General features: G+C 65.8%; 52 protein-coding genes and 1 pseudogene (1 of these 53 cut by a window edge). 30 read left to right on the top strand and 23 right to left on the bottom strand.

What is annotated here, in order from left to right:
• The 5 genes from HNQ66_RS10365 to HNQ66_RS10345 all read right to left on the bottom strand — a co-directional run.
• Positions 1-190 carry the beginning of an ABC transporter substrate-binding protein gene (locus HNQ66_RS10365; RefSeq protein WP_184143806.1) on the bottom strand. Its footprint begins 803 nt before the window's first position, so 190 of the gene's 993 nt are visible here — the first part of the coding sequence; the start codon lies at positions 188-190; its stop codon lies beyond the left edge, outside the window.
• Between the two features lie 22 nt (positions 191-212).
• Positions 213-1082, bottom strand: coding sequence for an ABC transporter permease (locus HNQ66_RS10360; protein ID WP_184143804.1), 870 nt, complete (start codon positions 1080-1082; stop codon positions 213-215).
• Complete coding sequence (locus HNQ66_RS10355) at positions 1079-1963, bottom strand: ABC transporter permease (RefSeq protein ID WP_184143802.1); 885 nt, start codon at positions 1961-1963, stop codon at positions 1079-1081. The genes HNQ66_RS10360 and HNQ66_RS10355 overlap by 4 nt, the downstream gene beginning before the upstream one ends.
• Before the next feature lie 3 nt (positions 1964-1966).
• Complete coding sequence (locus HNQ66_RS10350) at positions 1967-2398, bottom strand: endonuclease domain-containing protein (protein ID WP_343059468.1); 432 nt, start codon at positions 2396-2398, stop codon at positions 1967-1969.
• Between the two features lie 176 nt (positions 2399-2574).
• Positions 2575-3378, bottom strand: a complete 804-nt coding sequence (locus HNQ66_RS10345) for an ABC transporter ATP-binding protein (RefSeq protein ID WP_184143800.1) — start codon at positions 3376-3378, stop codon at positions 2575-2577.
• Positions 3379-3494: 116 nt separating this feature from the next.
• On the opposite strand from HNQ66_RS10345, the gene HNQ66_RS10340 reads away from it, so the two are divergent.
• A complete protein-coding gene (locus tag HNQ66_RS10340) occupies positions 3495-3908 on the top strand; it encodes a cupin domain-containing protein (RefSeq protein WP_184143798.1) in 414 nt (137 codons plus the stop codon).
• A 272-nt stretch (positions 3909-4180) separates the two neighbouring features.
• On the opposite strand, the gene HNQ66_RS10335 is transcribed toward HNQ66_RS10340, so the two are convergent.
• The 3 genes from HNQ66_RS10335 to HNQ66_RS10325 all read right to left on the bottom strand — a co-directional run bounded on the left by HNQ66_RS10335 (position 4181) and on the right by HNQ66_RS10325 (position 7330).
• Positions 4181-4555 carry a hypothetical protein gene (locus tag HNQ66_RS10335; RefSeq protein WP_184143796.1) on the bottom strand — a complete coding sequence of 125 codons (375 nt, stop codon included), beginning with the start codon at positions 4553-4555 and terminating at the stop codon, positions 4181-4183.
• Positions 4552-6006: a dihydropyrimidinase gene (gene hydA / locus HNQ66_RS10330; protein ID WP_184143794.1), complete on the bottom strand. Its 1455-nt coding sequence runs from the start codon at positions 6004-6006 to the stop codon at positions 4552-4554. Before hydA ends, HNQ66_RS10335 begins: the two co-directional genes overlap by 4 nt.
• Positions 6007-6079: 73 nt before the next feature.
• Positions 6080-7330, bottom strand: coding sequence for a Zn-dependent hydrolase (locus tag HNQ66_RS10325; protein ID WP_184143792.1), 1251 nt, complete (start codon positions 7328-7330; stop codon positions 6080-6082).
• A 273-nt stretch (positions 7331-7603) separates the two neighbouring features.
• Between HNQ66_RS10325 and HNQ66_RS10320 the strand changes: the two genes are divergently transcribed.
• Together HNQ66_RS10320 and HNQ66_RS10315 are read left to right on the top strand one after the other, a co-directional pair.
• Entirely contained in the window at positions 7604-8254 is a 651-nt protein-coding gene (locus HNQ66_RS10320) for a TetR family transcriptional regulator C-terminal domain-containing protein (protein WP_184143790.1), read from the top strand.
• Between the two features lie 109 nt (positions 8255-8363).
• Positions 8364-9002 (top strand): exopolysaccharide biosynthesis protein, encoded by a 639-nt coding sequence (locus tag HNQ66_RS10315; RefSeq protein ID WP_184143788.1) that lies wholly within the window; start codon positions 8364-8366, stop codon positions 9000-9002.
• A gap of 447 nt (positions 9003-9449) precedes the next feature.
• Here the strand turns inward: HNQ66_RS10315 and preA are convergent, their stop codons facing one another.
• Positions 9450-10763, bottom strand: a complete 1314-nt coding sequence (preA, locus tag HNQ66_RS10310; protein ID WP_184143786.1) for an NAD-dependent dihydropyrimidine dehydrogenase subunit PreA — start codon at positions 10761-10763, stop codon at positions 9450-9452.
• 15 nt (positions 10764-10778) lie between these two features.
• Complete coding sequence (locus HNQ66_RS10305) at positions 10779-12140, bottom strand: NAD(P)-dependent oxidoreductase (protein WP_184143784.1); 1362 nt, start codon at positions 12138-12140, stop codon at positions 10779-10781.
• Between the two features lie 244 nt (positions 12141-12384).
• On the opposite strand from HNQ66_RS10305, the gene HNQ66_RS10300 reads away from it, so the two are divergent.
• The 9 genes from HNQ66_RS10300 (at position 12385) to HNQ66_RS10260 (ending at position 22466) form a co-directional block, all read left to right on the top strand.
• Positions 12385-13338 (top strand): sugar-binding transcriptional regulator, encoded by a 954-nt coding sequence (locus HNQ66_RS10300; RefSeq protein WP_184143782.1) that lies wholly within the window; start codon positions 12385-12387, stop codon positions 13336-13338.
• Positions 13339-13517: 179 nt separating this feature from the next.
• Positions 13518-14828, top strand: a complete 1311-nt coding sequence (locus HNQ66_RS10295) for an ABC transporter substrate-binding protein (RefSeq protein ID WP_184143780.1) — start codon at positions 13518-13520, stop codon at positions 14826-14828.
• 250 nt (positions 14829-15078) lie between these two features.
• Positions 15079-15951 (top strand): carbohydrate ABC transporter permease, encoded by an 873-nt coding sequence (locus HNQ66_RS10290; protein ID WP_184143778.1) that lies wholly within the window; start codon positions 15079-15081, stop codon positions 15949-15951.
• Between the two features lie 12 nt (positions 15952-15963).
• A complete protein-coding gene (locus tag HNQ66_RS10285) occupies positions 15964-16788 on the top strand; it encodes a carbohydrate ABC transporter permease (protein ID WP_184143776.1) in 825 nt (274 codons plus the stop codon).
• 14 nt (positions 16789-16802) lie between these two features.
• Positions 16803-17804, top strand: a complete 1002-nt coding sequence (locus HNQ66_RS10280; protein ID WP_184143774.1) for an ABC transporter ATP-binding protein — start codon at positions 16803-16805, stop codon at positions 17802-17804.
• A complete protein-coding gene (locus HNQ66_RS10275) occupies positions 17801-18574 on the top strand; it encodes an L-iditol 2-dehydrogenase (protein WP_184143772.1) in 774 nt (257 codons plus the stop codon). Before HNQ66_RS10280 ends, HNQ66_RS10275 begins: the two co-directional genes overlap by 4 nt.
• 57 nt (positions 18575-18631) lie before the next feature.
• On the top strand, positions 18632-20116 hold the full coding sequence (locus HNQ66_RS10270; RefSeq protein ID WP_184143770.1) for a mannitol dehydrogenase family protein: 1485 nt from the start codon (positions 18632-18634) through the stop codon (positions 20114-20116).
• 74 nt (positions 20117-20190) lie between these two features.
• Positions 20191-20883 carry an HAD family hydrolase gene (locus HNQ66_RS10265; RefSeq protein WP_184143768.1) on the top strand — a complete coding sequence of 231 codons (693 nt, stop codon included), beginning with the start codon at positions 20191-20193 and terminating at the stop codon, positions 20881-20883.
• Entirely contained in the window at positions 20883-22466 is a 1584-nt protein-coding gene (locus tag HNQ66_RS10260) for an FGGY-family carbohydrate kinase (protein ID WP_184143766.1), read from the top strand. The genes HNQ66_RS10265 and HNQ66_RS10260 overlap by 1 nt, the downstream gene beginning before the upstream one ends.
• A gap of 285 nt (positions 22467-22751) precedes the next feature.
• On the opposite strand, the gene HNQ66_RS10255 is transcribed toward HNQ66_RS10260, so the two are convergent.
• The gene (locus HNQ66_RS10255) at positions 22752-23549 is read right to left on the bottom strand and encodes a response regulator (protein WP_184143764.1); all 798 of its coding nucleotides are present in this window, start codon (positions 23547-23549) and stop codon (positions 22752-22754) included.
• Between the two features lie 162 nt (positions 23550-23711).
• Here HNQ66_RS10255 and HNQ66_RS23590 point away from each other — a divergent pair, with 162 nt between their 5' ends.
• The 3 genes from HNQ66_RS23590 to HNQ66_RS10240 all read left to right on the top strand — a co-directional run bounded on the left by HNQ66_RS23590 (position 23712) and on the right by HNQ66_RS10240 (position 26062).
• Positions 23712-23891, top strand: a complete 180-nt coding sequence (locus HNQ66_RS23590) for a NepR family anti-sigma factor (RefSeq protein WP_184143762.1) — start codon at positions 23712-23714, stop codon at positions 23889-23891.
• An 8-nt stretch (positions 23892-23899) separates the two neighbouring features.
• A complete protein-coding gene (locus HNQ66_RS10245; protein WP_184143760.1) occupies positions 23900-24454 on the top strand; it encodes an RNA polymerase sigma factor in 555 nt (184 codons plus the stop codon).
• A 108-nt stretch (positions 24455-24562) separates the two neighbouring features.
• Entirely contained in the window at positions 24563-26062 is a 1500-nt protein-coding gene (locus tag HNQ66_RS10240) for a sensor histidine kinase (protein WP_184143758.1), read from the top strand.
• Between the two features lie 32 nt (positions 26063-26094).
• Here the strand turns inward: HNQ66_RS10240 and HNQ66_RS10235 are convergent, their stop codons facing one another.
• The 6 genes from HNQ66_RS10235 to HNQ66_RS10210 form a co-directional block, all read right to left on the bottom strand.
• Positions 26095-26526 (bottom strand): hypothetical protein, encoded by a 432-nt coding sequence (locus HNQ66_RS10235; RefSeq protein WP_184143756.1) that lies wholly within the window; start codon positions 26524-26526, stop codon positions 26095-26097.
• A 31-nt stretch (positions 26527-26557) separates the two neighbouring features.
• Positions 26558-26956, bottom strand: coding sequence for a glycine zipper domain-containing protein (locus HNQ66_RS10230; RefSeq protein WP_184143754.1), 399 nt, complete (start codon positions 26954-26956; stop codon positions 26558-26560).
• Between the two features lie 115 nt (positions 26957-27071).
• On the bottom strand, positions 27072-27860 hold the full coding sequence (locus tag HNQ66_RS10225; RefSeq protein ID WP_184143751.1) for a heme ABC transporter ATP-binding protein: 789 nt from the start codon (positions 27858-27860) through the stop codon (positions 27072-27074).
• A 4-nt stretch (positions 27861-27864) separates the two neighbouring features.
• Complete coding sequence (locus tag HNQ66_RS10220; protein ID WP_246434273.1) at positions 27865-28935, bottom strand: FecCD family ABC transporter permease; 1071 nt, start codon at positions 28933-28935, stop codon at positions 27865-27867.
• A gap of 37 nt (positions 28936-28972) precedes the next feature.
• Entirely contained in the window at positions 28973-29914 is a 942-nt protein-coding gene (locus HNQ66_RS10215; protein WP_184143864.1) for a heme/hemin ABC transporter substrate-binding protein, read from the bottom strand.
• Positions 29915-29938: 24 nt separating this feature from the next.
• Positions 29939-30985 (bottom strand): hemin-degrading factor, encoded by a 1047-nt coding sequence (locus HNQ66_RS10210; protein ID WP_184143747.1) that lies wholly within the window; start codon positions 30983-30985, stop codon positions 29939-29941.
• A 250-nt stretch (positions 30986-31235) separates the two neighbouring features.
• Between HNQ66_RS10210 and HNQ66_RS10205 the strand changes: the two genes are divergently transcribed.
• The 4 genes from HNQ66_RS10205 (at position 31236) to HNQ66_RS10190 (ending at position 33649) form a co-directional block, all read left to right on the top strand.
• Entirely contained in the window at positions 31236-31667 is a 432-nt protein-coding gene (locus HNQ66_RS10205) for a hypothetical protein (RefSeq protein ID WP_184143745.1), read from the top strand.
• 58 nt (positions 31668-31725) lie between these two features.
• The gene (locus HNQ66_RS10200) at positions 31726-32613 is read left to right on the top strand and encodes an energy transducer TonB family protein (protein WP_184143743.1); all 888 of its coding nucleotides are present in this window, start codon (positions 31726-31728) and stop codon (positions 32611-32613) included.
• A gap of 380 nt (positions 32614-32993) precedes the next feature.
• Positions 32994-33383: a DUF2325 domain-containing protein gene (locus HNQ66_RS10195; protein ID WP_184143862.1), complete on the top strand. Its 390-nt coding sequence runs from the start codon at positions 32994-32996 to the stop codon at positions 33381-33383.
• On the top strand, positions 33380-33649 hold the full coding sequence (locus HNQ66_RS10190) for a hypothetical protein (protein WP_184143741.1): 270 nt from the start codon (positions 33380-33382) through the stop codon (positions 33647-33649). Before HNQ66_RS10195 ends, HNQ66_RS10190 begins: the two co-directional genes overlap by 4 nt.
• A gap of 37 nt (positions 33650-33686) precedes the next feature.
• Here HNQ66_RS10190 and HNQ66_RS10185 read toward each other — a convergent pair whose 3' ends face one another.
• Together HNQ66_RS10185 and HNQ66_RS10180 are read right to left on the bottom strand one after the other, a co-directional pair.
• Positions 33687-34052 carry a DUF423 domain-containing protein gene (locus tag HNQ66_RS10185; RefSeq protein WP_184143739.1) on the bottom strand — a complete coding sequence of 122 codons (366 nt, stop codon included), beginning with the start codon at positions 34050-34052 and terminating at the stop codon, positions 33687-33689.
• Between the two features lie 8 nt (positions 34053-34060).
• Positions 34061-34477, bottom strand: a complete 417-nt coding sequence (locus tag HNQ66_RS10180; protein WP_184143737.1) for a group II truncated hemoglobin — start codon at positions 34475-34477, stop codon at positions 34061-34063.
• Positions 34478-34591: 114 nt separating this feature from the next.
• Here HNQ66_RS10180 and HNQ66_RS10175 point away from each other — a divergent pair, with 114 nt between their 5' ends.
• The 4 genes from HNQ66_RS10175 (at position 34592) to HNQ66_RS10160 (ending at position 37479) form a co-directional block, all read left to right on the top strand.
• The gene (locus HNQ66_RS10175) at positions 34592-35152 is read left to right on the top strand and encodes a TetR/AcrR family transcriptional regulator (RefSeq protein WP_184143735.1); all 561 of its coding nucleotides are present in this window, start codon (positions 34592-34594) and stop codon (positions 35150-35152) included.
• Positions 35097-35534, top strand: coding sequence for a DMT family transporter (locus HNQ66_RS10170; protein ID WP_452586675.1), 438 nt, complete (start codon positions 35097-35099; stop codon positions 35532-35534). The genes HNQ66_RS10175 and HNQ66_RS10170 overlap by 56 nt, the downstream gene beginning before the upstream one ends.
• A gap of 107 nt (positions 35535-35641) precedes the next feature.
• The gene (locus tag HNQ66_RS10165; RefSeq protein WP_184143731.1) at positions 35642-36427 is read left to right on the top strand and encodes a ThuA domain-containing protein; all 786 of its coding nucleotides are present in this window, start codon (positions 35642-35644) and stop codon (positions 36425-36427) included.
• Between the two features lie 8 nt (positions 36428-36435).
• Positions 36436-37479 (top strand): Gfo/Idh/MocA family protein, encoded by a 1044-nt coding sequence (locus tag HNQ66_RS10160; RefSeq protein ID WP_184143729.1) that lies wholly within the window; start codon positions 36436-36438, stop codon positions 37477-37479.
• A 2-nt stretch (positions 37480-37481) separates the two neighbouring features.
• Here the strand turns inward: HNQ66_RS10160 and HNQ66_RS10155 are convergent, their stop codons facing one another.
• On the bottom strand, positions 37482-38498 hold the full coding sequence (locus HNQ66_RS10155; RefSeq protein ID WP_184143727.1) for a substrate-binding domain-containing protein: 1017 nt from the start codon (positions 38496-38498) through the stop codon (positions 37482-37484).
• A 285-nt stretch (positions 38499-38783) separates the two neighbouring features.
• Between HNQ66_RS10155 and HNQ66_RS10150 the strand changes: the two genes are divergently transcribed.
• The 7 genes and pseudogenes from HNQ66_RS10150 (at position 38784) to HNQ66_RS10120 (ending at position 49501) form a co-directional block, all read left to right on the top strand.
• Complete coding sequence (locus HNQ66_RS10150; protein WP_184143725.1) at positions 38784-39902, top strand: hypothetical protein; 1119 nt, start codon at positions 38784-38786, stop codon at positions 39900-39902.
• 162 nt (positions 39903-40064) lie between these two features.
• A pseudogene (locus tag HNQ66_RS10145) lies at positions 40065-40328 on the top strand (TetR/AcrR family transcriptional regulator); the annotation flags it as partial.
• Between the two features lie 85 nt (positions 40329-40413).
• Positions 40414-41367 (top strand): cellulose biosynthesis protein BcsN, encoded by a 954-nt coding sequence (bcsN, locus tag HNQ66_RS10140; protein WP_184143723.1) that lies wholly within the window; start codon positions 40414-40416, stop codon positions 41365-41367.
• Between the two features lie 83 nt (positions 41368-41450).
• Positions 41451-43619: a UDP-forming cellulose synthase catalytic subunit gene (gene bcsA, locus HNQ66_RS10135; protein WP_184143721.1), complete on the top strand. Its 2169-nt coding sequence runs from the start codon at positions 41451-41453 to the stop codon at positions 43617-43619.
• Entirely contained in the window at positions 43616-45958 is a 2343-nt protein-coding gene (locus HNQ66_RS10130; RefSeq protein ID WP_184143719.1) for a cellulose biosynthesis cyclic di-GMP-binding regulatory protein BcsB, read from the top strand. Before bcsA ends, HNQ66_RS10130 begins: the two co-directional genes overlap by 4 nt.
• Positions 45959-46115: 157 nt before the next feature.
• Positions 46116-48236 (top strand): cellulose synthase, encoded by a 2121-nt coding sequence (locus HNQ66_RS10125; RefSeq protein WP_184143717.1) that lies wholly within the window; start codon positions 46116-46118, stop codon positions 48234-48236.
• Positions 48237-48319: 83 nt separating this feature from the next.
• The gene (locus HNQ66_RS10120) at positions 48320-49501 is read left to right on the top strand and encodes a glycoside hydrolase family 6 protein (RefSeq protein ID WP_184143715.1); all 1182 of its coding nucleotides are present in this window, start codon (positions 48320-48322) and stop codon (positions 49499-49501) included.
• Positions 49502-49758: 257 nt separating this feature from the next.
• On the opposite strand, the gene HNQ66_RS10115 is transcribed toward HNQ66_RS10120, so the two are convergent.
• The 3 genes from HNQ66_RS10115 to HNQ66_RS10105 form a co-directional block, all read right to left on the bottom strand.
• Positions 49759-50880: a type 1 periplasmic-binding domain-containing protein gene (locus HNQ66_RS10115; protein WP_184143713.1), complete on the bottom strand. Its 1122-nt coding sequence runs from the start codon at positions 50878-50880 to the stop codon at positions 49759-49761.
• Positions 50881-50888: 8 nt separating this feature from the next.
• Positions 50889-51248: a hypothetical protein gene (locus HNQ66_RS10110; RefSeq protein WP_246434261.1), complete on the bottom strand. Its 360-nt coding sequence runs from the start codon at positions 51246-51248 to the stop codon at positions 50889-50891.
• 94 nt (positions 51249-51342) lie between these two features.
• Positions 51343-55578, bottom strand: a 4236-nt coding sequence (locus HNQ66_RS10105; protein ID WP_184143711.1) for a beta strand repeat-containing protein, incomplete at its 5' end; no start/stop codon positions are given.

Here is a 55578-nt window from a genome sequence, read left to right as displayed (position 1 = left end):
CGCCCGGCTTGATCTCGACGCCGAGGCCTTCTTCCTCGTAAAAGCCCTTGTCCTTCGCGACGTAGTAGCCGCCGAACTGGGCCTGGGTCACCCATTTGAGCTGGAGGACCACCTTGTCGGCGGCCCCGGCCTGGAACGCGGCAAGCGAGAAGGCGCTTGCCAGCAGCAGCGATGCGATCTTCGTTTTCATGTCAGTTCCCTCTTTCTTCTTGTTACGCCTGTCCACCGCGGACAGACGGATGCCAGAACGTGACCGCCCGCTCGATGAGCGCGACGATCCCGTAGAAGGCGGAGCCAGCCACCGCGGCGACCGCGATTTCGGCCCAAACCATGTCGACATTCATGCGGCCCACTTCCGTGGAGATCCGGAAGCCCATGCCGACGATGGGCGTTCCGAAGAATTCGGCGACGATCGCGCCGATCAGCGCGAGGGTTGAGTTGATCTTGAGGGCGTTGAAGATGAAGGGCCAGGCGGCCGGCAGGCGCAGCTTCACCAGCGTCTGGAACCAGTCGGCGGCATAGGTGCGCATAAGGTCGCGCTCCATGTGGCTGGTCGCGGCAAGGCCCGACACTGTGTTCACCAGCATGGGGAAGAAGGTCATGATGACGACGACGGCGACCTTGGATTGCCAGTCGAAGCCGAACCACATGACCATGATCGGCGCAACCCCGATGACCGGCAGCGCCGAGACGAAGTTGCCGAGCGGCAGCAGGCCCTTCTGCAGGAAGGGCGAACGGTCGATGAGGATGGCGACGAGGAAGCCGAGCCCGCAGCCGAGCGCGTAGCCGACGAGCACGGACTTGAGGAACGTCTGGCGGAAATCCGCCCAGAGCGTCGGCACCGAGCCGATCAGCCGGCCCCAGATCATGCTCGGCGGCGGCAGCAGCACCGAGGGCACATTGAAGCCGCGCACGATGCCTTCCCACAGCACGAGGATGGTGGCGCCGAAGATCAGCGGCACGGCAAGGCGCGCGGCGCGGTCGGCGGCGGGATTGCGGAATTTCCGCCGCACGAGCCATTCGTTGAAGGCCCAGGCGGCGAGCCAGAAGACGACGGCGGCGATCAGGATGGAAAGGTTCATGCCCGTGCCCCCATGCGCTTGAGGACGAGATTGTGCGCGATGCCGACGACGATGACGAGCAGCGCCGCCACGCCCGCCGCCATGAAGAGCGCCGCCCAGATCTGCACCGTCTGGCCGTAATAGGAGCCGGCAAGAAGCCGCGCGCCGAGGCCGGCGACGGCGCCCGTCGGCAGTTCCCCGACGATGGCGCCGACGAGCGAGATTGCGACCGCCACCTTCAGCGAGGTGAAGAGATAGGGCATGGAAGCGGGCCAGCGCAGCTTCCAGAAGGTCTGCATCGCCGAGGCGTTGTAGGTATGCATCAGGTCGAGCTGGATCTGCTCGGGGCTGCGCAGGCCCTTCACCATGCCGACGACGATGGGGAAGAAGGAAAGATAGGTCGAGATCAGCGCCTTCGGCATCAGGCCGGAAATGCCGATGGCGTTCAGGACGACGATGATCATCGGCGCGATGGCGAGGATGGGAATGGTCTGGCTGGCGATGACCCAGGGCATCAGCGAGCGGTCCATGGCGCGGTTGTGCACGATGGCGATGGCGAGCAGGATGCCGAGCACCGCGCCCATGGCGAAGCCGAGCAGCGTCGCCGAAAGCGTGATCCAGGCATGGTAGACGAGGCTGCGCTTGGAGGTGATCGCCTTGTTGACCGTCGTGTCCCAGAGTTCGGCGAAGACCTGGTGCGGCGCCGGCAGCACGGGCCGCTCCTGCATCATCGTCTTCGGCAAGAGCTCCATGAAGCCGATCGTCCCGCCGGCCCGCGCGGCCGTGTCATGCTCGAACGGCGCGTTGAGCACGACCACGAAGACGTACCAGAGCGCAAGGAGGGCGAGCAGCACGGTGCATATCGGCAGCAGGCGGTCGCGAAGGAAGCGTGTCTCGCCCATGGCTCAGCTCCGCGCCGGCATGTGTGCGAAGGCATGTTCCTTCGTCAAATGGGCGGCGATCCGGCCTTCAATCGTGAGAACGACGTGATCCGGGCCGTCGAGAACCTGATCGTTGTCGAAGCGCAGGACGGTGAAGCCCTGCGATTTCAGGAATGCATCCCGCCGAAAATCGTGACGACGGCCGCTGTCCGTTTCATGGCTATCTCCGTCGACTTCGACAACGATGCGGGCGGAGAGCCAGGCGAAATCCGCTATGTAGGGGCCGATCGGCGTTTCGCGCCGAAAGCGAGCACCGCGAGAGCGGAAATCGCGCAGGATATCCCACATGACCTGCTCCGCTTTCGTCAGTTCGTAGCGCAGGGTGCGGGCGCGGGTTCTCGTTTTCGGCGTGATGTTCGAGTGCGGCATGGCGAAGGCCTCTCCCCAATCTTCCACGAAGACCCCTCCCCAACCCCTCCCCACAAGGGGGAGGGACTTACGATGCCGCTCCCTCCGCGTTTCCTTGAAAAGGTTACTGCTAGCAGAAGCGATACAAGGGCATGAGACGGCACGGCAGGTTAAGTCCCTCCCCCTTGTGGGGAGGGGTTGGGGAGGGGTCTTCGCAACCATCATCACGCGTGCTCCTCGTAGCTGTGGCCGGCGCGCAGGCCTTCGCGGACGCGGTGGGCGATTTCGAGGAATTCGGGGGTCTCGCGGATGCCGAGGGGGCGGTCCTTCGGCAGGGGCGATTCGATGATGTCGGTGACGCGGCCGGGGCGGGGGCTCATGACGACGATCTTCGTCGAGAGATAGACCGCCTCGGGGATGGAATGGGTGACGAAGCAGATGGTCTTCCGCGTCGCGGCCCACAGCTTCAGGAGCTGCTCGTTGAGGTGGTCGCGCACGATCTCGTCGAGCGCGCCGAAGGGTTCGTCCATCAGGAGCAGGTCCGCGTCGAAGGCGAGTGCGCGGGCGATGGAGGCGCGCTGCTGCATGCCGCCGGAAAGCTGCCAGGGATATTTCTTGCCGAAGCCGGAGAGGTTGACGAGGTCGAGCGTGCGTTCGATGCGCGCCTGCCGCTCCTCCTTCGAATAGCCCATGATCTCCAGCGGCAGGGCGATGTTCTTCTCGATGGTGCGCCAGGGATAGAGCGCGGCGGCCTGGAAGACATAGCCGTAGGCGCGCTGCCGGCGGGCCTCTTCCGGCGTCATGCCGTTGACGGTGATCGTGCCGGAGGTCGGCTTCTCGAGGTCGGCGATGACGCGCAGGAACGTCGTCTTGCCGCAGCCGGAGGGGCCGATGAAGGAGACGAAATCGCCCTTGCCGACCGAAAGGTCGACGCCGGTCAGCGCGGTGACGGGGCCGTCGGCGGTCTGGAAGGTAAGGCCGAGATCTCTTGCGGAAACGACGGTATCGGACGGGGGCATGCTGGTCATCCTCCGGCGCCTCGCACGGCGCGGTTTTCGGCAGACTGCATGTCCATTCCCGGCATTGCAATCGGCATTGTCTGGCGTATCACTTTGGGCACGGAATTCTTGAGCTGGAGGCTGGGATGGCGATGGAGACGAAGGCCGAATGCCGGGTGGTGCGCCCGGGCGGCACTTATGACGGCAAGCAGGGGTTCAGCTATTTCGAGGGCATCGCCCGCGAAACGGTGGGCGCATCCGGCATCTGCATGCACCTTCTGACGATCCCGCCGGGCGGGCGGGCGAAGGCGCATATGCACGAGCGCCACGAGACGGCCATCTACATGCTCTCGGGCGAGGCGCATACCTGGTACGGCGAGCGGCTGGAGAACCATGTCGTCGTCAGGGCGGGGGAGATGTTCTACATCCCCGCCGGCGTGCCGCATCTGCCCGCCAACCTTTCCGATGAGCCGGCGTCGGCGGTCATCGCCCGGACAGACCCGCACGAGCAGGAGAGCGTGGTGCTTCTGCCGCATCTGGAGGCGCTGGTTCCGGGGTAGGGGGCAGGCTCTTCCCCTCAAGACGGTATTCAGCATAGCCACACCCTCCTTCTCCCCGCTTGCGGGGAGAAGGTGCCGGCAGGCGGATGAGGGGCGGTTGCAACCGAACGGGAGGGTCGCCGATGGCAATTTGGCGGAATGTCTGCCCCTCATCCCGCTGCCGCGACCTTCTCCCCGCAAGCGGGGAGAAGGGGCAGGAGGCGCGCTTTTCCCATCGCAAACGGTTATCCCGCGCTTGCGGCAAAAGGGGGTATATGCCGCTCGCCCGCCTTTCATGACCTGCACCGCATCAGCGGTCCCCAGCGCGTGCCGTCCGGGAGGCTGACGGTGTAGCCGCCGCTGTCGGGCGTCAGCGTCATCTCGGCGGGCGTCGTCTCCTCGGAGCCTTCCTCGTGGCATTCGGCGGCGACCTTCGTCGCACCGCCGACGGATTTGCCTTCTCCCTTGAATTCGCAATAGGAAACGGCGGTGGTCACGCCCTTTCCGTCGAGCAGGAAGAAGATGTCGGCGCCCGAGGATTCCCCCGTCTCGGCATAGCGGCAGCCTTCCTTGTCGCCGTACTTGCCGTCGACGATGTCGGCCGCGCCCGCGGCTCCCGCGAGCATGATAGCGAAGAGGGCAGGGACGAGGCGGCCGGCGCGCTTCATACGCCGCTCGCCGGAATGCCGCTGCGCTCGACCTTGCGCGGCGCGGTGATCTCCTTCCAGGTCGAGAGCGCCTTGTTGACGGCTGCGAAGGGCTCGCGCCTGACGAACTGGCCGTGGCCCTCGCGGGTCTTCACCGTCGCCTCTTCGACGGCGACGACGCCGCGCGTCAGCGTGTAGCGCGGCAGGCCTGTGACCTCCTTGCCCTCGAAGACGTTGTAGTCGATGGAGGACTGCTGGCTCTTCGCCGAGATCGTCTTGGAGCGCTTCGGATCCCACACGACGATATCTGCATCGGCGCCGACGAGGATCGCGCCCTTCTTCGGATAGACGTTGAGGATCTTGGCGATGTTGGTGGAGGTGACGGCGACGAACTCGTTCATCGTCAGGCGGCCGGTGTTGACGCCGTGCGTCCAGAGCAGCGGCATGCGGTCTTCGAGGCCCCCGGTGCCGTTCGGAATCTTGCGGAAGTCGCCGATGCCGGTGCGCTTCTGGTCGGTCGTGAAGGCGCAATGGTCGGTGGCGACCACCTGCAGCGAGCCGCTCGCAAGGCCCGCCCAGAGCGAATCCTGGTGCTGCCTGTTGCGGAAGGGCGGGCTCATGACGCGGCGGGCGGAATGGTCCCAGTCCTTGTTGAAATATTCGCTTTCGTCGAGCGTCAGGTGCTGGATTAGCGGCTCGCCGTAGACGCGCATGCCGTTCTGCCGGGCGCGGCGGATCGCCTCGTGCGACTGCTCGCAGGACGTATGCACGACATAGAGCGGTGCGCCCGCCATGTCGGCGATGATGATGGCGCGGTTCGTCGCCTCGCCCTCGACCGACGGCGGACGGGAATAGGCGTGGCCTTCCGGCCCGTTGTTGCCCTCGTCCATCAGCTTCTGCTGCATGGCGGCGACGACGTCGCCGTTCTCCGCATGGACGAGGGGCAGCGCGCCGAGCGCGGCGCAGCGCTGGAACGAGGCGAACATCTCGTCGTCGTTGACCATCAGCGCGCCCTTGTAGGCCATGAAGTGCTTGAAGGTGTTGATGCCTTTTTCCTCCACGATGGTCTTCATCTCGTCGAAGACCTGCTCGCCCCACCAGGTGACGGACATGTGGAAGGAATAGTCGCAGTTGGCGCGGGTCGACTTGTTGTCCCAGCGCTTCAGCGCGTCGATGAGCGACTGGCCGGGATCGGGCAGGCAGAAATCGACCACCATGGTCGTGCCGCCGGCAAGGCCGGCCCGCGTGCCGCTCTCGAAATCGTCGGCCGAATAGGTGCCCATGAAGGGCATTTCGAGATGCACATGCGGATCGATGCCGCCCGGCATGACGTAGCAGCCCGCCGCATCCAGCACCGTATCGCCCGAAAGGTCCGGCCCGATCTCGACGATCTTCCCGCCTTCGACCTTGACGTCCGCCTTGTAGGTGAGGTCGGCGGTGACAATGGTTCCGCCCTTGATGACTGTGCTCATGTTGGTCCGTTCCCTGTCCTGATTTTTCGTGCACGCAAAGCGTGGAGCCGCCCGGCGGACCGGACGGCGGAACTCACTCGGCGATGCCGGCCGTCTCGATCACCGCATGGAGCAGGACGTCCGCGCCGGCGGCGGCCCATTCCTTCGAGATGTCCTCCGCCTCGTTGTGCGAGAGGCCGTTAACGCAGGGGCACATGATCATCGTGGCGGGGGCGACCTTGGCGGCCCAGCAGGCGTCGTGGCCGGCGCCGGAGATGATGTTCATGTGGCTGTAGCCGAGGTCCTCGGCGGCCTTGCGGACGGTGGCGACCAGCGTCGGGTCGAAGGTGACGGGATCGAAATGGCCGACCGCCTCGACGGAACAGCCGACGCCGAGCGCCTCGCAGATCTTCGGCGCTTCCGCCTCGATGCGGGCGCGCATGCCGTCGAGCTTCTTCTGGTCGGGCGAGCGGATGTCGACGGTGAAGACGACCTTGCCGGGCAGCACGTTGCGCGAGTTCGGCGAGAAGAACACCTGGCCGACGCCGCCGACGGCGCCCGGCTGGTTCTCCATGGCGACCGCCTGCACCATTTCAAGGATACGGGCCATGGCAAGGCCCGCATTGACGCGCAGGTTCATCGGCGTCGAGCCGGTATGCGCCTCGCGGCCTGTCAGCGTGAATTCCAGCCACCACAGGCCCTGACAGTGGGTGACGACGCCGATGTCCTTCTTCTCGGCTTCGAGGATCGGTCCCTGCTCGATATGGTATTCGAAATAGGCGTGCATCCTGCGCGCGCCGACCTCCTCGTTGCCGATCCAGCCGATGCGCTTCAACTCCTCGCCGAAGGTCTTGCCCTCCGGGTCCTTGCGGCCATAGGCGTAATCCTGGCTGTGCACGCCGGCGAAGACGCCGGAGGCGAGCATGGCGGGGGCGAAGCGGGCGCCTTCCTCGTTCGTCCAGTTGGTGACGACGATGGGGTGCCTGGTGCGGATACCGAGATCGTTCAGCGAGCGGATGACTTCGAGGCCGGAGAGCACGCCGAGCACGCCGTCGTACTTGCCGCCGGTCGGTTGCGTGTCGAGATGCGAGCCGACATAGACGGGAAGGGCTTCCGGGTCTTCGCCCGCGCGCGTCATGAACATGTTGCCCATCGTGTCGACGCCCATGGTGAGGCCCGCGTCGTCGCACCATTTCTGGAAGAGGCGGCGGCCTTCTGCGTCCGAGTCGGTCAGGGTCTGGCGATTGTTGCCGCCGGCGATGCCGGGGCCGATCTTCGCCATGTCCATGAGGGAATCCCACAGGCGGTCCGCGTTGACACGCATGTTCTCGCCGGGTGCGGCCATGTCGTATGCTCCCACGTCTTCGGGCTCTCGAAGCCCTGATTTGTTCCCGTCGGCCGGCGGCGCTCTGTTTGTTTTGCGCCTTCCGTTCAGAGCCGTTGCCTTTACTTGACAACTGTCTGATAATTTGACCGATTGGTAAACATTACAGCTTCCGTAGCGGCACTCAAGCCGAAAAACCAAAAACCTTGAGACCGCGCCCAAGAAAATGGCGGCTGGTTAAACTGGTGAATCTGGCGGCACTTTTCCGGAAGGAGAGGCCGGCGAGGGGGCGACATGGCATTACCGAGGGCGGCGAGAACCCAGCGGCGCACACGCATCCAGGAAGAGAAGGAGGAGCGGATCCTCGAGGCGGCGCTGGAGGTCTTTTCCCTGCACGGTTTCCGCGGTGCGACCGTCGACCAGATCGCCGAGGTGGCGGGCATGTCGAAGCCCAATCTCCTCTACTATTTCCGCACCAAGGAGGCGATGCACCGCGCGCTCATCACCCGCGTGCTCGACACCTGGCTCGATCCGCTGCGCGAGTTCGATGCCGGCGGCAATCCCGTCTCGGAGATCCGCAGCTATATCCGCCGCAAGCTGGAGATGGCGCGCGACTTCCCGCGCGAAAGCCGGCTCTTCGCCAACGAGATATTGCAGGGCGCGCCGAACATCGAGGACGAGCTGAAGGGGCCGCTGAAGGCGCTGGTCGACGAGAAGGCGGAGGTCATCCGCGCCTGGGCGAAGGCCGGCAAGATCGCCAAGTGCGATCCCTATCACCTCATTTTCTCCATCTGGTCGACGACGCAGCACTATGCCGACTTCGACGTGCAGGTGCGCGCCGTGCTGGGGCAGGACCAGGCCGGCGACGGCCGCTTCGAGGATGCCGCGCGGTTCCTCGAACAGCTCTTCGTCACGGGCCTCGGCATCAGCGAGCAGCCGGCCTGACGTTTCCGCTACGCTTCGTCAAGGAAGTCTTCCTATGCTCCCGCGGCGGCATCCCCGCAGGAAAGCCGCAATCGCCCGGCATAAGCGCCCGGCAGCAGGAAGGGACTTCATGACGACGGCCATCGGCTTTACGGATACGGACCGCAAGACGAGCGAACTGCTCGAGGACATCATCCATTCCATCAAGGACGAGCACGTCACGCTGCGCGACCTTCTGGCGATGATGGGCGAAAGCGGGCTGCTTCTGCTCTGCGCCCTCCTGTCGCTGCCTTTCCTCTTTCCGGTCTCCATTCCGGGCGTCTCGACGGTGTTCGGCGCCGGCATCGTGCTGATCAGCGCGGCGATCACGTTCAACCGGCTGCCCTGGCTGCCGCAGACGCTCGCCGACCGGCGGCTGGAAAGCGGCCGGCTGAAGCCGGTGCTGCAGCGCGGCGTCACGATGCTGCGCCGGTTCGACCGCTTCTTCAAGCCGCGCCTGATGGTGCTCGCCTCCGGTGCCGTGGTGAACCGCATCAACGGCCTCGTGCTGATGGGGGCGGGGCTCCTGCTGATGGCCCCGCTCGGCCTCATCCCCTTCTCCAACACCCTCCCGGGCATCGCCATCCTGCTGCTCGCCGCCGGCATCTCGCAGCGCGACGGGCTGGTGGTGCTCGCCGGCCATGTGATGGTCGTGCTGACGATCGTCTATTTCGCGGGGCTGGCGCTGCTGGCCTATGGGGCGGGGCAGAGTTTCAGCCTGTTCGGATAGTCTGGTCGGCGCTTCGCTCCCGCCGATAGTCGGCACAACTCCGTCTTCATCAGCGCGACCTCGCCGTCGTCCAACTCGACCTCCCCTCCATCCAATTCCACCTCTCCTTCGTCATCCTCGGGCTTGACCCGAGGATCCATGCCACAAAGCAGAGCCGTTCTGTGGGGGTGGATCCTCGGGTCAAGCCCGAGGACGACGGAGGAGAGGGTGTGCATGGGTGGGCCATAAGGAGAGGCGTACACGCGCCAGGAAGGTGTGCACCACGAGAAGCGTGCACGACCAGAGTGCATGTAGCGGGCGCACGATGGGGGATTTGCGCGACGCTGAGAAGTATGCGCTACAGCGGTAAGGGTATGCCGGAGGCCACAAGCGGGTTGCGCCCGGCCGGTGCCGTGCCTCCTTGCGAAGGCAGACGGAAGGCCGGGGCGGTGGCCCCGGCCTTTCCGTTCATTCCGCCGCCTGCCGTGCCATCGGGTTGTTCGGATGGGTCGTCCAGTTGGCGTAGTTGGGGTCGACCAGCTTGCCGGTGCGCTGGTCGAGCGTGCCGGGTTCGAGGCCCACCATGGTGATGCAGTTCTCGACCGGGCAGACGTTGACGCAGAGGTTGCAGCCGACGCACTCGTCCTCCATCACCTCGAAATGCCGGACGCCGTCGACGAACTGCGTGATCGCCTGGTGCGAGGTATCCTCGCAGGCGATGTGGCAGCGGCCGCACTTGATGCAGGCATCCTGGTCGATATGGGCTTTCGCGATGTAGTTGAGGTTGAGGTACTGCCAGTCGGTGACGTTCGGCACGGCGCGGCCGATGATGTCGTCGAGATTGCGGTGGCCCTTGGCGTCCATCCAGCTCGAAAGGCCGGTGATCATCTCCTCGACGATCTTGAAGCCGTAGGTCATGGCGGCGGTGCAGACCTGCACGTTGCCCGCGCCGAGCGCCAGGAATTCGGCCGCGTCGCGCCAGGTGGTGATGCCGCCGATGCCGGAGATCGGCAGGCCGTAGGTCTCCGGGTCGCGGGCGATCTCGGCCACCATGTTGAGCGCGATGGGCTTGACCGCCGGGCCGCAATAGCCGCCGTGCGAGCCCTTGCCGCCGACCGTCGGATTGGGTGCGAAACTGTCGAGGTCGACGGAGACGATGGAGTTGATCGTGTTGATCAGCGAGACCGCGTCGGTGCCGCCGGCCTTCGCCGCGCGGGCGGGCTTGCGGATGTCGGTGATGTTCGGGGTCAGCTTGGTGATGACGGGCATGCGCGTATACTGCTTGCACCAGCGCACGACCATCTCGATATATTCCGGCACCTGGCCGACGGCGGCGCCCATGCCGCGCTCGGACATGCCGTGCGGACAGCCGAAATTGAGCTCGATGCCGTCGGCGCCGGTTTCCTCCACCAGCGGCAGGATCGCCTTCCAGCTCTCCTCCTCGCAGGGCACCATGATCGAGGCGACGAGGGCCCGGTCGGGCCAGTTCATCTTCACCTGCTTCATCTCGGTGAGGTTGGTGTAGAGGTCGCGGTCGGTGATGAGCTCGATGTTGTTGAGGCCGAGAAGCCGGCGGTCGGCGCCCCAGATAGCGCCATAGCGCGGGCCGTTGACGTTGACGACCGGCGGGCCTTCCTCGCCGAGCGTCTTCCAGACCACGCCGCCCCAGCCCGCCTTGAAGGCGCGCTCGACATTGTAGGCCTTGTCGGTCGGCGGCGCGGAGGCGAGCCAGAAGGGATTGGGCGACTTGATGCCGACGAAATCGTTGCGAAGATCAGCCATGTCTCATCCTCCCCTTCAAGCGACGGCAAAGGCCGGCTGCGCGGCGGCAGCGAGCATGCGGTTGATCGAATCGGCCGCGTCGCGGCCCTGCGCCACCGAGGTGACCGTCAGGTCCTCGCCGGCCTTCACGCAGTCGCCGCCCGCCCAGACATTGGGAAGGGAGGTGCGGCCCTCCGCATCGACGGCGATGCGCCCGCCGGCCAGCGCCAGCGCGCCGAGGCCGGCGGCCTCGAAGGTCTGGCCGATGGCCTTGAAGATCTGGTCGGCGGCGAGCGCCCCGATCTCGCCGGTGCCGGTGAGCCTGCCATCGCGCATCTCGGTATATTCCACCTCGATGCCGGCGACCTGTCCGTCGCGCGCGATGACGCGCTTGGGCTGGAGCCAGTGGCGGATCATCACGCCCTTGGAGGCGGCGAGGTCCTGCTCGAAGGGCGAGGCATTCATGTGCTCCTTGCCGCGGCGGTAGCAGATCGTCACCTCCTCCGCGCCGAGGAGCCTGGCCTGGACGGCCGCGTCGATGGCCGTCATGCCGCCGCCGATGACGACGACGCGCCGGCCGATCGGGACCGTCGCCTTGTCCGCCGCCTGCCGCAGTTCCGCAATGAAATCGACGGCGTCGACGACGCCCGGAAGGTTTTCGCCTTCCGCGCCGAGCGCGTTGACGCCGGCGAGGCCCATGCCGAGGAAGACGGCGTCGAAATTGGCAGTGAGGTCGGCGAGGGTGAAGTCGCGGCCGAGCTTCAGGCCGTTCTTCACCTCGATGCCGCCGATGGAGAGCACGTAGTCGACTTCCGATTGCGCGAAGTCGTCGACCGCCTTGTAGGTGGCGATGCCGTATTCGTTGAGGCCGCCGGCTTTCTCGCGCGCCTCGAAGATCACGACGTCGTGGCCGTTCATGGCGAGGCGGTGCGCGCAGGCAAGGCCCGCAGGCCCGGCGCCGACGACGGCGACCGCCTTGCCGGTGCGCGGCGCGCGCTCGTAGAACTGCCGGTTCTCCTCCATCGCGACGTCGGTGGCGTAGCGCTGCAGGCGGCCGATCTCCACCGGGCGCTGCTCGGCGGTATTGCGCACGCAGGCCTGCTCGCACAGCGTCTCGGTGGGACAGACGCGGGCGCACATGCCGCCGAGGATGTTCTGGTCGAAGATGGTCTTCGCCGAGCCGAGCGGGTTGCCCGTCGAGATCTGGCGGATGAACAGCGGAATGTCGATGGAGGTGGGACAGGCCGTCATGCACGGCGCGTCGTAGCAGAAGTAGCAGCGGTCTGCGGCCACCAGCGCCTCATGGTCGTCGAGGCGCGGGTGAAGGTCGGAAAAGTTCGTCTCGTATTCGGCAGGCGCAAGACGCCCCCGATGAATCCCAGATTGCGTCGTTCCCATCATTATCTCCCATTCGCGTGGGCTTTTTGGATAGGGAACGGTAACCCAGCTTTATTTTTTTATCAAACGGTAAAATTTCACGGGGAATCCCGGTTTTCCGGGGTTTTTGCCGGATAAAAACATGATTTTCGCAGTTATGTTTTCGTTCCGTTTCCGTCCGTGCTGTCCTTGCCGCGCCACGAGATGACGTTTGACAGGTCGCATGAAAACATGCAGCAAATCGTGTGAAGCAATGAGGTCGGTAATGGCGAAGCGGACGGAAGCAGCCGGGCGGCTGGACGATGCGGCGAGGGCCGGCTGGCTCTATTACGTCGCCGGCCGCACGCAGGACGAGATCGCCGCCGCCATGGGCATTTCCCGCCAGTCGGCCCAGCGCCTCGTGTCGCTCGCCGTCGCCGAGCGGCTGATCAAGGTGCGGCTCGACCATCCGATCGCCGAATGCCTGGAGCTCGGCGAGGCGCTCAAGCGGAAGTTCGGCCTCGTCCATGTCGATATCGTGCCCGGCGATCCGGGCTCCAGTTCCACCACGGTCGGCATCGCCGAGGCGGGGGCGGCGGAAATCGAGCGCTGGCTGAAGAAGGCCGAGCCCATCGTGCTCGCCGTCGGTACGGGCCGCACGCTGAAAGCGGCGATCGACCAGCTTCCGGCCATGGAATGTCCGCAGCACCGCATCCTCTCGCTGACGGGCAATATCGGGCCGGACGGCTCGGCCGCCTATTACAACGTCATCTTCTCCATGGCCGATGCGGTCAAGGCGCGGCATTATCCGATGCCGCTGCCGGTGCTCGTCTCCTCGACGGAGGAGCGTGACCTCCTGCACCGGCAGAGCCTCGTGCAATCGACATTGCAGCTCGGCCGGGAGGCGGATGTCGCCTTCGTCGGTATCGGCGAGCTCGGCGCGGATGCGCCGCTCTGCCTCGACGGCTTCCTCGACCCGCAGGAAATGGCGCGGCTGATGGAGGAGGGGGCGGCGGGCGAAATCTGCGGCTGGATGTTCGACCGCAACGGCAAGCTGCTCGAAGGCAGCATCAACGAGCGCGTCGCCTCCGTGCCGCTGCCGCCGCGCGAGACGACGACGGTGATCGGCCTTGCCAAGGGCAGGCGCAAATACGACGCCCTTCTTGCGGCCCTGAGGGGCGGCATGATCAACGGCGTCATCACCGACGAGACCACGGCCCGCTACCTGCTCTCGGCCTGAGCCCGGCGCTTCGCCCGGCAGGCAAACACCGTCCCCCAACAGAAATTTCCCATGCGATTCAAGGCGTGCATGCGTCTGTGTGCGGTGCAGCATCGAATGGCCGTTGACTTTCTCCGGCATTCTGTGAGTAATTGCCCATGAGCGAAGCAAATGCTCAATATCCTTCTGGGAGGAAGATAATGAATTTGAGAACCCTTCTGCTGGGCACCTGCTCGGCTGCTCTCCTTGCCGGTTTCGCCAATGCCGAAACGCTGACCATCGCCACCGTCAACAACGGTGACATGATCCGCATGCAGGGGCTGACGGACGACTTCACGGAAAAGAACCCCGACATTCAGCTCGAGTGGGTGACGCTCGAGGAAAACGTGCTGCGCGAGCGCGTCACGACCGACATCGCGACGAAGGGCGGCCAGTACGACATCGTCACGATCGGCAACTACGAGGTTCCGATCTGGGCGAAGCAGGGCTGGCTCGTCTCGCTCGACGGCCTCGGCGCCGACTACGACGTCGACGACCTGCTGCCGGCGATCCGCGGCGGCCTTTCTGTCGACGGCAAGCTCTATGCCGCGCCGTTCTACGGCGAATCCGCCATGATCATGTACCGCAAGGACCTGTTCGAGAAGGCCGGCCTCACCATGCCCGATTCCCCGACCTGGGAATTCATCGGCGAGGCGGCCCGCAAGATCACCGACCGCAGCGCCGACATCAACGGCATCTGCCTTCGCGGCAAGGCCGGCTGGGGCGAGAACATGGCGTTCCTCACCGCGCTCAACAACTCCTTCGGCGGACGCTGGTTCGACGAGAAGTGGCAGCCGCAGTTCGACCAGCCGGAATGGAAGGCCTCGCTGCAGTTCTACGTCGACATGATGAAGGACGCAGGCCCGCAGGGCGCCTCCTCGAACGGCTTCAACGAGAACCTGACGCTCTTCCAGCAGGGCAAGTGCGGCATGTGGATCGACGCGACGGTCGCCGCCTCGTTCGTCTCGAACCCGAAGGACTCGACGGTCGCCGACAAGGTCGGCTACGCGATCTTCCCGGATACGGGCAACGGCAACCACGGCAACTGGCTGTGGTCGTGGAACCTTGCCGTGCCGTCGAGCTCGACCAAGGCCGAGGCCGCGCAGAAGTTCATCGCCTGGGCGACCAGCAAGGGCTACACCGAGCTCGTCGCCAGCAAGGAAGGCTGGGCCAACGTTCCTCCGGGCACGCGCACCTCGCTCTACAAGAGCGAAGACTACCAGAAGGCAGCGCCCTTCGCAGCGCCGACCCTTGCTGCGATGGATGCGGCCGACATCACCAAGCCGTCGGTCAAGCCGGTGCCCTATACGGGTGGCCAGTTCGTGGCGATCCCTGAATTCCAGGGCCTCGGCACGACGGTCGGCCAGCTCTTCTCGGCGGTGCTCGCCGGCCAGTCCTCCGTGGACGACGCCCTTGCACAGGCCCAGACGACGGCCGTGCGCGAAATGACCCGCGCCGGCTACATCAAGTAAGCCACCTCCCCAAGGACAGGCTGCCCGGGATGCGTTCCGGGCAGCCGTTGAACGGGGTATCTGTTCCGGCGCTTGCCCCTCATCCCCCTGCCGGGACCTTCTCTCCGCAGGCGGGGAGAAGGAGGAAGACGGCGCGCCCATCCTTCCTCGCCCCGCTTGCGGGGAGAGGATGCCGGCAGGCAGGTGAGGGGCCGCTGGCGCCCTTTTTGTGAATGCAGCATCGGCCGGCAGCGGCTCTCGGGAGGAAACCATGGCGACGGAGAACACGCGCGGACTGGCGCGGCTGATGTTGGCGCCCTCTGTGGGCTTGCTTCTGATCTGGATGATCGTGCCGCTGGCGATGACGCTGTGGTTCTCGTTCCAGAACTACAACCTCCTCAATCCGGGCAATGTGAGCTGGACGGGCCTCTTCAACTACAAGTTCTTCTATACGGACCCGGCGTTCTTCCAGTCGATCTGGAACACGCTTCTGATCGTCGGCGGGGTGCTGCTCATCACCGTCGTCGGCGGGATCGCGATTGCGCTTCTCCTCGACCAGCCGATGTGGGGGCAGGGGATCGTGCGCATCATGATCATCTCGCCCTTCTTCGTGATGCCGCCGGTGGCCGCGCTCGTCTGGAAGAACATGATCATGCATCCGGGCTACGGGGTGCTGGCGGATATCAACAGGGCGCTCGGCTTCCAGCCGATCGACTGGTTCGCGCAGTTCCCGCTGCTGTCGATCGTCATCATCGTCGCCTGGCAATGGCTGCCCTTTGCAACCCTCATCCTTCTGACCGCGCTGCAATCGCTCGACGGCGAGCAGAAGGAAGCGGCGGAAATGGACGGGGCCGGCTTCGTTTCCCGCTTCATCTACCTGACGCTGCCGCACCTGTCGCGCTCGATCACCGTCGTCATCCTGATCCAGACGATCTTCCTGCTCGGCGTCTATGCGGAAATCCTCGTCACCACCAATGGCGGGCCGGGCTATGCCTCCACCAACCTGCCGTTCCTGATCTACCGCACCGCGCTTCTCGGCTACGACGTCGGCGGAGCCTCCGCCGGTGGCATCATCGCCGTCATCCTCGCCAACATCGTCGCCCTCTTCCTGATGCGCGCCGTCGGCAAGAACCTGGACAAGTAAGGGGATACGACCATGGCTAGAGCCGTTTCGACCAGAAGAACCGCCGTCTTCACGATCGCCGCCTGGATCGTCGCGCTGATCATCTTCTTCCCGATCCTCTATACGATCGTCACCTCGTTCAAATCCGAGACGGAGGCGATCAAGGGCTTCAACCTCATTCCCTCCGGGACGGTGGAGAGCTATGCCGCCGTGCAGGCGCAGAGCAACTACTTCAAGTTCTTCCTCAACTCGGTGGTCATCTCCGTCGGCTCGACGCTGCTGGCGCTGGCCCTTGCGATCCCGGCGGCCTGGTCCATGGCCTTCTCGCCGACGCGGCGGACCAAGGACATCCTGATGTGGATGCTCTCGACGAAGATGATGCCGGCCGTCGCCGTGCTGGTGCCGATCTACCTCATCTTCCGCGACACGGGCCTGCTCGACACCCGCTTCGGCCTGACGGTGATGCTGACGCTGATCAACCTGCCGATCGTCGTGTGGATGCTCTACACCTATTTCCGCGAGATTCCCGGCGAGATCCTCGAAGCGGCGCGCATGGACGGCGCCGGCCTCCTGCAGGAGATCGTGCATGTGCTGACGCCGATGGCCGTGCCCGGCATCGCCTCGACGCTGCTCCTCAACATCATCCTCGCCTGGAACGAATCCTTCTGGACGATCCGCCTGACGACGACGAACGCGGCCCCGCTGACCGCCTTCATCGCCTCTTTCTCGAGCCCGCAGGGCCTGTTCTGGGCGAAACTGTCGGCAGCCTCCACGCTCGCCATCGCCCCCATCCTCATCATGGGATGGTTCAGCCAGAAACAGCTTGTCCGCGGCCTGACCTTCGGCGCCGTGAAGTAAGGGGAGGGAAAACCATGGGCAAGATCATCCTGAACAAGGTCAACAAGTCCTTCGGCGCCACGCAGGTCATCCCGGGCATCGACCTTGCCATCGAGGACGGCGAGTTCGTCGTCTTCGTCGGCCCGTCGGGCTGCGGCAAGTCCACGTTGCTGCGCCTCATCGCGGGGCTGGAGGACACGACGAGCGGCACCATCGAGATCGACGGCAAGGACGTCACCTCCGCCGCCCCCGCCAAGCGCGGGCTCGCCATGGTGTTCCAGTCCTATGCGCTCTATCCGCACATGACCGTGAAGAACAACATCGCCTTTCCGCTGAAGATGGCGAAGACCGATCCGGCGATCATCGAGAAGAAGGTGACGGAGGCCGCGCGCGTCCTCAACCTCACCAACTATCTCGAACGCCGGCCGGGACAGCTTTCCGGCGGCCAGCGCCAGCGCGTGGCCATCGGCCGGGCGATCGTGCGCGAACCGTCGGCCTTTTTATTCGACGAGCCGCTGTCGAACCTCGACGCGGCGCTGCGCGGCACGATGCGCCTGGAGATCAGCGAGCTGCACCACCAGCTCAAGACGACGATGATCTACGTCACCCACGACCAGGTGGAGGCCATGACCATGGCCGACAAGATCGTCGTGCTGAATGCCGGCAATATCGAGCAGGTCGGCTCGCCCATGGACCTCTACAACCGGCCGGCAAACCTCTTCGTCGCCGGCTTCATCGGCTCGCCGCGCATGAACTTCGTCACGGGCGAGGCGGCAAAGCCCTGGAACGCGCCGACCGTCGGCATCCGGCCCGAGCATATCCGGCTTTCCAGGGAGAGCGGTACCTGGAAGGGCGTCGTCGGCGTTGCCGAGCATCTCGGCTCCGACACGTTCCTGCACGTCCATGTCGATGGCGTCGGCACGATGACGGTGCGCGCCGACGGCGACTTCGCCGGCACCCATGGCGACGCCGTCTTCCTCACACCCGACGAGAACCGCATCCACCGCTTCGACGACAAGGGGCTGGCAATCCGATGAAGAGACTTGAGGGCAAGAGCGCGCTCATCACGGGATCGGCGCGCGGGATCGGCCGCGCTTTCGCGGAAGCCTATGTGCGCGAAGGCGCCCGCGTCGCCATCGCCGACATCAATATCGAGCGGGCGCAGGCGACGGCGAGCGAGATCGGCCCGGCCGCCTACGCCGTCCAGATGGACGTCACGCGGCAGGATTCCATCGACGCGGCCATCGGGGCCTGCGCCGACAAGGCCGGCGGGCTCGACATCCTCATCAACAATGCCGCGCTGTTCGATCTTGCGCCCATCGTCGAGATCACGCGGGAGAGCTACGACCGGCTGTTCTCCATCAACGTCGCCGGCACGCTCTTCACGATGCAGGCGACCGCGAAGCAGATGATCGCGCAGGGGCGCGGCGGCAAGATCATCAACATGGCAAGCCAGGCCGGCCGGCGCGGGGAAGCGCTCGTCGCCATCTACTGCGCCACCAAGGCGGCGGTCATCAGCCTCACCCAGTCGGCGGGGCTGAACCTTATCCGGCACGGCATCAACGTCAACGCCATCGCCCCCGGCGTGGTCGACGGCGAGCACTGGGACGGCGTCGACGCGCTCTTTGCCAAATACGAGAACCGGCCGCTCGGCGAGAAGAAGCGCCTCGTCGGCGCGGAAGTGCCCTTCGGCCGCATGGGCACGGCGGATGACCTCACCGGCATGGCGATCTTCCTTGCGTCCGAGGAGAGCAACTACGTCGTCGCGCAGACCTACAATGTCGACGGCGGCAACTGGATGAGCTGAGGCCCGCCGCTGCGGGCCGGCAAATGCATGGACCGGACGAACCGGAAGGAATGGATCATGACCACGAAACTGTCGCTCGCCAATCTCGGGCAGATCGCGAAGACCGCGAGCGTTCCGGCCTACGGACGCGCGGGCCTTTCGGCCGGCATCGTCCATTTCGGCGTCGGCAATTTCCACCGGGCGCACCAGGCGATCTATCTCGACGACCTGTTCAATCTCGGCCATGACCATGACTGGGCCATCGTCGGCGCCGGCGTGCTGCCCTCCGATGCGGCGATGCGCGAGAAGCTTGCTGGCCAGGACTTCCTGACCACCGTGGTCGAGCAGGACAACAATCGCTCCGGCGCGCGCGTCACCGGCGCGATGATCGACTATCTCGCCCCGGGCGATGCGGCAGCGACTGTCGCGCGCCTTGCCGACCCGGCGATCCGCATCGTCTCGCTGACGATCACCGAGGGCGGCTATTTCATCGATCCGGCCTCCGGCGTCTTCGATCCCGCCCACCCGGCGATTGCCGCCGACGCGGCGAACCCCGCCGCGCCGAAGACGGTGTTCGGCCTCATCCTCGCCGGCCTCAAGGCCCGCCGGGACAAGGGCCTTGCGCCCTATACGGTCATGTCCTGCGACAACATTCCCGGCAACGGGGAGGTGACGCACGCGGCCGTCTCCGGCCTTGCGCGCCTTTCCGATCCGGCGCTCGCCGACTGGATCGACGCCAATGTCGCCTTCCCGAACGGCATGGTCGACCGCATCACGCCGGCGACGGGCCCGCGCGAGATCGGCATCGTCGCGGATGAGTACGGCATCGACGACGCCTGGCCGGTCTTCTGCGAGGAATTCAAGCAATGGGTGCTGGAGGATCATTTTCCACTAGGCCGCCCGGCGCTGGAGAAGGTGGGCGTGCAGTTCGTGCCGGACGTCGCGCCCTACGAGCACATGAAGATCCGCATCCTCAACGGCGGGCATGCGGCCATCGCCTATCCGGCGGCGCTGCTCGACATCCATTTCGTGCACGAGGCGATGGAGGACCCGGATATCCGTGCCTTCCTCGCCAAGCTGGAGCATGACGAGATCATTCCCGTCATCCCGCCCGTGCCGGATACCGACCTCAACGACTATTTCGCCCTGATCGAGCGGCGCTTCTCCAATCCGAAGATCGCCGACACGATCCCCCGCCTTGCGCAGGACGGCTCGAACCGCCAGCCGAAGTTCATCCTGCCGTCCACCGCCGACCGGCTGTCGCGCGGCGAGGACGTCACCGGCCTCTCGCTCGTCTCGGCGCTGTGGTGCCATTATCTTGCCGGCACGACGGACAGCGGCAAGCCGATCACCTTCAACGATCCGAATATCGAACGCATCCATGCCGCGGCAAAGGCGGTGAAGAGCGATCCGTTCGCCTTCCTGGAGCTGAAGGACATCTTCGGCACGGTGGCGGGATCGGACCTCTTCCGCAGGCGCTTTGCCGCCGCCCTCGGCTCGCTCCAGGCGAACGGCACGCGCGCGACGCTGAAACGCTACCTGGAGGACAGGCTGGCAAATTGAGGAAAGCCGGCAACGGGGCTTTTCATCGAAAGGGGCAGACAGTACGACGGGGGCCGGAAACGGAACGAAACGCCATGGCCGCCAAAACGACAGAACTGGTCATTTTCGATTGCGACGGCGTGCTCGTCGACAGCGAGCCGATCTCGATCGCGGTGCTGGTCGAGGCCCTTGCGGCGGCGGGCGTGACGATGAGCGAGGAGGAGGCGCATGTCCGCTTCCTCGGCCGCAGCCTCAAGAGCATGTCGGAAATCCTGCATGACGACTACGGCCTTGCGATTGACGCGGCCTTTCTCGACGCCATGCGCAAGGTGCTCTACGAGCGTTTCCGTGCGGAACTGCGGGCCGTCGAGGGGGTTGCCGAGACGGTCGATGCGCTCGGCATCGCCCATTGCGTCGCCTCGTCGAGCCAGCCGGAGCGCATCCGCCTGTCGCTCACCGTCACGGGCCTCCTCTCCCGCTTCGAGCCGAACATCTTCAGCGCCAGCATGGTCGCGCGCGGCAAGCCGGCGCCCGATCTCTTCCTTCATGCCAGCGCCGCGATGGGCGTTGCGCCCGACTACTGCGTGGTGGTGGAAGACAGTCCCGCGGGGATCGCCGCGGGCAAGGCGGCCGGCATGCGGGTGGTCGCCTTCACCGGCGGTTCCCATGCCAAGACGCCGGGGCATCGCGAGACGCTGCTCCGGCTGGAGCCCGACGCCCTGTTTGACGACATGCGGGAATTGTTACAGTTTGTCCGCGACGAAAAGGCCGACGGGAAAGAGCATTGATGCGCAATCTGATCGTTGCGGTGGACATCGGCACAGGTAGCGCCCGCGCCGGTGTGTTCGACCGGAGCGGCCAGTTGCTCGGCCGGGCCGAACACCCCATCGCCATGTGCCGGCCGGATGCCCTCTCGGCGGAACACGATTCGGAGGATATCTGGCGCGCTGTCTGCACGGCGGTGAAGTCCGCCTGCGAGGCGGCCGGTGCCAACCCTGCGCAGGTTGCGGCCCTCGGCGTCGATGCCACCTGCTCGCTCGTGGTGCGCGACGGTGCGGGGAGGCCGCTCGCCGTCTCGGGCGGCGCGGAGGCCCGCTGGGACACCATCGTCTGGCTCGATCACCGCGCGCTCGCCGAAGCCGACATCTGCACGGCGGCCGATCATCCGGTGCTTGCCCATTCCGGCCGCGTGATGTCGCCGGAAATGGAAATGCCCAAGCTGATGTGGCTGAAGCGCCATCGGCCGGAGCAATGGGCCAAGGCCGGCTATTTCTTCGACCTCGCCGATTTCGTCACCTGGCGGGCGACGGGCGTGAATGCCCGCTCGCGCTGCACGATGACGGCCAAGTGGAACTACCTTTCCCATGAGAAGGAGCCGTGGAACGCCGATTTCCTCGCCGCCATCGGGCTTGAGGACGTGCGCGAGCGCGGGAGCCTTCCTCTGGAGACCCTGCCGCTCGGAACGGCCATCGGCCGGCTGACGGCGGAGGCGGCGGAAGAACTCGGGCTCGACACGGGCTGCGTGGTCGCCGCCGGCCTCATCGACGCCTATGCCGGGGCGCTCGGCGTGCTCGGCGCCTTTGCCGGGGAGCCTGAGCGGCTGGAGCGGCAACTGGCGCTGATCGGCGGCACGTCGAGCTGCGTCGCCGCCTTTTCACGGACGCGAAAATTCGGCTTCGGCCTGTGGGGCCCCTATTACGAGGCGGTGCTGCCGGGCTGGTGGCTGGTCGAGGGCGGCCAGTCGGCGACAGGTGCGCTGCTCGACCATATCGTGCGCCTGCACAGCGCCGGGGGCGAGCCGACGGCGGAAAACCATGCCCGCATCATCGCCCGCATCGCCGCCTTGCGGGAGGAGGAGGGCGAGGCGTTCGGCGCGCGCCTCGACGTCCTGCCGGATTTCCACGGCAACCGTTCGCCGCTTGCCGATCCGCACGCGCTCGGCGTCATCAGCGGCCTTTCGCTCGATGCCTCCTTCGACGGGCTGTGCCGGCTCTACTGGCGCAGTTGCGTCGCCATCGCGCTCGGCGTCCGCCATATCCTCGGCAAGCTCGGCGAATGCGGCTATCCGCTCGATACGCTGCATGTCGCCGGCGGCCATGTGCGCAATCCCTTGCTGCTGGAGCTCTACCGCGACGCCACCGGCTGCCGCATCGTGGTGCCGAAGACCGGGGACGCCGTGCTGCTCGGAACGGCGATGGTGGCGGCGGTTGCCGGCGGGCTCCATGCCGATCTTCCGGCGGCGGGCGCGGGCATGTACGGCGGCGGGCGCGAATTCCTGCCGGATGCCGCCCGCAAGGCTGGCTACGACCGGGATTACCGGCGTTTCCTGGCGCTGCTGCGCCACCGCATGGAACTCGAAACGCTCGACTGAAAATATTTCGTGAAAAATCTGCAGCCGGGCGGAACCAAAGCGCCGGATACGTGTTTTGCTGCTGTCGCCGGTCTGCGCATGTCCCCCAAATGCGAGGCCCTCGACCGGCGATTTACCACGAAACCGTGTCCCCCTCCGGTCCGTGGATACTCAAGCAGCCAGTGCCTTCCGGCGCTGGCTGTTTTCTTTTGGGCGGTTGCGAAGGCCGGATATGCGAAAGCGGCGGTGGGCGTGCCGTCCCACCGCCGCTGACCGCGCCGCCGCTGCGGCTGTCCGGGAGCGAGATCAGGCCGCTGCGCGCGCTGGCGGGGCAAAGAGAAGGGCCTGATTGATCAGGACCTTCACCTGCTCCGGGTTGAAGGGCTTGGAGACGAGGAAGGCCGGTTCCGGCCGCTCGCCCGTCAGGAGCCTTTCGGGATAGGCGGTGATGAAGATGACGGGGATCGTCGTTCGCGAGAGGATGGAATTGACGGCGTCGATGCCGGAGGAGCCGTCGGCGAGCCGGACGTCGGCAAGGACGAGCCCGGGGCGGCTTTCGCTCCACAGCGCCTCGGCCTCGCTCTGCGTGCGGGCGATGCCGGTGACCCGGTGGCCCATGCCGCTCACCATATGGGCAAGGTCGAGCGCGATCAGCGGCTCGTCCTCGATGATCATGATGCCGGTCTCGGCCTGTGCGGCGATCTCCTCGAAGGCGGCGTCGAGCAGGGTGCGGATGGCCGTCGCCTCCGCCTCCAGGATCTCGGCCGTCCGTTCGACGGAAAAGCCCTCGACGGTGGCGAGGAGAAGTGCCTGCCGGCCGAGCGGCGGCACGCCGGAAAGATCGAAGGGCGTCTCGGTGCCGGGGGAAATGGAATCGGCCGTGGCGCGGGCCATCGAAACGGGGAGAGAGGAGATGATGCGGCTCAGGAGGCCGAAGAGGCAGACCTTGTCGTCTCCGCTCACCGGCATGACCGAGGGATCGATCAGAATGGTCTCGAGGGTCGCGGCGACATAGGCGTCGCCCGACGACTGGGTTCCCGTCAGGGCGCGAGCATAACGGCGAAGGGCCGGAAGGTGAGGCCCGATACGGTCGGAAATCGGCATGAGATGTCCCCTGTTTTCGATTTGCTGCACTTGCAGTTGACGGTTTGAACGCGGAAGCCAAATTTAGGTTCCGGGAGGCGGAACTTTTTTTGAAGCGGGGCATTCCTTCGCGGAATTCGTCGTCAGGGCAGATGAAAGATGGAAGTGGCCTAAGTGAATACAGTGGAAACGAAGACAAACGGGGGACAGCCTCCGTCGAAAGCGGGCGATTCCAACGCCCAGATTGCCATGAAGCTGCGCGCCTTCTACCATTCGGTACAGGATGAGGCGCTTCCTCAAAGGTTCCTGGACCTTCTCGAGAAACTGGATGCCGCCGAAGGCGGCGTGCGACGGGCCGAGTGAGGGACGCAATGGATCAGGAACAGACCACGTTCAAGCGGGAACTGCTGGCGGTGCTGCCAAGCCTGCGTGCCTTTGCCATCTCGCTGATCGGCCGGCACGACCAGGCGGACGACCTGGTGCAGGACACGATCATGAAGGCCTGGGCCAAGCAGGAACAGTTCGAGATGGGCACCAACATGAAGGCCTGGCTCTTCACGATCCTGCGCAACGAGCTCTACAGCAAGCTGCGCAAGCGCGGCCGCGAGGTGCAGGACAGCGACGGCATCTTCACGGAGAACCTCGCGCAGCATCCTTCGCAGTACGGCTCGCTCGACATGCAGGACTTCAAGAAGGCGCTGGAAAAGCTGCCGGACGAACAGCGCGAGGCGATCATCCTCGTCGGCGCGTCGGGCTTTTCCTACGAGGAGGCGGCGGAAATCTGCGGCTGCGCCCTCGGCACCATCAAGAGCCGCGTGAACCGCGCCCGCCAGCGTCTGCAGGAACTCCTCCAGATCAGCGGCGAGGGCGACTACGGCCCGGACTCCGTATCGGCGCCGATCACCTCGCGCGCCTTCGTATCCTGACGGCACCATGCCGTCCGCCATGGCGGCGGACGGCAAAAGATGAGGGGACTGAAGCGAATATGTGCCTCCCTTGATGAAACGGAGCACGGAATCGCTTACCGAAAAGGCATGAAGGACAACGTTCACCCATTGCCGTCCGACGTTGCCGCGGTGCTGGAAGCTCCAGACCGGCTGGCGGCACTCAATGCCGCCATGCCGGTGTTCCTCGGTCCCGATCCGGATTTCGACGATATCGCCGCCCTTGCGGCGGGGTTCGTCGACGCGCCGATTTCCCTCGTCACCGTTCTGGGGCGGACCGACCAGTGGTTCCTCGCCCGGCAGGGTACGCCGGAAATCCGCGCGCCGTCGGAGGATTCCTTCTGTGCGCGCATGCTGGCCGAGCGGGTGCCGCTGGTCATTGCCGATGCGCGCAAGGACAAGCGCTTCTCCGACCTGCCGTCCGTGACCGGCGCGCCGCGCCTTCGCTTTTATGCGGGCGTGCCGATCGTCCTCGACGGCCAGGCGATCGGCACGGTCTGCATCTACGACGTGAAGTCGCGCCGCACGGTGCCGAAGGAGCTTGTGCACCGGCTGGAGCAACTGGCCTCGCTCGCCGCCTCCCTCATCAAGCTGAAGGAGGAAACGCGCCGGCGCACGGTCGCCGCCGAGGCGCTCTCGCGCGACGAGAAGCGCCACGCGCTGGCGCTCGACGCGGCCAATGTCGCAAGCTGGCTGTGGGATATCTCGACGGGTACCGTCTCGGGCAACGAGACCTTCTACCGCATGCTCGGCGTCCGGCCGGGAAAGCCGATGAGCGCGCGGAAATTCTTCATGCTGGTGCATCCGGCCGACCGCAAGCTCACCATCGACCGGCTGCGCAACGCGCTTGCCACCGGCAAGGAATATGACGGCCTGTTCCGCGCCGCCCATTCCGACCGCTGGCTGCTGGGGCGCGGGCGCGTGCACGAATGGGACGTGGACGGCAAGCCGGCCACCTTCCTCGGCATCAACGTCGACGTGACCGACGGGCAGCTCGCCTCGGAGCGGACGCGGCTGCTCCTGCGCGAGCTCAACCACCGGGTCAAGAACACGCTCGCCATGCTGCAATCGCTGGCGCGGCAGACCCTCCGGCAGACGAGCGATCCCGTCGAGTTCATGGATGCCTTCGCCGGCCGGCTGCAATCGCTCTCGGAGGCGCACGGGCTCCTCAGCGACCACGAATGGGGCGTTATCCACCTGAAGATGCTGCTCCAGAAGCAGATCATGCCCTATGCGATCGACTACGACAGCCAGATCGAAATCCACAAGGACGAGGTGGAGCTGGGGCCGGACGAGGCGGTCGGTCTCGGCCTCGTCCTGCACGAACTGGCGACCAATGCCCGCAAATACGGCTCGCTCTCCGTGCGCACCGGCAAGGTGGTCATCACCGCCCGCATCGTCAACGAGGACGGCCATCGCGTGCTCAACATGACCTGGCACGAGGTCGGCGGACCGCCGGTCAAGGCCGACGGCCGGCGCGGCTTCGGCTCGGTGCTGATCGAGCGCAGCCTCGACAAGATCCTCGGCAGCAGCGTGCATGTCGAGTACCTGCCGAAGGGCGTCACCGCCGTCGTGCGCATGCCGCTCTGAGAGCGGCACGGTCGGTTTTCAGGAAAGATCGGTCAGTCGTCGTCCCGCCGGGATTTCGGGGCGAGCAGGAAGCCGAGGGCGAGCGCCACGGCGGTCGCCGCGAAGGGCTTCCTCACGGCGACGGTGGCGGCGGCCGCCATCAGGTCGCGGCGGGCGGCAAGCTCGCGGCGGCGGAGGCGTCGGCGCTCGCGTTCGCGCCGGTTGCGGGCGGCAACGACGCCGAGCACGATGAGGGCGAGCAGCAGGAAGCCGGCGGCAAGGCCGAAGAGGGCCGGCACGGCGCCGTAGCGGTCGGCAAGCGCCACCGCGCCGCCGACGACCGCCAGCACATAGGCCGTCAGCAGCATGAGCCCGATGGCAAGGCCCGCTATGGCGTTGCGCTTGGCGATGTCCATCGTCTCGTCCACCCGGTCACCGACGCGGGTGACGAGATTCTGGACGAGGATTGCCCCCAGTGACAGCATGTCGATGCGCTCCGTTGGTGGAGGAGAAGGATCAGCGCCGCAGCAGGGCGGCGAGGAGGAAGCCGGCGGCGGCGGCGATGCCGAGCGTCGTCAGCGGGCGCTCGTGCACGGCCTTGCGGGCCTTCTGGCCGGTGTCGCGGTAGCGCGCCTGGAATTCGGCGAGAATGTCTTCCCCGGCGGCGATCATGTCGGCGATGTCGCTCTGGGCGCGGTCCTTGAGGTCGTGGGCGGCATCGCCCATGTCCGCCTTCACCGCGCGGGCCTTCTTGCGGATGCTCTTGGCGCCGCCCGCCGCGTCGTCGGCCATGAGGCGGGCGAGCGATGCGATCTCGGCGCGCAGGTCCGCGATCTGGTCCTCGACGGCCCGGGCTTCGTCCGCGACGGTGTCGCGAAGGTTCTTGCTGCGGGATGAAAACAATCCGTTGGCCATGCCGTTTCTCCTTTTGCGGATCGCCCGCGGCCTGGCGCGGGGCGACAGCGCTCCACCCCCTTGGCGGAACGGTCTCGGGCTAAAAACGCGCAATCTCGCAAAAGGTTCCGGAAAATCAGGACGAAGCGGTGTGCGGCAGCACGAAGGGGGCGCCCGAGGCGGGCACGCCGTTGATGCGCATGCGGCAGCCGAAGACGGCCTCCATGGCGTCGTCGGTCATCACCTCGGCGGGCGGGCCGGCGCGCTCGATGCGGCCGCCCTTCATCATCACCATATGGTCGGCGAACATGGCGGTGAGGTTGAGGTCGTGCATGACGGCGATCACCCCGCCGCCGGCCTCGCAATAGCGCCGTGCAAGCTGCATGATGGTAAGCTGGTGGCGGATGTCGAGGGCCGAGACCGGCTCGTCGAGCATGAGGAAGCAGGGCTCGCCGTCGAGCACGGGTTCCCAGATCTGCGAGAGGACGCGGGCGAGTTGCACGCGCTGCTGCTCGCCGCCGGAGAGCTCCTGGTAGAAGCGGCCGGCAAAGCCGCCGAGATCGACGGCGGCGAGCGCCTCGGCGGTGATGGCGTCGATGCGCTCGGCATGCCGGTTCGGCCCGACGGTGAGGCCGAGGCGGACGATCTCGCGGACCGTGAAGGGAAAGGCGATGGTGGCCGCCTGCGGCAGCACCGCGCGCCTTGTGGCGAGCTGCCAGGGTTCGAGCCCGCGGATGTCGTGGCCGTTGAGGGTGATCTCGCCCTTGCTGGCAAGCTCGCCGGCGATGGCCTTGAGCGTGGTCGTCTTGCCCGAGCCGTTGGGGCCGACGATGGCGGTGAGTTCGCCGGCCCTGGCCGTCAGCGACACGCCTTCGACGATGGTCCTGCCGGAGAGGCCGACCGAAAGGTTCCGTGCGAGGATCATCGCGTCACCAGCCGTTCCGGCCGCGGTCGCGCAGGAGCACCCACAGGAAGAAGGGTGCGCCGGCAAGCGCGGTGATGATGCCGATCGGCAGCTCGGCGGGCGCGACGAGCGTGCGCGCCAGCATGTCCGCGCCGAGCATCAGCACGCCGCCGAGAAGGGCGGAAGCCGGCAGCAGGTAGCGGTGGTCCGGGCCGATGACGATGCGCAGCAGATGCGGCACGACGATGCCGACGAAGCCGATGCCGCCGCTGACGGCGACGGAGGCGCCGACCGCGCCGGCGACGGCGACGACGGCGGTGTATTTCAGCCGCTGCACCTTGACGCCCATGTGGAAGGCGGCGGCCTCGCCGAGCGTGATGGCGTTGAGGCCGCGTGAAAGGAACGGCACGACGAGGAGGGCAAGGAGGATGACCGGGCCGGCGGCGAAGAGCTTCGCCCAGGTCATGCCCGACAGCGAACCGAGGCTCCAGAACGTGATGTCGCGGAGCTGCTTGTCGTCGGCCATGTAGATGAGGACGCCGGTGGCAGCGCCCGCGAGCGCGGCGATCGCGATGCCGGCAAGAAGCATGGTGGCGACCGAGGTCTGCCCGCCGCGCGTGGCGATGCGGTAGAGGAGCAGCGTCGTCAGGAGGCCGCCGATGAAGGCGGCGGCGGGAAGCGCGAAGGCGCCGAGCGCCAGCATCAGGCCGGCCGGCAGGCTGGCGCCGAGCACGATCATCAGCACCGCGCCGAGCGCGGAGCCCGCGGAAATGCCGACGAGGCCGGGGTCGGCGAGCGGATTGCGGAAGAGGCCTTGCATGACGGCGCCCGACATGGCGAGCGCCGCGCCGATGAGGAAGCCGAGGAGCGCCCGGGGCATGCGGATGTCGAGGACGATGATGCGGTCGCGCACGCTGAGCGCCGTGTCCTCCGTGCCGTGCAGCAGCGCTGCGATGACGTTGAGGGCCGAGGCATCCGAGGCGCCGGTCGCAACCGAAAGCGCGAGCGCGGCGAGCGAGAGGACGACGAGGAGGGCGAGCGTCAGGCGCGCGACGGCCGTCCTGTCACCGGCGGCGCGCGCTTCCTTCGAGCGCATCAGGAAGGAACCGCGCGCGAAAGGGCCGCGCGCAGCGTCATTGAGAGACATTGCCGTAGAGTTCTTTGTTGAGGTCGCGGATGGCGGAGGCGGTGCGCGGGCCGAAGCCGAGCAGGTGCAGGCTGTTCATGCGCAGGACCGCCTTGTTCTGGCCGGCGGGCGTGACGGCAATCGCCGGATGGGCAAGGACTTCCTCGTCCGTGCTGCCCGCGCCGGGGCGCGTCATGACCATGACGACGTCGGGCTTCGCGTTGATGACCGCCTCGTCGGTAAGGGGCTTATAGCCGTCGAACGTGTCTTCGGTCGCGTTGATCGCGCCGGCAAGGCCGATGATGCCGTCGGCGGCGGTGTGCCTGCCGGCGGCCATGATGCGGCCGTTCTGGAAGCTGAGGATGAAGAGCACGCGCTTGCGCTCGCTCTGCGGCCGCCTGGCGGCATCCGCGATGGCGACGTCGAGGTCGGCGCCGACCGTTTCTTCCAGCGCCTTGGCCTTTTCCGGCACGCCGAGGAAATCGCCGACGACGTCGATCTTCTTGAGGATCGCGGCGCGGTCGTAACCTTCCGGCACGGTCTCGAAGGGGATGCCGGCGGTCTTCAGCACGGCGAGCGCATCGGTCGGGCCGCTGCCTTCGACGGCGAGGATGGCGGTCGGGTTGACGGCGATGACGCCTTCCGGCGACAGCGCCCGCATATAGCCGACATCCGGCAGCTTCAGCGCTTCTTCCGGATACATGCTGGTGCTGTCGCGGGCGACCAGCCGGTCGCCTTCGCCGAGGGCGTAGACGATCTCGGTGACCGCGCCGCCGATGGTGACGAGCTTCGAGGTGTCGACCTTCTGCATCTCCTGCGCGACGGCCTCGCGCACGAAGCCGTCCGGGCCGGGCGCGGCGAGCGGCAGGACGAACGGGAGGGAGAGCGCGACGGCGGTGAGCGCCGCACCCAGCGGCCGGACGCGGCGAAGATCGAAGCTCTTGCTCATGGTCATGATCCTTCCGGGATTGCCTCAGGCGGCTGCGCTGTCGGGGCGCGGCAGGTCGGCGAGGAGGCCGCGCCAGTCTTCGCGCTCGCCCATGCCTTCCTTGCGCTTGCCGAAGAACTGCACGATCATCTCGCCGCTTGCGTCATAGGCTTCCAGCGAGGTGACGTGGCCGTCCGAGGTCGGCTTGCGCACCACCCAGCATTCGGCGATGTGGTCCGTGCGCAGGTGCATGTGGAAGGTCGGGTCGAGCACGTTGAGCCAGGGGCCCATCGGCTGGAGGTTGACGACCGGGCCGGTATGGATCTGGATCGCGCCGTGGTTGCCGGCAAAGCACATGATGTCCGTGCCGCGCTCGGCGGCAAGGCGCAGCAGCTCGCCGACGGCATCGGCGCGCACCTCGTGGGCGAAGTCCTCGCCGACGCTGCGCACGGCATCCTGCCGGGCGATCTTCAGCTTGCGCAGCATGCCGAAGAACTGGTGCGTATCGGTCATGGCACTCCAGCTTTCGCGCAGCGCCGCGACGTCGACGGGGCCGGTCTCGACGGTCTTTTCGGAAACGACCGCGACGAAGTCCTGCGACTGGTCCTCGAGGCGGAAATCGGCGACGATGGCCTCATAGGCTTCAAGGTTGGAGGCCGGGCGCAGGTGCACCTTGTGGACGGCGGTGCCGGCCTTGTCGAAGAACTGCAGGCTGCGGCGCACCTGCTCGCCGTCGGTCTTGGTGACGGCGAAGCCGTGCGCCCAGGTGCCGGGGAAGATGCGAAGGTCGATGTTCTCGCCGAGCACGATGGAGGCGTGCTTGCCGGTGGTGACCTTCTCGAAGACGCCGATCTTCTCGTGCACCACGCTTTCGTTGCGGGTTAGCGCCATGATCTCGCCGAGCGCCTCGGCGCGCTCCAGAAAGCGGTTGGCGCTGCCGTCGATCCGCACGGCCGTCAGGCCGACTTCCGCTGCGACCAGCGCTGCCTCCGAAATGCCGAGCCGGGCGGCGATATCGCGCTCGCGCATCTTCGGGTTCTCGGCGCGGAAGGCGCGGATTTCGGCGGGGGTCGGGTGGGTCGTGTCGGTCATGGGATCGGCCTTCATCCAAATGCGTGGTACTGCTCGCCGCCGCGTTGGATTCCGGTGAAAAATTCCCGGCGGAACAGCGGTTTGGCGGGGTTTTCGGCGTTTACTATCTTGACTTCATTACTCATATTTATTTATGCACGCAATACCGGAGCGGCAAAGTCATGTTAATTCTTCGACTGCGGCGGCCGGTGGTATCGAGCGCGGCCGGTCTCCGGCCGTTTCCGAAGCGTTTCTCAGGCAGGCAGGCCCCATGACCCTACGCACCCTTCTTCTTTCCGCGACGCTTTCCCTTGCCGCCGCCACGGGCGCGGCAGCGCAGGACGCGGCCGCCGCCAGGGGGCTGGAGGTCGAGCTCAACGCGCTCGCCGCCTCGCAGAAGGGCTGCCTCTTCACCTTCGTGGCAGCCAACGGCCTTGCGCAGGACATTTCCAAGGTTTCCTTCGAATTCGTGATCTTCAACGACAAGGGCACGGTCGAGCGTCTGGCCCTTCTCGATTTCCGCGACCTGCCGGCGGGCAAGTCCAAGGTGCGCCAGTTCGATGTGCCGGGCATCAAGTGCGAGGCCGTCAAGAACCTCTTGATCAACGATGCGCCGGTCTGCGAAGGCGAGGGGCTGGAAAAGGGCCGCTGCATGGACGGTATCGTCACGCGCAGCAAGGCGACCGCCGGCCTCGAAGGCTGAGGCCAAGACCGCGGCCATGACGCGCCGCGATGCATGAAACGGAATGACGGGTGATGTGATGAGTGGAAGCAAGTGGCTCTGGATCGGTGCGGGCGTCGTGTCCCTGCTCGCCCATGCCGGCGCGGCCGCGATCCTCACGCTGGCCCCCGCCGAGAAGCAGGATGAGGCGCTGATCGCCGGCGGCGTCGTCGCTGAGGTGGCGATGCTCGGCAACAGCGCCTTCGAGGCGGTGGAATCGGGCAATCCCGACGACGTCATCAGGCCCGAGGAAATCGAGCCGGACGTGACGGAGCCGGTTCCCCAGCAGGTATCGGAAATCCAGCCGACCGAGATCCAGCCGGAGACGACGGAAATGGTCTCGCCGGTCGATCCCGTCGCCTCAGAGCCGGTGCAGGAACTGATCGTTCCCTCCGCCGAAGTGGAGATCGCCGCGGTTCCCGTTCCCGAGATCAAGCCGGAAATCGAGCCGGAGCAGGAGATCAAGCCGGTTCCCGAGAAGAAGGACGAGCCGGTCCGGAAGGTCGAGCAGAAGAAGCCGAAGGTCGTCAGGAAGGCCGGCGAGAAGGGCAAGGCCAGGGCGAGCACGGCAAAGGGCGAGATCGACGGCTCGGCCGACGTCAAGACCGCCTCTGTGGGCGGCCAGAAGAAGGGCAATTCCTCCGCCGCCGGCAATGCCGCCGTCAGCAACTATCCGGGCAAGGTGCGCAACAAGATCAACCGGGCCAAGCGCCGTGCACCGGGCGGCGAACGCGGCAGCGTCGTGGTGAGCTTCGTCGTCGGCGCGGGCGGGCAGGCGAGCGGCATCCGCATCGCCCGCAGCTCCGGCAGCGGGGCGCTCGACCGGGCGGCGCTCGAATCGGTGCAGCGCGCGGCGCCCTTCGCCAGGATACCGGAGGCCGCGGGACGCTCTTCCTGGGCCTTCAACATCCCGATCGTCTTCAACTGAGATCGTCATTCCCGCCTGTCTGGCGCCGGCGGGATTTTTTTGCGTTAAAATATGAGTTTTGTGGTCATGTTTATACTTTACTGTGAAACTCATGTTTTGTAGGGTGCCGGCGAACCGAGGCTCCGCCCCCTGCGGAGTGCCACAAGGGAGTTTGCATGACCTCCATGACTGCCGGCCGCGCTGAAGCGCTTTTGAAAGCAGCGATCGCCGAGCGCGATCGGCGCATTGCCGATCTGGAACGCCAGCTGGCGGCCCTCAGGAAACAGATGGCGGGCGTGCCGGCACCGGCACCGGTGGAAGCGGCGGCTGCCGCACCGGCGCCGCGCAGCGTGGAAATCACCAAGGTCAAGCGCCGTACCGGCGAAGCGGAGAGGAAGGCGATGCGCGAGAAGCACAGGCAACAGCAGCAGGCCCGCCAGCAGAACGAGGTGCGGGACGACAGCAAGGCCGCGCTCGAAGGGCGCAGCTTCCTCTATGTCGGCGGGCGCGATTGCCAGGTGGCGCATCTGCGCCAGATCGCCAGCTCCTACGGCGCCAACCTCATCCACCATGACGGGGGCCTGCGCGAGGCCGTCTCCCGCATCGACAACGTGCTGCCCTCCGTCGACTGCGTCTTCTGCCCCATCGACTGTATCAGCCACGATGCCTGCATCCGCGTGAAGACGGGCTGCAAGAAGTGGGAGAAGGCCTTCGTGCCGCTGCGCAACGGCAGCAAGTCCTCCTTCGAGCGGGCCCTGCAGAGCATGACCCAGGGAGACAATGTCCAGTGAATGAAGAAAGACCCGAGGCCTTCATGATGATCGGCCTGCACAAGCTGGCCGCCCAGAACGGCGATGGCCTCGTGCCGGAGCTCTATGCGCTCCTGACGCGCCGGACGGAGATGCTGGAAAGCGCGAACGTCACGGCCTTCCCGATCGAGAGCGCCCGCCCGCCGGCCCGCCTTTCGGGCTTCGAGCCGGGCCCGGCGCTCGAGGCGCGCAACGACAATGTCCTTGCCTTTCCCGCGCCGCGCCGGCTGCGGCGGGATTCCATCTAGGTGGCGTTGCCCGCGCCCCGCGCTTCGGCGCGGGGCGTCAGCCTTCCCGTCGCGGCAGGAAAGCGCCGAGCGCGACCGCCAGCCAGCCCGCCATCATGATCATGCCGCCGGTCGGCGCGGACATCGGGAAGAGCCCGTGTCCGGAAAAATGCCGGAAGACGAGGTCTCCGGCAAAGAGCGCCGTGCCGAGCGCCAGCAGCAGCGCGGCGAGCGGGGCCGTCCGCATGGCGGGCCAGGCCGCATGAAGCGCGACAAGCGCCGGGGCATGGGCAAGGCACATGGCCGAGGCGCCGGCCATCAGCCGCGGATCGCTGCCGTGGGAGGCCGCCGCCGCCGTGGCGACGCCCGCGATCCCCATCAGGCCGGCGACCAGCAATGTTGCCGAGCGGAACGAAAACGACATGGCTCTTCCTATTCCTGGTTCTGCATGTGGTGGGCGAGCCGCGTCACCGGCTCGAGGATGATCTTGCGCAGGCCCTCGCTCGGCACGGTCTCCTCCAGCGCCCGCACGAAGCAGAGCAGCCATTCGTCCCGTTCCGCAGGACCGATCGACGCCATGAAATGGCGGCGGCGCAGCATGGGATGGCCGCGCTTCTGCGTGTAGAGCGGCGGTCCGCCCAGCCAGCCCGTGAGGTATTCGTAGAGCTTTTCCTCGCTGCCCGAGAGGTCCGGCGGATGGATGGCGCGGCAGCGCGCCGCCTCCGGCAGGCTGTCCATCAGCGCGTAGAAACGGCGCGTCAGCGCCCGCACGCCGGCATCCCCGCCGACCGCCTCGTAGAGCGTGATCGCCTCGCCTTGCTGTTCCCGGTCGTCGCCCGTTTCCGTCATGGCTTTTCATAGCTCCGGCAAGGCGTGCAGGCAACGCCGCATCGCGCCTGCGGCAACTTGCCGGCGCGCGCTTGCGCCATTGACATAAAACCGTCCAGACGGTATGTTTATACCATGAGCAAGGCCCATCACCGCAGGAAGCAACCCGAAGCCGTCCGCCAGCAATTGCTGGAGGTCGCGGCGAAGCTATCGCTGGAGAAGGGGCCGGCGAGCGTGACGCTCGATGCGGTCTCGCAGGCCGCCGGCGTCAGCAAGGGCGGGCTGCTGCACCACTTCCCCAACAAGCTCTCGCTGCTCGACGGCCTCTTTGCCGACCTCACGGAAAAGCTCGACCGTGCGCTGGCGGAGCGGATGCGTGAGGACCCGCACCCGAAGGGCCGCTTCACGCGGGCCTATGCGGCGGTGTTCTTCCAGCCGGAAGGCCTGCAGGACGGCGACCAGTGGAAGGTGCTGACGGTGGCGCTGATTTCCGAGCCGCACCTGCGCGAGCGCTGGCGGCAATGGATGGAGCGGCACCTTGCCGAGAATGTCGGCACGGATTCCTTCCTCGATGCCCTCCTCGTGCGCTACGCGGTGGACGGCCTCTGGCTTGCCGATCTCCTCGGGGCGCCGGTCATCGATGCCGAGGCCCGCGCCGCCATGCTCGCGCGTCTGCTCGCGCTTTCCCGTTCCTGATCCTTCCCGCCTTTCGCGCCGTGTGTGCCGGAGCCATGCCATGAACCTCACCGCCGTCTATGCCGTCCTCGTCGTCGCCATCGTCTTCGAGGTGCTCGGGACCTCCGCCATGCAGGCCGCGCAGCATTTCTCGCGCCTCCTGCCGACGGTGATGATGGTGGCGTGCTATGCCGTCGCCTTCTACTTCCTCTCCTGGAGCCTGCGTTACGTTCCGGTCGGCATCGCCTATGCCATCTGGAGCGGTCTCGGCATCGTGCTGATCTCGCTCGTCGGCTATTTCGCCTTCGGCCAGAAGCTCGACCTTGCCGCCGTGTGCGGCCTCGGCCTCATCATTGCGGGCGTCGTTGTGCTGAACCTTTTCTCCAAATCGACATTCCACTGAAAGGGAGCTGGAATCGGCAGGGCCCCCGCTTGCCAAGAAGCGGGTCTGGTTCTATCGGTTGCGCGAATTGAAAGCGGTTTCAATTTTCGGCCTTGAAGGAACGGCACATGGCAATACGCACCATCGTATGGGGTGAGAACATCCACGAGCAGACGAACGCAATCGTCCGCTCGATCTATCCGGACGGCATGCACAACACGATCGCCGACGCTCTCAACAGGGACCCGGCCATCGAGGCGACGACGGCGACGCTGCAGGAGCCCGAGCACGGGCTGACCGAGGCCCGCCTTGCGGACACGGACGTGCTTGTCTGGTGGGGCCACAAGGACCACGGCGCGGTCGACGACGCGGTGGTGGAGCGCGTGGCAAGGCGCGTCTGGGAAGGCATGGGCCTTCTTGTGCTGCATTCCGGCCATTTCTCGAAGATCTTCAAGCGCCTGATGGGCACGCCCTGCGCGCTGAAATGGCGCGAGGCGGGCGAGCGCGAGCGCGTCTGGGTCGTCAATCCGCGCCATCCCATCGCCGAAGGCCTTGGCGAGAACTTCGTGCTGGAAAACGAGGAGATGTACGGCGAGCAATTCTCCGTGCCGGAACCGCTGGAGACGGTCTTCATCTCCTGGTTCGCCGGCGGCGAGGTGTTCCGCTCGGGCCTCACCTGGCGGCGCGGGGCCGGCAACGTCTTCTATTTCCGTCCGGGCCACGAGACCTATCCGACCTATCACGACGCGACGGTGCAGAAGGTGCTGGTCAACGGCGTGAAATGGGCCTTCAACCCTCAGGGCACCTACAAGGCGATCCACGATGCGCCGAACGTGCCGGTGGAACGGGCGCTGGAGCCCATCGAGGAGCGCGGCCCGAAACTCCACGAGGCCGGCGAAGCCGGTTACCGCTGAGGAAAGCGATGCGTCTTCTTGTTCTTGGAACGGGCGGCATGGCCAACAGCCATGCCCAGCACTTCGCCGCGATCGAGGGTGTCGAACTGGTCGGCGCCGTCGACGTCGATCCCTCGCGCGCCAGGGCCTTCGCCGAGCAGCACGGCATTCCCAACGTCTTCACCTCGCTGGACGATGCCATCGCCTGGGACGGTTTCGACGCGGCGACCAACGTGACGCCGGACCGGGCGCACCATCCGACGACGCTGGCGCTGCTTGCGGCGGGCAAGCATGTCATGTGCGAGAAGCCGCTGGCGGAAAACCATGCGAAAGCGGACGAGATGGCCCGGGCGGCCGAGGCCTCCGGCCTCGTCACCATGGTGAACCTCACCTATCGCAACGTCGCGCCGCTGCAGAAGGCGCGCGCCATGGTGCTGGCCGGCGAGATCGGCCATGTGCGCCATGTCGAGGCCTCCTACCTGCAAAGCTGGCTGGTTTCCAAGGCCTGGGGCAACTGGGCGACGGAAAGCCAGTGGCCCTGGCGCCTTTCCACCAAGCACGGCTCCAACGGCGTGCTCGGCGATGTCGGCATCCACATCCTCGACTTTGCCGGCTACGGCGCGGCGAGCGACGTGGAGCACGTCTTCGCGCGCCTGAGGGCCTTCGACAAGGCGCCCGACAACCGGATCGGCGAATACGACCTCGACGCCAACGACAGCTTCACCATGACGGTGGATTTCGCCAACGGCGCGCTCGGCGTCATCCATGCGAGCCGCTGGGCGACGGGCCATCTCAACGAACTGCGCCTGCGCATGCATGGCGACAGGGGCGCGCTGGAGGTCATCCACTCGACGGAAGGTTCGCGCCTGCGCGGCTGCCTCGGCGAGGATGTGGAAAAGGCCGTGTGGCGGGAGATCGACGCCGGCACGGTGCCGACCAACTACCAGCGCTTCGCCACCGCCGTCGCGGCCAACCAGCAGGTCGAGCCCGGCTTCCGCCATGCCGCCGATCTCCAGAAGGTGCTCGATCTCGCCATCGAGACGGAAAAGGAGCGCCGGGAGCTCAAGGTCTGAGATCAGCCGGGCGCCGGGCCGGTCGAGCCGCGCACGCGGAAATCGACGGGCCATATCTCCTGCAGCGCCTTCGGCGCCTCGCCCCGCAGCAGCCGCAACACAAGATCGCCGATCCGCTCGCCTGCAGAGCGGATCGGTGATTGCGTCGTGGTGACGGGCGGCACGAAGTTTTCCGGGCTGAGATAGGGGAAGACGTCGTCATGGGCGATGAGCGAGACGTCCCTGCCGACGGCAAGCCCCGCGATGCGGATCGCCCGCATGGCACCCAGCGCAGACATCATCGAGCCCGCGATGACCGCCGTGGGCGGGGCGGGGAGGGCCAGGAAACCCTGCATCAGCCGGAAGCCGTTCTCGTCGGTGAACTCGCCGTGGCCGGTGAGCGCCGGATCGGCGGTAAGCGACCGGCGGGCAAGCGCCGTGCGGTAGCCGAGGTCCCGGTCGCGCGCATAGGTGTTTGCCGGATCGCCGTTGATGAGGGCGATGCGGCGGTGGCCGAGGCCGGCCAGATGCTCCGTGGCGGTGGCGATGGCGCCGAAATTATCGATGTCGAGGAAGGCGAAGGGCCTTTCGGCCTCGCTGCGGCCGTGCACGACGAAGGGCAGGCCCAGCTTCTGGAGCAGGGCGATGCGCGCATCCGCGACCTTCGGCGTGTGCACGACCACGGCATCCACCCGCTTGCTGGCGGCAAGGCGCCTGTAGGCCGCCGCCTCGTCGGCCTCGGTCTCGACGGTCGAGACGAGGATGTCGATGCCGTCCTTCTGCAGGCGCGTCGAAAGCCCGCCCATGAATTCGCTGGAATGCGGGCCGAAGCGCCCGCCGCCCTGGAAGACGATGCCGATGGCGCCGGCCCGGCCGGTCGCAAGCCGCTGGGCGCTGATGTTCGGCCGGTAGCCGAGCCGCTCGGCCGCTTCCAGCACGCGCGCCCGCGTTTCCGGCTTCACCTCCGGATATCCGCTCATCGCCCGGCTCACCGTCGTCTGCGACAGGCCGATGCGGGCGGCAAATTCCTTCAGTTTCATTCGCTCTCCCCGGCGTTCTGGCCGCCCTTTATGGCCCTTCGGGCCGGGGGGAGCAAGCGAGGGACCGGGCCTTGGGTGCCTGCACGCCGGCACTTTCTTAAGTTGCATAATCCCGCTTGAAATTCGTGAAAGACAAGTTAAGGTAACGATATTAGCGAGAAGGTTGTAATTTACTTCTAGGTCGCCTCTATGTGAATGGCGAAGCGGGCGGCATTTACTGCGGCCTGCCAATGATTTTTTCCGGGCAGGGACGGCCCGGTTTTGCGACGATCTTTGGGGGAAGTCATGCAGTCGAGCATCGAGCGGCCGGCTGCAGCGGGTCCGTTTGCGCGGTCGGGCCTGCTGCCGGAAAACCTCACACGAGCCGAAGACGGGTGGCTCCGGCGGGGGCGCACCGTGCCGCCGGCCGATCGGACGGGGCCTCCGCTCGTCCATGTCCCTTCCGCCGGCGGGCGTTTTCCCGCCTATCTCCGTTTACTCGAGCGGTCGTTCGGCGCGCGGCCGGGATGGCTCCGGGATATCCTTTTCGCCCGCGCGCCTGTCCTGTTCCTGGCGGCCGAGGAGAGCTTCCTGCTCTATGTATTCGCCGGGCTGCTGCGCGCGCTCATGGGACGGCGGACGGTCGGCCTGCTGCTGCGGCCCCTGCCGCTCGCCGTGTCGGGCAACCGCCGGTGCCGGTGGAGGCGCGCCGTGCTCGGCCGTCTCCGGCGCATCGGTGCGATCCGCACGCTGACGGCCCTGCCGTTCGACGTCTTCCCGGCCTTTGCGGCGATTGCCGACGGCTGGATCCACGATTTCCAGCTCTGGGACCTGACCGCGGAGGAACGCACGGCCGTGGAACTGCTGCGCGAGACACGGCGGACGGGCGGGCGCCTCGTGCTGACGGCCATCGGCGCGCAGGATTGGCGGAAGGGGTTCGACCTCTTTTCCGAGAGCTATGTCGGGTTCACCAGCCTGCGGGCGCGCTTCCGCTTCATCGCCTGCGGCAAGGTGGCAGAGGAGATGGCGGCCCATGCTGCGGCCCTGCGGGGCGCCGGCGGGGTCGTGGTGGACCGCGTCATCTCGGATGCTGAACTGCTCGGCGCCTATGCGGCGAGCGATGCGGTCTGGTGCCTCTATCCGCCTGCGGGCGACCATGCCTGCGGCATCTTCGGCCGCGCCGCCCAGCTCGGCCTTCCCGTCGTGGTGCGGCAGGGATCGCTCTGTCATCGGCTCTGCGTCCTGGAAAACATTCGCCATGTCGCGGTGACCGCCAATGACATGACCGCGCAGCTTGCCGCACCGCTGCCGCCGCGCGACATGATGGGCGGACGGCTCGCCGCCATGCGCTTCGCCCGCCACAGCAAGGCGGTGCTCCGCACGGCGCTCGGCCTTGCCCCAAGCCAGGACGAGGCGGGAGCCTGAGGCTTCCTAGGCAATGCGCTTGCCGTCCTCCTTGGTGAACGGCCCGTTCTGCGTGTCCGGCAGGATATCGAGCACGATTTCGGAGGGACTGCGTCCGTATCGTCGCCACCGAGGAATTCGCAACGCATAGCGGTGCCGAAGCGCGCCTTTCGCGAGACCTGCACCCTCATCTCGACCACCTTCGACCATGACGAGGCCAATCCCGATTTCGTGCGGCTGGTCAGCATCGAGAACATCCACTGCGTGTTCACGCGCCGGGCGGACCCGATCGACGTGCACATGCTGATCAGCGCCTTCTGCTTCTTCCGCGTTTCCAACCGCCATACGTTCGGCATGATCTTCCGCCGCGACCTCTCCGAAGAGGAGACGATGACGCGGCACAAGGGCATGATCGCCGATGCGGTGATCAACTACCTCAAGGCATAGGGCCCGGAGGCCGGACCCTGGCGGCTCTCGTCTCGCCGCGTATCTGGGGATTCCTATTTTCCGGCCGGCGAACTATGACTTCTCCATGGAAGATTCGGCGAAGATTCGTTTTTCACGTCGCGGTGGACCGTTCCTCGCAAGGGCCGCGCTCCTCGGTACGGTCACGGCGATGGCCGCCGCGGGTTGTGCGGCGCGGCCGGGCGTGGGTATCGCGACGACGTCGGTGATCGTGCCGGCCTCGAGCGCATTGGTCGTGCCCGCGCCGGGCACGTCTTCCATCGTCAGCGTGGTCCAGCGGCAATACACCAATGCCGTCGAGCAGCAGGTGGCGCTGTCGACATCCGCCGCCACCCCCGGGCAGAATTTCCTGAGCATCCAGGCCTTCGGCCCGGTCGAGACGGTCGCGATGCCCGGCGGCACGCTCGCCTTCAAGCCGGTGCGCCATTCGGCGATCCTGTCCGAGATCCGGACCTATTTTCCCGGCCGGGCGCTTGCGATCTCCTCCAATTTCGTACGCAACGGCTACGGGCCGTTCGGCTACGCCTACGGCCGTGGCGCCGGCAATGACGGCTGCCTCTACGGCTGGCAGCAGATCCGTTCCGACGAGGCCGACCGCAACAAGCTCAACAGCCTCGGCATGATCCAGATCCGCCTTCGCGTGTGCGAGGCGGGCGCCTCGGAGAAGGATCTGGTCGAGTTGATGTACGGCTATACCATCGTCGGCGGCTTTGCCGGCGCGACATGGAACCCTTACGGCAAGCCCGCGTCCGTCGATGGCGAGATCGGCGGCGGCGAGCCGCTGCGCGTGCCGCTCGACGAGCGCAAGGCGGCGACGGCGGAGCCGGAAGGACGTGTCGTCCGGGCCCGTGCGGTGCCGGAAAGGAAGCCGGCCCTGCGGGCGGAAACGACGGGAACGGGCAGCGCCGTCATCGTTCCCTCGCCCACCGGCGGCAATGCCACGGCGACCGCGACCGATGCCGTCGTGGTGCCGTCGCCGGTCTGCGTGACGGGCGCATCGGGGTCGGCGACCTGCAAATGACGTCCGGGCCGCTAGCCTAAATTTTTCCTTAAGGGTCTCACGGTAAATCTTGCCTCAACGCTATGATGGCGAAGGACGGGTGTATGAGACATTCCGGCACGGTTATCCTGTGGGCGCTCGTGTCCGCCCTGGTGATCCTTGTGATCACGCTGCCTATCAATCTTCAGACACAGTTGGTCGCCAGCATCGCCGTGGTCACGTTCATGGCGGTGATCAAGGTGCTGCGCGCCGAGGGCACCTGGCGGCTCATCGCGCTCGCCTTCGGCACCGCGGTGGTGCTGCGCTACGTCTACTGGCGCACGACGAGCACCCTGCCGCCGGTCAACCAGCTCGAGAACTTCATCCCGGGCTTCCTGGTCTATCTCGCCGAGATGTACAGCGTGATGATGCTGGCCCTCAGCCTCTTCGTCGTGGCCATGCCGATGCCCCCGCGCAAGAGCCGCACGGCGGTGGACGGAAGGCTGCCCTCCGTGGACGTCTTCGTGCCGAGCTACAACGAGGACACGGCTCTTCTGGCCAACACGCTCGCGGCGGCGAAGGCGATGGACTACCCGGCGGACAAGCTGACGGTCTGGCTGCTCGACGACGGTGGCACCGAGCAGAAGCGCAACGCGGCCTCCGTGGTGGAAGCCCAGACGGCCGGCGCGCGCCACCGCGAATTGCAGGCGCTCTGCCACGATCTCGGCGTCAACTACCTGACGCGTGCGCGCAACGAGCACGCCAAGGCCGGCAACATGAATAACGGCATGCAGCACTCGACCGGCGAGCTCATCGCCGTCTTCGATGCCGACCATGCCCCCGCGCGCGATTTCCTGCGCGAGACGGTCGGCTATTTCGCCGACGATCCGAAGCTCTTCCTCGTCCAGACGCCGCATTTCTTCCTGAACCCCGACCCGCTGGAGCGGAACCTGCGCACCTTCGAGACGATGCCGAGCGAGAACGAGATGTTCTACGGCATCATCCAGCGCGGCCTCGACAAGTGGAACGCGGCCTTCTTCTGCGGCTCGGCGGCCGTGCTGCGGCGCGCCGCGCTCAACGAGGCGGGTGGCTTCTCCGGCCTTTCCATCACCGAGGACTGCGAGACGGCGCTGGCGCTGCATTCGCGCGGCTGGAACAGCGTCTATGTCGACAAGCCGCTGATCGCCGGCCTCCAGCCGGCCACCTTCGCCAGCTTCATCGGCCAGCGCAGCCGCTGGGCACAGGGCATGATGCAGATCCTGCGCTTCCGCTTCCCGCTCTTCAAGCGCGGGCTCTCGCCCTCGCAGCGTCTTTGCTACATGTCGTCCATGCTGTTCTGGCTGTTCCCGTTCCCGCGCACGATCTTCCTCTTCGCCCCGCTCTTCTACCTCTTCTTCGACCTGGAGATCTTCACGGCCTCGGGCGGCGAATTCCTCGGCTATACGCTCGCCTACATGCTCGTGAACCTCATGATGCAGAACTATCTCTACGGCTCGTTCCGCTGGCCGTGGATCTCCGAGCTCTACGAATATGTGCAGAGCGTGCATCTGCTGCCCGCCGTCATCTCGGTCATGCTCAATCCGACCAAGCCGACCTTCAAGGTCACGGCGAAGGACGAATCGATCAGGGTCTCGCGGCTTTCGGAGATCAGCCGGCCGTTCTTCGTGATCTTCGCCGTGCTGTTCGTCGCCTTCCTGATGAGCATCTACCGCTTCTATTCCGAGCCCTACAAGGCCGACGTCACCTTCGTCGTCGGCGGGTGGAACCTCCTGAACCTCCTCATTGCCGGATGCGCCCTCGGCGTCGTCTCCGAGCGCAGCGAACGGGCGGCAAGCCGGCGCGTCACGATCAAGCGCCGCTGCAGCTTCGTCTTCGGCGGGCGGGATTATCCCGCGACGCTGGAGAACGTCTCGGCGCACGGCGCGCGTATGCAGGTCTTCGGGCTCGAAACGGAGGCGCCCGTCGGTGCCACCGCCGAACTGCGCTTCGTGCCCTACGGCGCCGAGCACGAGGAGGCGCTGCCGGTCGACATCCGCAACCACGAGAACCTCGGCAATGTCGTGGCGATCGGCTGCCGCTTCATGCCGGAGATCGCGCGCCACCATGCGCTCGTCGCCGACCTGATCTTCGCCAACTCCAACCAGTGGAGCGATTTCCAGGTTTCCCGCCGGTCCAATCCGGGCCTCGTGCGCGGCACGCTGTGGTTCCTCGGCATCGCGCTCTACCAGACGAGCCGCGGGCTTCTCTATCTCCTGCGCAGCATGGGCGGGCGCAAAGAGGAGGCCGCATCGTGACCTTCTCCATTGCAAGGGCGGCCATGCTCGGCCTTTCCCTCGTCCTCTTCGCCCCGGCCGGCTTCGCGCAGGAAAGCGCGGTTCCCTTCGACATGTCCGGCGAGCGCCCGGCCGGCGACAGGACGCCGGAGGCCGGCGGCAACGAGCCCGTCGTCACGACGATGCCGGAAAAGAAGGCCCCTCCGGCGGATGCCGCTGTCCGGCGCTACATCATCCCGGCTGCCTCGCTGCTCCTCGGCGGCGAGGTCGACAGCCAGTCCTTCCCCATCTACCTGACGAAGGCGCAGGCGAGCGTGGCGACCGCGATCCATCTCGGCTATTCCAACGCCGTCGTCGTCGCGCCGGAATCCTCGAACCTCACGGTCGTCGTCAATGACGTTTCGGTTGGCAGCGTGCCGATCCAGTCGCCGGAAGGCACAAAGGACATCCGTTTCGATCTGCCCGCCGGCCTGCTGCGGCCAGGCGTCAACCGCGTCACCATCGCCGTGGCGCAACGCCACCGCACCGACTGCACGATCCGCTCGACCTACGACCTCTGGACCGCGGTCGACCCCGCGCGCACCTATCTTGCGGTGCCGCGCGAGACGGACGGGCGGCTGCTGACGGCCGACGACATCGCCGCCATCGGCGTCGGGCCCGAGGGGCGGACGCGCTTTACGATGGTCGTGCCGGAAATGGGCCAGCCGGCAGCGGCGAGCGCCCTCATGCGTCTCGGCCAGGGACTGGCGCTGATGGCGAAAATGCCGAACCAGACCTTCGATGTCGTCGAGACGTTGCCGAAGACGGCCGGGCCCGGCGACCTCACGGTTCTGGTCGGCACGGCCGACGATCTTTCACCCCTCCTGCCCGACCTGCCGGCGACCGCGCGCTCCTCCGCGATCTCCACCTTCGTCGATACGCCTTCCGCCGACCGCAAGGTCTTCGTCGTCAGCGGGCCGGACTGGCCGTCGATCGAGGCGGCGGTGGAGGGCATCGTCTCCCCCGTCGACCGGCCGCCGGGCGTCAACCGGGAAGCGCTCAGCGTGCGCCAGCGCAATGCCAGCGAAATGCCGCTGGTGACGGGCGAGGCGCTTTTGACCTTCGCCTCGCTTGGCGTGCGCACCAGTGAGTTCGGCGGCCGCCGCTTCCGCGCCGGCTTCGATATCGGCATTCCGTCGGATTTCTACGCCGGCGCCTATGGCGAGGCGACGCTCCTGCTCGACGCGGCCTATTCCGCAGAAGTGCTGCCGGGCAGCCATGTCGACGTCTATGTCAACGGCAGCATCGCCTCCACCGTGCCGATCACCAGCCGGAACGGCGGCATCTTCCGCCACCTGCCGATCCGGGTGACGATGCGCCACCTCAGGCCCGGGCCCAACCGCATCGACTTGGAGGCGGTGTTGATGACCAGGGCCGACACGGTCTGCGCGCCCGGCGCCACGGCACTTGCCGAGCCGCGCTTCGCCCTCTTCGATTCCTCCGAATTCCGCCTGCCGCGCTTTGCCCGCATCGCGCAGCTTCCGAACCTCGCCGCGCTTTCGGGCACCGGCTTTCCCTATAACGGGCAGGCCGATCCGGCCGCGCTCTATCTCGACCGCCTCGACGGCGACACGCTGTCGGCCGCGGCGACCTTCCTCGGCAAGCTGGCGGTATCGAGCGGCCGCGCCATAAGGGTGCGGCCGGAAACCTCGGCGCTGGCGATCAGCGGGCGCGACGCCATCCTCGTCGGCACGATCTCGCAGCTCCCGCCCCTCGTTCTCGGCCAGGCCCATATCGCGGCCGAAAGCGCATCCGCCTGGGGTGCGCCGGCCTCGGGCGGCTCGCAGCAGGGGGCGACGCAGGAAGCCTTCGCCGAATGGCAATCGCGCGTGCGCGGCGGCTCATGGCGCGGGCAGATTTCCGCGCTCGAATCCTGGCTGCAGGCCACGTTCGACATATCCTTCTCCTCGCTCTCCCTGCTGCCGGGGGCGGAAACGCCGGTTGCGCCGGACGAGAAAGCGCGCTTCCTCGTCGCGCAGGGCGACAATCCGGAAGAAACGGCGACATGGACCGTGCTGACGGCCCCGAGCGGCGCGGCGCTCAAGGCCGGCATGGACGACCTTGCACAGGATGTCCGCTGGCAGCAGCTCGACGGCTATGCCAGCCTTGCGGGAGAGGATGCCGGCGCGCTCGATACGCGCGCCGCCGCCCGCACGCGGTTCGTTACCACCCAGCCCTGGAGCTTTGCCAACCTGCGCCTCATCGCCGCCAACTGGCTTTCCTCGAACATCCTCGCCTATGCGGCGATCTTCTGCGTCCTTTCGATCCTTCTCGGCATTGCCACATCGGGGCTTTTGCGACGTTTCGGAAGGTCTTCGTGAGCCGGTTTTTACGAGTGGTTAACCATATCGCGCTTTTATCGGGCCTGGTTGGCTCTTCCTGGGGGACATGGCGACATGTCCCGTCGTTCATGGCGCATGGTGTCGCCGCGGTCCAGGCCGGGAGCCGGATGTGGCTAGCATACCGGGGAAGGTCGGGATGAAGTCGATCTTGATGGCGTTCGTCCTCGTCTCTGCCGGTGCGGCCAGCCTGGCCGGCCAGCCTTTTTCCATATCCGACGGCCAGATGCCGGGCCTCGACGCGGGCGATGCCGCAAACGCCAAGCAGCCGCGCCGGCTCGTCGCGCAGGCCGGGAAGGGGGCCGATGCGGATGCCGGGCAGGGCGTGGACGCGACACCCGCCGGCCCCGTCGTCGACGAAAGTGCGCTGCGCTATTTCGCGGCCCGCGGCGATACCGCCCGGCTCAATGCCGAGATCGCCCGCCTGCGCACGCTCTACCCCACCTGGACGCCGCCGGAAAATCCCCTTGCCGTTCCGGTCAACGAGGACCGGCAGCTCGAGGCGATGTGGGCGCTCTACAGCCAGTCGCGGTATGCCGACGTGCGTGCGGCGATTGCCGAACGCCGGAAGCAGGACCCGCAATGGACCCCGCCGGCCGACCTCGTCGAACGGCTGGACGTCGCGGAAAAGCGCGCCGCGCTCGTCGCCGCCTCGAACGGCGGGCGAAACGAGGAGGTCGTGCGCATCGGCGCGGAAACGCCGAGCCTCCTGACCTGCAGCGATGCGGACGTGCTCTGGCGCGTCGCCGAAGCCTTCGCCAGGACGGACCGCCTGCAACGCGCCAAGGATGCCTATCTCTACATGCTGAACAACTGCACGGACGCGCCGGTCCGCATCGCGACCGTTCAGAAGGCATCCGTGCTGCTCGGCTATGCCGACATGCAGGACCTCCTCGCGCGCGAGCATGCCGGAACGGACGGCTCGCAGGAATTCGACGCGATCCGCAACGACCTTGCCCGCCGCTTCGTCGGCGAGGGGGCGGAGGACCCGGCCCTGACGGTCGCGCCCGCCTATCTCAAGACCGTCGAGAAGCTGGTGGCGGGGGAGGGGCTCGCGTCCGATGCCCTGCTGCTCGGCTGGTATCACCTTCGCCGCGACGAGAATGCCGTCGCCGAACCCTTCTTCCGCAAGGCGCGGGCCATCGAGGATTCCGCATCCGCCTCGCAGGGCCTCGCCCTCATCCTGCTCGCCCGCAAGATGCCGGCCGAAGCGGAGGACGTGATGTATCCTTGGCGGACGAGCTCCGACCAGGCGATGCAGACCTATCTCGCCGCGACCGCCAACCTCCTGGCGCTCGACCCCGTGCCGGTGCTGGACACGAACGTGCTCGGCCGCATCGCCGCGGTGACGCTGGAGCAGAAGAATCCGGAGACCGGCGAGCAGTTCGGCTGGTATGCGCTCGCCATGGATCAGCCGCGGACGGCCGAGCAATGGTTCGCGCAGGTGTTGTCCTGGAAGGCGGACTACGAGCCGGCCGCCTACGGGCTCGGCGTCGCGCGCCTGCGCCTCGACGACATGGCCGGCCTTGCCGCCGTCAAGCAGGCCTGGGGCAAGCGCTCGGAACGCATCGCACGGCTCGGCGAAAGCCGCGGCGAGGAAGACGCTTCGGTCCTGCCGCGCCGCAAGCTGCCGGTGGCGAGCGTGGAGACACAGGAGCGGGCCGAGGAGCGCCGCCCCGCCGTCGAGGAGGTCGCCGCGCGGCCGCAACGGAGCAAGCGCACGGCGCGCCGGGCGGAAGGCACGGGCACGAGCTGCCGCACCTCCCGCGACCTGCACGGCCTTGCCCCGGGAAGCGCATTGGCGCTCGGCTGGTGCCTGATGGAGATCAACCGTCCGCTGGAAGCGGCGCAGGCCTTCGAGGCGGCGCTGGCGGGCGAGGGGCAGACGCGTAGCGACGCGGCCTATGGCCAGAGCCTTGCCTATCTGCGGGCCGGCCTGACGAGCGACGCCGCCGTTGCCGCCTCGAAGGCGAAGCTCGACGGCCGCCGCGGCGGCGAGCTGCAGGCCGCGATCCTCGCCGACAGGGCCGTCAGCAGCTTCCGCGCGTCGCGCTACCGGGAAGCGCTCGTATTCCTCGACCAGCGCAGGCAGATCGTGAACGAGCCGACCGACTTGATGGTGCTGCGTGCCTATGCCTACAAGAATCTCGGCCTGCGCGCCGATGCCATGCGCCTCTTCGAGGCTCTCGGCGAGACCGGCCAGCAGGACGCCATCCGCGCCCTTGCGGAAATGCGCACCGAACGGGACAGGCGCCAGTGAAACCGCGCGGCCGACAAGCGGGCAGAGGTCTCCGCGTCCCCGGCCGCTTGCGCTGGAAAAGGGCTGCTGCAACCGTCCTTGCCGTGGCCTGTTCCGCGCTTGCAGCAGTCCCTGCCGCTTTCTCTCAGGAGCCGCAAAAACTCTTCGTCAACGACAGGAGCGGCGCGGCCGTCGCGGCGGAGGTGCTGGAAGGGCAGGCGAGGGCGGATGCCCTTGCCCTCGCGCGCGTTCCCTCGGCGACGTGGTTCATGGAGAGCTCTCCTGAGGAGGCGAGAGCGGCCGTCGCCGATGTCATGGACAGGGCCGCGGCGGAGGGTGCGGTCCCGGTCCTCGTGGCCTACAATATTCCTCACCGGGATTGCGCCCTCTATTCGGCCGGCGGCGCAAGGGATACGGCCTCCTATATCCGATGGATCGAAGCCTTCGCCGCGGGGATCGGCAAAGGGAAGGCGATCGTCGTGCTCGAGCCGGACGGCCTCGGCGTCATCCCCTTCAACCGGAACGTCGACGGCGATCCGGAGCCCTGCAGGCCGGAAGGGGCCGATCCCGCCCATGCCGCGGCGGAACGGTTCGCCCAGTTGAGCCGGGCGGTGGAAATCCTCAAGGCGATGCCGGGCACCCGCGTGTATCTCGATGGCACGGGCAGCAACTGGCTTCCCCCCGGCGATGCCGCCGACCGCCTGACCAAGGCGAATATCGGCAAGGCGGACGGATTTTTCCTCAACGTCTCGAATTTCGAGAGCGACGACCGGATCACGCGGTATGCCGCCTGGCTGAGCGATTGCCTTGCCCTCGTTGCGGCAGGGGCGCTGGAAGCAAGAAGCTGCCCCAGCCAGTTCCATCCGGCGAACGAGGAGGACATAACGACCTGGGCGGAAACGGACCGCGCCTACGACCGTGCTTTCGCGGCGGCCGGACTGACGCGCGATCCGGTAAGGCAAAAGCACGCCGTCATCGACACCAGCCGCAACGGCGCAGGTTCATGGACCCCGCCGGACGGACGGTACAAGGATGCCGAGATCTGGTGCAATCCACCCGGACGCGGCCTTGGCCGGCGCCCCACGCTCCAGACGGACAACCCCTATATCGACGCCTTCCTCTGGATAAAAGTCCCTGGCGAATCCGACGGCCCCTGCCACCGCGGCACGCCCGGCCCGCTCGACCCCGCCCGCGGCATCGCGGCACCGTCGGCCGGCAACTGGTTCCCCGACCAAGCCCGCGAACTCATCCAACACGCCAATCCACCGTTCGACATCAGCAGATAAACGCCTGATTTTTGGCCCTCAAGCACCGCGGCCCGCGCTCACTTCCGTAGGAAATCGGCACCTTCATAATTTTATATTGAATTAGCGCGCCAAGGAGAACAAAGGTGAGAACGCAGATGCAATTGATATAAATATATAAACTGGTAGTGCATGCAAAGGCATGCAATGCTGGGTACTCCAAGATCACTTGCCTCGACAGGTGTACGCAAGAGATCCCGCAAATAACGCGGATCGTCGCGCTTCCGGGTATCCGCGCCTCAGAACACTGACGGGGCAGCATCCAGTAGGCTGGGTTTACCGCGGGTCAGGCGGTAAATTGCGAAGCGACGTTCAGCGCGGCCATTCGCATCGAACCGGAAGACGCCCGTGGCGCCAGCAAAGCCCGAAGTGGCGTGCAGGGCTTCTGGGGTCAGGCCCTGCTCGCCTTTCGCACGCGCTATCCCGGCGGCGACGGCGACGGCGTCAAAGGCATAGGCCGCCTCAAGGGAAAGGGCGCGCCCATAGGCTTCCTGAAAGCGAGTAGAAATGCGTTTCAGGGCGGTCTGATCCACCAGGGCAAGCAGCGAGCCTTCCAGTGCGGGTTCGGCATAGCTTTCGGCAGGCCATGTGCCGGTGCCGAGGAAAGGAACATCGGCAGGCAACGCGCCGCCCTGCCGTAGGATCGGGGCGATGACCTTCGGCGCATCGGCTCCGATCAACAGCACCGCCTGCACATCTCCCAGCCTGGCAAGGCTCTTCTTGCCAGCCGTCGAGCCGGGATCGGTCACGATATCGACAAGGGTCGCGCCCGCCTTCTTTATACCATCCCGTAAGCGCTGCGCCTGTGCATCGCTCAGTGGGCGTGCGGCCACCGCCATGATCTGCGTTCGGCCCGCGCCGGCCGCATAGGAGGCAACCTCGATGAGGCCGTCGATCTCGTCGGAAATGATGGAAACGCCATCTCCGACCGGCTCGCTTGCAAGCAGCACAAACGGCGATCCTTTCGCTCCGGTGGCGACAGCCTCGGCCAGCGAAGGCGATCCGATAAAGAACTTCACACCGCCCGCTGCCGCCTTTTGCACCTGTCCCGCCGCATCGGCGGAACCTGCCGCGACATCCTCGACAGTGAGCGATAACTTGCCAGCCCCAAGCTCCTTCACTGCGAGCGCCGCACCGTCACGATAATCACCCGCAGCGCCTGCTGTGCTTCGATCGATGAAGAACGCGACATGTGCGCTGGCAGCATCGATGTTAGCCGGCGCGCCCGATACTGTACCGCTGCTTTCCTGTTTTGCGCTGGCAAGCACATCGGGTGTCGATCCGGACTGACAGCCCGTGAGCACCCCCAGCACCAGCGTACAGACACCAGCGATGCGAGCGTAATATGAGAGGAGGCGCATGGGCGGGATCAGTTCATATATTGCAGCATGCGCGTATGGAAGCATTCGCACTTGTTGATCGTATCTTCATCGCGATAGCTTGCCTTGAGATAACCGTAGGCCTTACCGCAAGCGACCTTGGCCTCGGACGCCCAGGTGAAGGCCGGCTGGCGTGAACTGATCCACTTCGGATCGTCAGCAACGCCCACCGCCTCATTCATCAGCCGCACGACCTCGTCCGAAAGCGCGGCGTTGCTCTGCTGGGCAAGCAGAGTGGAACCTGTGGCCAAGGCACACTGCGAATACTCTTCGCCAAGATCGGCCGCGTGAGCGGTCACACTACCGGCAAGCAGGATCGCCGCGGCAACAATCGTTCGCATAGAAAACATGAAGTCCCCCTGGATCGGCCGAGACGGCCGGCTTCGTCTACCTTTTATCGAGAAACCGGCCGCCTCGAAAGGCGGCCGATATACAGTCCATTTGTTAGACGGTCGCGTTCTGCGTGTGATGCTGATCGTCATTGTAGAGTATCTTCACGCCGGCATTGGCATCCAGAACCGCGACGGTGGTAAAGTCGCTCGCATTGCCGGTCGTGCTGACCTGCAACTGATCCGCCGCACCGTCCCCGCTCTCGACGGTCCGAACGAAGTCACCGATATTGTCTGCCGTCACGTTGTTGCCAAGCAAATGCGAAATATCCACAACATCCCCCTCGGCGGCGTCGTAGCCGGTGAGGATTTCCGCCATCGCGCCACCCGAGACCAAGACCGACGGGTCGATCACGAATGTATCCGCACCCACCGTCGAGTCGCCATCGACATTGCCGCTGTCGCCGAGGAGCGCATCGAGATTGACCTCGACGTAGCTCCCGGTCGATCCGTCGGCATAGTAGACCGTGCCTTCGCCGGCGATGGCCTGTCCATCGATCGTATCGACCGAGGGCGCCGTCGTCGACGCGCCGATGCCGCTGATGCCGTGGTCGGCCAGATGGCTGAGCTCACCCGCTTCACCGACGCCGTCGCCATTGGCATCCTGCCAGATCAGCAACTTGCTGAACGCCTCGTCGTCGGCATCGATGATGCCGTCGCCGTTGCTGTCGAGCGATGCCAAGGCCGCCGCGCCGCTGGCGAACTTGCCGCCGTTGAAGTCGGGCGTGAAGATCTCGCTCCCGCTATCGATCTTGCCGTCACCATTGACGTCATAGGCGAGGATACCGTCGTTGCTGGTGTTCCAGGCTACCTGGTCGGCAGAACCGTCGGCGTTGATGTCGAAGTGAATACCGTTTTCAACGCTGGAGAAGCTGTAGCCGTTGTGGTCGAGATCGACGACGATGGGGTCAACTATGCTTGAGATAGAAGCATAATTTACCATAAAACGTGGACTATCATTCGCCGTGACGTCACTATAATTATTGAATACGGCTACAAGCCTGGCTCCACCCTTATCGTCCGCATCTGAATCATAGTACAATGAGACGAGATTTTTGCCCTCAACGTCAGAATAAGCGAGAACAAATACACCTCCATCAAATGTCCCCTTCTGATTTCTAAGGAGAGTATCGATATCGCTTGCCGTGTCTGCGGAATTCTTGCTCAGATCAAAGACAACGAGATCAGCTCCCGCTATATCGGAGCCGAAAATCCCAGTCGCAGTAACCGTCTTGATTGAATTGATCGCTCCAACCCCAGTATGATTTTGCAGGTTGAAGTTTACAAAATTGATTACGTCACCTTCGCTGTTCTTAAAATCAGTAATGATGTCATAATCTGTGGTGGAACCATCAAGGACAAAGGTATCCTTTCCCGCTCCGCCGGTAAGCGTGTCCTTTCCTGCACCTCCAATGAGTTTGTCGTCACCATTGCCCCCCATCAAGGTGTCGGCACCCCCGCCGCCAGCGAGAATGTCGGCGCCGTTACCACCGGTGATCTTGTCGTTACCCGCACCGCCGGTGATCTTGAAGGCTCCGCCGGTTTCAGCCGCACCGTTCCAGCTCAGCGCCTGGTTGGACTTAAGCGCAGAACCATCGACGGTGAGCGTTGCTCCCGTAGCAACCAGCGTATCCTTGGTCACTATGCTCGTCGGTGCCGAGCCAAGCACGATGGTTTCGATATTGGTCACATTGTCGAGAGCAGTCGTGTTCGAAGTCGAACCGGTGAACGTCAATGTGTCGTTGTCGGCACCGCCATTGATCGTGTCAGCGCTCGTCAGGTTGCCCTCGAGGATGAACGTATCGTCACCCGCACCGCCGCTTAGCACATTGTTGCCGGAGTTCCCGACAATTACGTTCCCAAGCTCGTTGCCCGTGCCGTTGATGTTTGCGCTGCCCGTCAGCGTCAGGTTCTCGACATTGTCGCCGAGCGTATAGCTGACCGATGCATTGATTTTATCGGTTCCCTCGCCCGCGAGCTCGGTGACCACATCCCCGGCATCGTCAACGATGTAGGTATCGTTCCCCTTGCCGCCGAGCATGGTATCCGCCCCAGCACCACCGTCGATGATATCATCGCCGCCATTGGCAATGATGTAGTCGTTGCCCGCGCCGCCGTTGATCGTATCGGCAGCTTCGCGTCCGATCAGGATATCGCCGAAAACCGTACCGGTGAGCGTCGAGCCGGTTTGCTGGATGACCGTAACCAGGGCATTGTCGGCTGTGCCTCCGTTCGTGCCGCTATAGGTGAACTGGCCACCGTTGGAATTGCTATCCTTGACGATGAAGTCGTTGCCGGCCTGCGGATGGCTGACAGTAAGATCGACAGGGTTCGATGCGCCCGCGCCGATCTGCGAACCGGCCTGATCGTTGAACCGCAGCGCGGCCTCGGAAATCACGATGTCGCTGCTTCCGACATTGGTGATCACACGGTCGCCATGCAGCGGGTTTGCGGGGCTATCGACCTTGTTGAGATCGATCGTCAACGTCGACGAGGACGTGTCGCCATCAAAATCCTTGACCGTATAGGTGAAGATTTCCTTGGGATCATTTCCCGTGATCTGGCTGGCATCCTTGGTCAGCGTATAGGTATAGCTGCCGTCCTTCTTGATGACGAGCGTACCGTAAGCGCCGTTCACCTGGAAATCACCCAAACTATTAAGAGCGCCACCCTGAGTACCGAAGGCGACAGCGGAAACCTGAAGTGGTCCGTCCGCACCGGCGGCATCATCTGCGATCACGTCGCCGGTCGCCATGATGTTACCCGTATTGGACGAAACGAAGCTCACCGCCAACTGGTAGGTATTGGCCTTCCCCTCGTAGGTCCGCACGGTATCGACAACCTGATTGTTCTCATCGACGAAACCGCGCACGGCGAGCGTATAATCCTGCCCCGCGATGTTCACGGATACAGTCTGGGTCGTGATCGTAATAATATCGCGATTTTGCTCCGCGGTGCCATCATTCGGCGTTTCGTCGTGTTTGAACGTGATGGTTATCGGACCGACCGGAACCTCCTCGCCGTTGATGATCGCCATGAAGTTGACGGTCAACTGTGCGCTCGAAATGCTTGTGCCCGAATCGATGGACTGATTGTTGTGGGTGAACTTGCCCAGATAGAAGGTCTCGTTGGTCCCCAGATGAGCAAGATCGATTGCCGGGCTATCGGCAAATTCGTAGCCCGACGTTCCACCGGTGCCCCAGGTGACACCGTCCTTGTTCTCGGTGTGCGAATAGTTGATGTTGGAGCCACCCTGGAGGATTTTCCACGTCGCATCCACCGTCGCCACGGCGAGGTCATCCGTAACGATATTGATACTGTTGCTGTTCGGATTCGCGACCGGCATGTCGTCGTCGACCGTGATCTTCAGCGTGCCGCTGGTCGCGTCGTCGTTGCCGTCCTTGATGGTGTAGCCGAGCGAAATGTTGATATCGTCCTCTTCGCCTGCCACCTTGTGGTCCAGCGCCTTGAGGAGGGTGAATTCATACTTCGCGCCGGCGTTTGCGCCCGAACCGACATCCGTCAGCGCGATCTTGAACGCGGCGCTATTGGCGGCAATGGTTGAGGTAGCCGGGTTGGCAATCGTCGTGCCGTACAGCACCTTCGCGCTGGCATCCCAATAGTAATAGAGCTGCGCACCACCGGACTTCACGAACGATCCGTCTGTCGCAACCACGGCACCTGACTGCGCGGCGAAGGCCACTGAGCCGACGCCGTCGGCGCCGTAGTTGCCAAGGGATCCGGTCATGCCGGATCGCTCGGCGTCACCCGTTTGGCTGTCATGGTTGCCGGTCGACAGATCATCCTCGTCGGCAACCACCTGAGCTGAGGTCACGGTCGGAGCCGCGCTGTTGAGAACTTTGATCGTCTCGCTGCTTTGGCTTGAGTCTCCATCCCCGTCCACGGCTTTCACCGTGAAGGTGAAGCTCTGGTCGGCACTGACCGAATTGTTGGGCGATGTGAAGGTCCAGGTTTTGTCTTCATTGAAGGCGAGCGTGCCGTTGGCGACATCGATCGTCATCACGCCGCTCGTGAACACAACCTGCTGCGCGTCGCCGCTGCCGATCTGGATCGTGAACTCCGACGGCGCAACGCCGTCCGCGCCCGCAACCAGATTCCAGGTGCCCGAGATCGAATGCCCTTCCGTTACCTGCGGCTCGTTGGGATTGCCGTTGACAGCCGTATCGACCAGGGGAACGTCATCGACGATCTGGACGTTGAAGGAGCCGGGCGCGGTGTCGTTGTCGCTGTCAGTGACCGTGAAGGCGACGTTGGAGAGGGTGAAGGTGTT

Source organism: Shinella fusca (assembly GCF_014203155.1).
Taxonomy (GTDB): Bacteria; Pseudomonadota; Alphaproteobacteria; order Rhizobiales; family Rhizobiaceae; genus Shinella; species Shinella fusca.
The sequence above is the reverse complement of the archived record's forward strand: the minus strand, read 5'-3'. Positions and strand labels throughout refer to the sequence as shown.

What these genes read in the sequence shown, in the direction of transcription:
- HNQ66_RS10360 (WP_184143804.1), bottom strand. Translation starts at nt 1,082, where the DNA reads ATGAACCTTTCCATCCTGATCGCCGCCGTCGTCTTCTGGCTCGCCGCC.
- HNQ66_RS10355 (WP_184143802.1), bottom strand. Translation starts at nt 1,963, where the DNA reads ATGGGCGAGACACGCTTCCTTCGCGACCGCCTGCTGCCGATATGCACC.
- HNQ66_RS10345 (WP_184143800.1), bottom strand. Translation starts at nt 3,378, where the DNA reads ATGACCAGCATGCCCCCGTCCGATACCGTCGTTTCCGCAAGAGATCTC.
- HNQ66_RS10340 (WP_184143798.1), top strand. Translation starts at nt 3,495, where the DNA reads ATGGCGATGGAGACGAAGGCCGAATGCCGGGTGGTGCGCCCGGGCGGC.
- HNQ66_RS10335 (WP_184143796.1), bottom strand. Translation starts at nt 4,555, where the DNA reads ATGAAGCGCGCCGGCCGCCTCGTCCCTGCCCTCTTCGCTATCATGCTC.
- hydA (WP_184143794.1), bottom strand. Translation starts at nt 6,006, where the DNA reads ATGAGCACAGTCATCAAGGGCGGAACCATTGTCACCGCCGACCTCACC.
- HNQ66_RS10325 (WP_184143792.1), bottom strand. Translation starts at nt 7,330, where the DNA reads ATGGCCGCACCCGGCGAGAACATGCGTGTCAACGCGGACCGCCTGTGG.
- HNQ66_RS10320 (WP_184143790.1), top strand. Translation starts at nt 7,604, where the DNA reads ATGGCATTACCGAGGGCGGCGAGAACCCAGCGGCGCACACGCATCCAG.
- HNQ66_RS10315 (WP_184143788.1), top strand. Translation starts at nt 8,364, where the DNA reads ATGACGACGGCCATCGGCTTTACGGATACGGACCGCAAGACGAGCGAA.
- preA (WP_184143786.1), bottom strand. Translation starts at nt 10,763, where the DNA reads ATGGCTGATCTTCGCAACGATTTCGTCGGCATCAAGTCGCCCAATCCC.
- HNQ66_RS10305 (WP_184143784.1), bottom strand. Translation starts at nt 12,140, where the DNA reads ATGGGAACGACGCAATCTGGGATTCATCGGGGGCGTCTTGCGCCTGCC.
- HNQ66_RS10300 (WP_184143782.1), top strand. Translation starts at nt 12,385, where the DNA reads ATGGCGAAGCGGACGGAAGCAGCCGGGCGGCTGGACGATGCGGCGAGG.
- HNQ66_RS10295 (WP_184143780.1), top strand. Translation starts at nt 13,518, where the DNA reads ATGAATTTGAGAACCCTTCTGCTGGGCACCTGCTCGGCTGCTCTCCTT.
- HNQ66_RS10290 (WP_184143778.1), top strand. Translation starts at nt 15,079, where the DNA reads ATGGCGACGGAGAACACGCGCGGACTGGCGCGGCTGATGTTGGCGCCC.
- HNQ66_RS10285 (WP_184143776.1), top strand. Translation starts at nt 15,964, where the DNA reads ATGGCTAGAGCCGTTTCGACCAGAAGAACCGCCGTCTTCACGATCGCC.
- HNQ66_RS10280 (WP_184143774.1), top strand. Translation starts at nt 16,803, where the DNA reads ATGGGCAAGATCATCCTGAACAAGGTCAACAAGTCCTTCGGCGCCACG.
- HNQ66_RS10275 (WP_184143772.1), top strand. Translation starts at nt 17,801, where the DNA reads ATGAAGAGACTTGAGGGCAAGAGCGCGCTCATCACGGGATCGGCGCGC.
- HNQ66_RS10270 (WP_184143770.1), top strand. Translation starts at nt 18,632, where the DNA reads ATGACCACGAAACTGTCGCTCGCCAATCTCGGGCAGATCGCGAAGACC.
- HNQ66_RS10265 (WP_184143768.1), top strand. Translation starts at nt 20,191, where the DNA reads ATGGCCGCCAAAACGACAGAACTGGTCATTTTCGATTGCGACGGCGTG.
- HNQ66_RS10260 (WP_184143766.1), top strand. Translation starts at nt 20,883, where the DNA reads ATGCGCAATCTGATCGTTGCGGTGGACATCGGCACAGGTAGCGCCCGC.
- HNQ66_RS10255 (WP_184143764.1), bottom strand. Translation starts at nt 23,549, where the DNA reads ATGCCGATTTCCGACCGTATCGGGCCTCACCTTCCGGCCCTTCGCCGT.
- HNQ66_RS10245 (WP_184143760.1), top strand. Translation starts at nt 23,900, where the DNA reads ATGGATCAGGAACAGACCACGTTCAAGCGGGAACTGCTGGCGGTGCTG.
- HNQ66_RS10240 (WP_184143758.1), top strand. Translation starts at nt 24,563, where the DNA reads ATGAAGGACAACGTTCACCCATTGCCGTCCGACGTTGCCGCGGTGCTG.
- HNQ66_RS10235 (WP_184143756.1), bottom strand. Translation starts at nt 26,526, where the DNA reads ATGCTGTCACTGGGGGCAATCCTCGTCCAGAATCTCGTCACCCGCGTC.
- HNQ66_RS10230 (WP_184143754.1), bottom strand. Translation starts at nt 26,956, where the DNA reads ATGGCCAACGGATTGTTTTCATCCCGCAGCAAGAACCTTCGCGACACC.
- HNQ66_RS10225 (WP_184143751.1), bottom strand. Translation starts at nt 27,860, where the DNA reads ATGATCCTCGCACGGAACCTTTCGGTCGGCCTCTCCGGCAGGACCATC.
- HNQ66_RS10220 (WP_246434273.1), bottom strand. Translation starts at nt 28,935, where the DNA reads ATGCGCTCGAAGGAAGCGCGCGCCGCCGGTGACAGGACGGCCGTCGCG.
- HNQ66_RS10215 (WP_184143864.1), bottom strand. Translation starts at nt 29,914, where the DNA reads ATGAGCAAGAGCTTCGATCTTCGCCGCGTCCGGCCGCTGGGTGCGGCG.
- HNQ66_RS10210 (WP_184143747.1), bottom strand. Translation starts at nt 30,985, where the DNA reads ATGACCGACACGACCCACCCGACCCCCGCCGAAATCCGCGCCTTCCGC.
- HNQ66_RS10205 (WP_184143745.1), top strand. Translation starts at nt 31,236, where the DNA reads ATGACCCTACGCACCCTTCTTCTTTCCGCGACGCTTTCCCTTGCCGCC.
- HNQ66_RS10200 (WP_184143743.1), top strand. Translation starts at nt 31,726, where the DNA reads ATGAGTGGAAGCAAGTGGCTCTGGATCGGTGCGGGCGTCGTGTCCCTG.
- HNQ66_RS10195 (WP_184143862.1), top strand. Translation starts at nt 32,994, where the DNA reads ATGCGCGAGAAGCACAGGCAACAGCAGCAGGCCCGCCAGCAGAACGAG.
- HNQ66_RS10185 (WP_184143739.1), bottom strand. Translation starts at nt 34,052, where the DNA reads ATGTCGTTTTCGTTCCGCTCGGCAACATTGCTGGTCGCCGGCCTGATG.
- HNQ66_RS10180 (WP_184143737.1), bottom strand. Translation starts at nt 34,477, where the DNA reads ATGACGGAAACGGGCGACGACCGGGAACAGCAAGGCGAGGCGATCACG.
- HNQ66_RS10175 (WP_184143735.1), top strand. Translation starts at nt 34,592, where the DNA reads ATGAGCAAGGCCCATCACCGCAGGAAGCAACCCGAAGCCGTCCGCCAG.
- HNQ66_RS10170 (WP_452586675.1), top strand. Translation starts at nt 35,097, where the DNA reads ATGCCGAGGCCCGCGCCGCCATGCTCGCGCGTCTGCTCGCGCTTTCCC.
- HNQ66_RS10165 (WP_184143731.1), top strand. Translation starts at nt 35,642, where the DNA reads ATGGCAATACGCACCATCGTATGGGGTGAGAACATCCACGAGCAGACG.
- HNQ66_RS10160 (WP_184143729.1), top strand. Translation starts at nt 36,436, where the DNA reads ATGCGTCTTCTTGTTCTTGGAACGGGCGGCATGGCCAACAGCCATGCC.
- HNQ66_RS10155 (WP_184143727.1), bottom strand. Translation starts at nt 38,498, where the DNA reads ATGAAACTGAAGGAATTTGCCGCCCGCATCGGCCTGTCGCAGACGACG.
- HNQ66_RS10150 (WP_184143725.1), top strand. Translation starts at nt 38,784, where the DNA reads ATGCAGTCGAGCATCGAGCGGCCGGCTGCAGCGGGTCCGTTTGCGCGG.
- bcsN (WP_184143723.1), top strand. Translation starts at nt 40,414, where the DNA reads ATGGAAGATTCGGCGAAGATTCGTTTTTCACGTCGCGGTGGACCGTTC.
- bcsA (WP_184143721.1), top strand. Translation starts at nt 41,451, where the DNA reads ATGAGACATTCCGGCACGGTTATCCTGTGGGCGCTCGTGTCCGCCCTG.
- HNQ66_RS10125 (WP_184143717.1), top strand. Translation starts at nt 46,116, where the DNA reads ATGAAGTCGATCTTGATGGCGTTCGTCCTCGTCTCTGCCGGTGCGGCC.
- HNQ66_RS10115 (WP_184143713.1), bottom strand. Translation starts at nt 50,880, where the DNA reads ATGCGCCTCCTCTCATATTACGCTCGCATCGCTGGTGTCTGTACGCTG.
- HNQ66_RS10110 (WP_246434261.1), bottom strand. Translation starts at nt 51,248, where the DNA reads ATGTTTTCTATGCGAACGATTGTTGCCGCGGCGATCCTGCTTGCCGGT.